The organism is Pseudanabaena mucicola FACHB-723 (assembly GCF_014696385.1).
Taxonomy (GTDB): domain Bacteria; phylum Cyanobacteriota; class Cyanobacteriia; order Pseudanabaenales; family Pseudanabaenaceae; genus Pseudanabaena.
This window is the reverse complement of sequence record NZ_JACJQB010000009.1, coordinates 57,672-115,342: the sequence shown is the minus strand read 5'-3', so window position 1 is coordinate 115,342 and position 57,671 is coordinate 57,672. Positions and strand designations below refer to the sequence as shown.

General features: G+C 42.8%; 49 protein-coding genes (2 of these 49 cut by a window edge). 21 read left to right on the top strand and 28 right to left on the bottom strand.

What is annotated here, in order from left to right; genetic code table 11:
- The 3 genes from gyrA to H6F41_RS07150 all read left to right on the top strand — a co-directional run.
- On the top strand, positions 1–860 hold the 3' end of the coding sequence (gyrA, locus tag H6F41_RS07160) for a DNA gyrase subunit A (RefSeq protein ID WP_190402782.1). Its footprint begins 1,819 nt before the window's first position; the window shows 860 of its 2,679 coding nt (coding positions 1,820–2,679); the start codon falls outside the window, past its left edge; it ends in the stop codon at positions 858–860.
- A 359-nt stretch (positions 861–1,219) separates the two neighbouring features.
- The gene (locus tag H6F41_RS07155; RefSeq protein WP_190402781.1) at positions 1,220–4,711 is read left to right on the top strand and encodes a pentapeptide repeat-containing protein; all 3,492 of its coding nucleotides are present in this window, start codon (positions 1,220–1,222) and stop codon (positions 4,709–4,711) included.
- Between the two features lie 74 nt (positions 4,712–4,785).
- A complete protein-coding gene (locus H6F41_RS07150) occupies positions 4,786–5,655 on the top strand; it encodes an aldose epimerase family protein (RefSeq protein ID WP_190402780.1) in 870 nt (289 codons plus the stop codon).
- A 53-nt stretch (positions 5,656–5,708) separates the two neighbouring features.
- On the opposite strand, the gene H6F41_RS07145 is transcribed toward H6F41_RS07150, so the two are convergent.
- The 7 genes from H6F41_RS07145 to H6F41_RS07115 form a co-directional block, all read right to left on the bottom strand.
- Positions 5,709–7,442: a zinc metalloprotease HtpX gene (locus H6F41_RS07145; protein ID WP_190402779.1), complete on the bottom strand. Its 1,734-nt coding sequence runs from the start codon at positions 7,440–7,442 to the stop codon at positions 5,709–5,711.
- Between the two features lie 211 nt (positions 7,443–7,653).
- Entirely contained in the window at positions 7,654–8,916 is a 1,263-nt protein-coding gene (locus H6F41_RS07140; RefSeq protein WP_190402778.1) for an MFS transporter, read from the bottom strand.
- A gap of 213 nt (positions 8,917–9,129) precedes the next feature.
- Positions 9,130–10,650 carry a DEAD/DEAH box helicase gene (locus H6F41_RS07135; protein ID WP_190402777.1) on the bottom strand — a complete coding sequence of 507 codons (1,521 nt, stop codon included), beginning with the start codon at positions 10,648–10,650 and terminating at the stop codon, positions 9,130–9,132.
- 332 nt (positions 10,651–10,982) lie between these two features.
- Complete coding sequence (locus H6F41_RS07130; RefSeq protein WP_190402776.1) at positions 10,983–11,216, bottom strand: DUF7219 family protein; 234 nt, start codon at positions 11,214–11,216, stop codon at positions 10,983–10,985.
- A gap of 300 nt (positions 11,217–11,516) precedes the next feature.
- Positions 11,517–11,810, bottom strand: a complete 294-nt coding sequence (rpsT, locus tag H6F41_RS07125; RefSeq protein WP_190402775.1) for a 30S ribosomal protein S20 — start codon at positions 11,808–11,810, stop codon at positions 11,517–11,519.
- 171 nt (positions 11,811–11,981) lie between these two features.
- Positions 11,982–12,287 carry a DUF6825 family protein gene (locus H6F41_RS07120; RefSeq protein ID WP_190402774.1) on the bottom strand — a complete coding sequence of 102 codons (306 nt, stop codon included), beginning with the start codon at positions 12,285–12,287 and terminating at the stop codon, positions 11,982–11,984.
- A gap of 191 nt (positions 12,288–12,478) precedes the next feature.
- On the bottom strand, positions 12,479–13,432 hold the full coding sequence (locus H6F41_RS07115) for an NmrA family NAD(P)-binding protein (RefSeq protein ID WP_190402773.1): 954 nt from the start codon (positions 13,430–13,432) through the stop codon (positions 12,479–12,481).
- A gap of 341 nt (positions 13,433–13,773) precedes the next feature.
- On the opposite strand from H6F41_RS07115, the gene H6F41_RS07110 reads away from it, so the two are divergent.
- Positions 13,774–13,947 (top strand): hypothetical protein, encoded by a 174-nt coding sequence (locus tag H6F41_RS07110; protein WP_190402772.1) that lies wholly within the window; start codon positions 13,774–13,776, stop codon positions 13,945–13,947.
- A 268-nt stretch (positions 13,948–14,215) separates the two neighbouring features.
- Positions 14,216–14,470, top strand: coding sequence for a YciI family protein (locus tag H6F41_RS07105; RefSeq protein ID WP_190402788.1), 255 nt, complete (start codon positions 14,216–14,218; stop codon positions 14,468–14,470).
- A gap of 55 nt (positions 14,471–14,525) precedes the next feature.
- Here H6F41_RS07105 and H6F41_RS07100 read toward each other — a convergent pair whose 3' ends face one another.
- Complete coding sequence (locus tag H6F41_RS07100) at positions 14,526–15,575, bottom strand: AI-2E family transporter (RefSeq protein ID WP_190402771.1); 1,050 nt, start codon at positions 15,573–15,575, stop codon at positions 14,526–14,528.
- A 104-nt stretch (positions 15,576–15,679) separates the two neighbouring features.
- Between H6F41_RS07100 and H6F41_RS07095 the strand changes: the two genes are divergently transcribed.
- Both H6F41_RS07095 and H6F41_RS07090 read left to right on the top strand, forming a co-directional pair.
- Positions 15,680–16,459 carry an ABC transporter permease gene (locus H6F41_RS07095; RefSeq protein ID WP_190402770.1) on the top strand — a complete coding sequence of 260 codons (780 nt, stop codon included), beginning with the start codon at positions 15,680–15,682 and terminating at the stop codon, positions 16,457–16,459.
- A gap of 154 nt (positions 16,460–16,613) precedes the next feature.
- Positions 16,614–17,894, top strand: a complete 1,281-nt coding sequence (locus H6F41_RS07090) for a glycosyltransferase family 4 protein (protein WP_190402769.1) — start codon at positions 16,614–16,616, stop codon at positions 17,892–17,894.
- 19 nt (positions 17,895–17,913) lie between these two features.
- Here the strand turns inward: H6F41_RS07090 and H6F41_RS07085 are convergent, their stop codons facing one another.
- Positions 17,914–18,276, bottom strand: coding sequence for a YraN family protein (locus H6F41_RS07085; protein ID WP_190402768.1), 363 nt, complete (start codon positions 18,274–18,276; stop codon positions 17,914–17,916).
- 35 nt (positions 18,277–18,311) lie between these two features.
- Between H6F41_RS07085 and H6F41_RS07080 the strand changes: the two genes are divergently transcribed.
- From H6F41_RS07080 to devC, 3 genes are all read left to right on the top strand, one after another.
- On the top strand, positions 18,312–18,815 hold the full coding sequence (locus H6F41_RS07080) for a pentapeptide repeat-containing protein (RefSeq protein ID WP_190402767.1): 504 nt from the start codon (positions 18,312–18,314) through the stop codon (positions 18,813–18,815).
- Between the two features lie 216 nt (positions 18,816–19,031).
- On the top strand, positions 19,032–22,202 hold the full coding sequence (locus tag H6F41_RS07075) for a SpoIIE family protein phosphatase (protein WP_190402766.1): 3,171 nt from the start codon (positions 19,032–19,034) through the stop codon (positions 22,200–22,202).
- A 14-nt stretch (positions 22,203–22,216) separates the two neighbouring features.
- A complete protein-coding gene (devC, locus tag H6F41_RS07070; RefSeq protein WP_190402765.1) occupies positions 22,217–23,386 on the top strand; it encodes an ABC transporter permease DevC in 1,170 nt (389 codons plus the stop codon).
- Between the two features lie 59 nt (positions 23,387–23,445).
- On the opposite strand, the gene tuf is transcribed toward devC, so the two are convergent.
- The 5 genes from tuf to tpiA all read right to left on the bottom strand — a co-directional run bounded on the left by tuf (position 23,446) and on the right by tpiA (position 28,860).
- Entirely contained in the window at positions 23,446–24,678 is a 1,233-nt protein-coding gene (gene tuf / locus H6F41_RS07065) for an elongation factor Tu (RefSeq protein WP_190402764.1), read from the bottom strand.
- Between the two features lie 107 nt (positions 24,679–24,785).
- Positions 24,786–26,867: an elongation factor G gene (gene fusA / locus H6F41_RS07060; RefSeq protein WP_190402763.1), complete on the bottom strand. Its 2,082-nt coding sequence runs from the start codon at positions 26,865–26,867 to the stop codon at positions 24,786–24,788.
- Positions 26,868–26,951: 84 nt separating this feature from the next.
- Entirely contained in the window at positions 26,952–27,422 is a 471-nt protein-coding gene (rpsG, locus tag H6F41_RS07055; RefSeq protein WP_190402762.1) for a 30S ribosomal protein S7, read from the bottom strand.
- A 78-nt stretch (positions 27,423–27,500) separates the two neighbouring features.
- On the bottom strand, positions 27,501–27,908 hold the full coding sequence (gene rpsL / locus H6F41_RS07050) for a 30S ribosomal protein S12 (RefSeq protein WP_190402761.1): 408 nt from the start codon (positions 27,906–27,908) through the stop codon (positions 27,501–27,503).
- A 202-nt stretch (positions 27,909–28,110) separates the two neighbouring features.
- Positions 28,111–28,860, bottom strand: a complete 750-nt coding sequence (gene tpiA / locus H6F41_RS07045) for a triose-phosphate isomerase (protein WP_190402760.1) — start codon at positions 28,858–28,860, stop codon at positions 28,111–28,113.
- 1,320 nt (positions 28,861–30,180) lie between these two features.
- On the opposite strand from tpiA, the gene H6F41_RS07040 reads away from it, so the two are divergent.
- Both H6F41_RS07040 and H6F41_RS07035 read left to right on the top strand, forming a co-directional pair.
- The gene (locus tag H6F41_RS07040) at positions 30,181–31,380 is read left to right on the top strand and encodes a GNAT family N-acetyltransferase (RefSeq protein WP_190402759.1); all 1,200 of its coding nucleotides are present in this window, start codon (positions 30,181–30,183) and stop codon (positions 31,378–31,380) included.
- A gap of 88 nt (positions 31,381–31,468) precedes the next feature.
- On the top strand, positions 31,469–32,485 hold the full coding sequence (locus H6F41_RS07035) for an acyltransferase family protein (protein WP_190402758.1): 1,017 nt from the start codon (positions 31,469–31,471) through the stop codon (positions 32,483–32,485).
- A 258-nt stretch (positions 32,486–32,743) separates the two neighbouring features.
- On the opposite strand, the gene rnhA is transcribed toward H6F41_RS07035, so the two are convergent.
- Together rnhA and ylqF are read right to left on the bottom strand one after the other, a co-directional pair.
- Positions 32,744–33,643 (bottom strand): ribonuclease HI, encoded by a 900-nt coding sequence (gene rnhA, locus H6F41_RS07030; protein WP_190402757.1) that lies wholly within the window; start codon positions 33,641–33,643, stop codon positions 32,744–32,746.
- A gap of 82 nt (positions 33,644–33,725) precedes the next feature.
- Complete coding sequence (gene ylqF / locus H6F41_RS07025) at positions 33,726–34,568, bottom strand: ribosome biogenesis GTPase YlqF (RefSeq protein WP_190402756.1); 843 nt, start codon at positions 34,566–34,568, stop codon at positions 33,726–33,728.
- A 113-nt stretch (positions 34,569–34,681) separates the two neighbouring features.
- Here ylqF and H6F41_RS07020 point away from each other — a divergent pair, with 113 nt between their 5' ends.
- On the top strand, positions 34,682–35,533 hold the full coding sequence (locus H6F41_RS07020; RefSeq protein ID WP_199288692.1) for a TPM domain-containing protein: 852 nt from the start codon (positions 34,682–34,684) through the stop codon (positions 35,531–35,533).
- Between the two features lie 45 nt (positions 35,534–35,578).
- Here H6F41_RS07020 and H6F41_RS07015 read toward each other — a convergent pair whose 3' ends face one another.
- From H6F41_RS07015 to H6F41_RS06990, 6 genes are all read right to left on the bottom strand, one after another.
- Positions 35,579–37,081, bottom strand: coding sequence for an isochorismate synthase (locus tag H6F41_RS07015; protein ID WP_190402755.1), 1,503 nt, complete (start codon positions 37,079–37,081; stop codon positions 35,579–35,581).
- A 97-nt stretch (positions 37,082–37,178) separates the two neighbouring features.
- The gene (gene prfA, locus H6F41_RS07010; protein WP_190402754.1) at positions 37,179–38,285 is read right to left on the bottom strand and encodes a peptide chain release factor 1; all 1,107 of its coding nucleotides are present in this window, start codon (positions 38,283–38,285) and stop codon (positions 37,179–37,181) included.
- A 75-nt stretch (positions 38,286–38,360) separates the two neighbouring features.
- Positions 38,361–38,597: a 50S ribosomal protein L31 gene (gene rpmE / locus H6F41_RS07005; protein WP_190402753.1), complete on the bottom strand. Its 237-nt coding sequence runs from the start codon at positions 38,595–38,597 to the stop codon at positions 38,361–38,363.
- 109 nt (positions 38,598–38,706) lie between these two features.
- Positions 38,707–39,351, bottom strand: coding sequence for a DUF4276 family protein (locus tag H6F41_RS07000; RefSeq protein WP_190402752.1), 645 nt, complete (start codon positions 39,349–39,351; stop codon positions 38,707–38,709).
- On the bottom strand, positions 39,348–40,433 hold the full coding sequence (locus H6F41_RS06995; protein WP_190402751.1) for an AAA family ATPase: 1,086 nt from the start codon (positions 40,431–40,433) through the stop codon (positions 39,348–39,350). Before H6F41_RS06995 ends, H6F41_RS07000 begins: the two co-directional genes overlap by 4 nt.
- Positions 40,434–40,442: 9 nt before the next feature.
- The gene (locus H6F41_RS06990; RefSeq protein WP_190402750.1) at positions 40,443–40,940 is read right to left on the bottom strand and encodes a GNAT family N-acetyltransferase; all 498 of its coding nucleotides are present in this window, start codon (positions 40,938–40,940) and stop codon (positions 40,443–40,445) included.
- Positions 40,941–41,287: 347 nt separating this feature from the next.
- Between H6F41_RS06990 and H6F41_RS06985 the strand changes: the two genes are divergently transcribed.
- On the top strand, positions 41,288–42,004 hold the full coding sequence (locus tag H6F41_RS06985; RefSeq protein WP_190402749.1) for a hypothetical protein: 717 nt from the start codon (positions 41,288–41,290) through the stop codon (positions 42,002–42,004).
- A 33-nt stretch (positions 42,005–42,037) separates the two neighbouring features.
- On the opposite strand, the gene H6F41_RS06980 is transcribed toward H6F41_RS06985, so the two are convergent.
- Positions 42,038–43,465, bottom strand: a complete 1,428-nt coding sequence (locus H6F41_RS06980; protein WP_190402748.1) for a protein adenylyltransferase SelO — start codon at positions 43,463–43,465, stop codon at positions 42,038–42,040.
- A gap of 27 nt (positions 43,466–43,492) precedes the next feature.
- Here H6F41_RS06980 and H6F41_RS06975 point away from each other — a divergent pair, with 27 nt between their 5' ends.
- Positions 43,493–45,118 carry an RluA family pseudouridine synthase gene (locus tag H6F41_RS06975; protein ID WP_190402786.1) on the top strand — a complete coding sequence of 542 codons (1,626 nt, stop codon included), beginning with the start codon at positions 43,493–43,495 and terminating at the stop codon, positions 45,116–45,118.
- Between the two features lie 257 nt (positions 45,119–45,375).
- Here H6F41_RS06975 and H6F41_RS06970 read toward each other — a convergent pair whose 3' ends face one another.
- Positions 45,376–46,323, bottom strand: coding sequence for a tetratricopeptide repeat protein (locus tag H6F41_RS06970; protein WP_190402747.1), 948 nt, complete (start codon positions 46,321–46,323; stop codon positions 45,376–45,378).
- Between the two features lie 122 nt (positions 46,324–46,445).
- Between H6F41_RS06970 and H6F41_RS06965 the strand changes: the two genes are divergently transcribed.
- Genes H6F41_RS06965 through H6F41_RS06940 form a run of 6 tightly spaced genes read left to right on the top strand, consistent with a single transcriptional unit; the run spans position 46,446 to position 52,487 of the window.
- Positions 46,446–47,981, top strand: a complete 1,536-nt coding sequence (locus H6F41_RS06965) for a glycoside hydrolase family 10 protein (protein ID WP_190402746.1) — start codon at positions 46,446–46,448, stop codon at positions 47,979–47,981.
- A gap of 46 nt (positions 47,982–48,027) precedes the next feature.
- Positions 48,028–51,561, top strand: coding sequence for a HEAT repeat domain-containing protein (locus H6F41_RS06960; protein WP_190402745.1), 3,534 nt, complete (start codon positions 48,028–48,030; stop codon positions 51,559–51,561).
- A 49-nt stretch (positions 51,562–51,610) separates the two neighbouring features.
- Positions 51,611–51,772, top strand: coding sequence for a DUF2281 domain-containing protein (locus tag H6F41_RS06955; RefSeq protein ID WP_190402789.1), 162 nt, complete (start codon positions 51,611–51,613; stop codon positions 51,770–51,772).
- Positions 51,769–51,999, top strand: a complete 231-nt coding sequence (locus tag H6F41_RS06950; protein WP_055075735.1) for a DUF2281 domain-containing protein — start codon at positions 51,769–51,771, stop codon at positions 51,997–51,999. The genes H6F41_RS06955 and H6F41_RS06950 overlap by 4 nt, the downstream gene beginning before the upstream one ends.
- Positions 51,993–52,340: a type II toxin-antitoxin system PemK/MazF family toxin gene (locus H6F41_RS06945; RefSeq protein WP_190402744.1), complete on the top strand. Its 348-nt coding sequence runs from the start codon at positions 51,993–51,995 to the stop codon at positions 52,338–52,340. Before H6F41_RS06950 ends, H6F41_RS06945 begins: the two co-directional genes overlap by 7 nt.
- Positions 52,341–52,346: 6 nt before the next feature.
- Positions 52,347–52,487: an element excision factor XisI family protein gene (locus tag H6F41_RS06940; RefSeq protein WP_242022953.1), complete on the top strand. Its 141-nt coding sequence runs from the start codon at positions 52,347–52,349 to the stop codon at positions 52,485–52,487.
- Positions 52,488–52,910: 423 nt separating this feature from the next.
- On the opposite strand, the gene H6F41_RS06935 is transcribed toward H6F41_RS06940, so the two are convergent.
- The 4 genes from H6F41_RS06935 to H6F41_RS06920 form a co-directional block, all read right to left on the bottom strand.
- Positions 52,911–54,527 (bottom strand): B12-binding domain-containing radical SAM protein, encoded by a 1,617-nt coding sequence (locus tag H6F41_RS06935; RefSeq protein WP_190402743.1) that lies wholly within the window; start codon positions 54,525–54,527, stop codon positions 52,911–52,913.
- Positions 54,528–54,619: 92 nt separating this feature from the next.
- The gene (locus H6F41_RS06930) at positions 54,620–56,206 is read right to left on the bottom strand and encodes a B12-binding domain-containing radical SAM protein (protein ID WP_190402742.1); all 1,587 of its coding nucleotides are present in this window, start codon (positions 56,204–56,206) and stop codon (positions 54,620–54,622) included.
- A 67-nt stretch (positions 56,207–56,273) separates the two neighbouring features.
- Positions 56,274–56,735, bottom strand: coding sequence for a YlqD family protein (locus H6F41_RS06925; protein ID WP_190402741.1), 462 nt, complete (start codon positions 56,733–56,735; stop codon positions 56,274–56,276).
- A 58-nt stretch (positions 56,736–56,793) separates the two neighbouring features.
- Positions 56,794–57,671, bottom strand: partial view of an AMP-dependent synthetase/ligase gene (locus tag H6F41_RS06920; RefSeq protein WP_190402740.1) — the 3' portion only. Its footprint extends 1,006 nt past the window's final position; 878 of the gene's 1,884 nt are visible here — the last part of the coding sequence; the start codon falls outside the window, past its right edge — the gene reads right to left on this strand; it ends in the stop codon at positions 56,794–56,796.

The following is a 57,671-nucleotide window of genomic DNA, read 5'->3' as shown; positions in this document are numbered from 1 at the left end:
CAATCAGCGAGTTTAGCGAAGATGAATATCTGGTCATGCTCACGGCTGGTGGCTATATCAAAAAAACGAAGTTACCAGCTTTTGCCAATATTCGTTCCAATGGTCTAATTGCGATCGCCTTAGAAGAAGGTGATTTGCTGCGTTGGGTACGTCGTGCTAAAGCCGATAACACAATTATCGTCGGTTCACGTCAAGGCATGTCAATTCGCTTCCGTACTGACCATGAGCAGTTGCGCCCGATGGGTCGTGATACTCGTGGCGTAAGGTCTATGCGTTTGACAGGCGATGACGAAATCGTGAGTATGGATATTCTCCCCGCAGGCTTAGCTGAAATCGAGGAGGTTGAAGGTTCTGAAGAAGATATTGATTTGACCGTAACTGTCAATGAAGATGAGAATCTCGAAGCTGAGACTACCGAGGCTGAGAATGAAAAAGCTCAAGGCCCTTGGGTACTAGTCGTGACCAGAGGCGGATATGGTAAGAGAGTTCCAGTCAGCCAATTCCGTATCCAAAAACGTGCAGGTAAAGGTTTGCGCGTCACCAAATTTAAAACTGGACAGGATCAACTTGCTTCGCTCTGTTTAGTTGACGAAAATAACGAACTAATGATTGTCACCAGTCGTGGCATCGTTATGCGTCAGTCTACCGATGCAATTGCTTGTCAGTCCCGTACTGCTAGAGGTGTCCGCTTACAAAAGCTGGATACATCCGATGCAATTGTGGGCGCAACTCTAGTGCCTCCTGCCCTCGAAGAAGAGAGTGAAGATCTAGAAGATCAAAATGATTCTTCTGTTACTTCTGACATAGCAGCAGTAACAGAAGAATCTGTAGTAGAAACTGAGGATGTCACAGAAGAATAAAAAACTAGTTGTATTGTGAATACTAAATGGGTTAGTGCAGCTCCCAAAATGTATTGCAGCTTGCATTTAGTTGTAAGCGCAATTCATAAATTGCACTTACACTTTGTTCTTTTGCATAAGTCCTAGAATAAAAAGGGATGCTTTGCATCTCTTTTTATTTAATTTTTTAACTACGCTGAACTGCTTAATTAGAAAATAATTGATAGCAACCTACTATGAGGATTGACCTAAAATAGGCATGGCTGTTTCGCATTAATGTTTTATTGAAATTAGGCGAATTTTCTTGCTAGACTATCAGCTAAAGCAACATAGAAATTGCTGAGTGGTGCAAGCCCAACGCTAACGTCGAGGATGGAGTCATGGCTTTCAACAATAACACATCACCAAAAGGTCAGGGTATGAATGAGCCAGACCCCAAAAAAGTCATGCCTGATGTTGCTAATGAAAATCCCTCTGCTGATGACAATTTAGACTGGCTAAAATCTCTTGATCTATCACCACCAGTCCAGACATATTCTAGTGGCAAGCCGATCAAGAGCCATCAAGAAGATACTACCACTAGCTTTGATGATATTGATTGGCTGATTGTCAGCGATCTCAAATCTAAAATTGATGATTCAAAAATTACAGGTAGGGCAAACACTTCAGGTACTTCATCCGTCTCTCAACCAATCTCACCGTCATCTATCTATAACAATGATGAAGATAACGATGATTTAAATTTAGATGGACTAGACTTGCTCAGTCTATCGAGCTTCAATAATATAGACTCTTTGGAGTCCTTAGATTTTGGTGATGTCGAAGAATTTGACATTGACCAATTGCAAGGCAATATTGATGACACAGAAATCAAAATTCGAGAGCTATCTCAATTATTAGACAATGAGCTAGATCATGATGTAAACCTTGATATTTCACCTACTAGCGAGGTAATTTCGAGGGAAGTAAATGATAACTTTATAAATCTCGATGATTGGGATAATGGAGAGTCAATAGCTGCCGATTTGCCTCAAGATTTGCTAGAAATGCCCAGAGAAGAAGCTGATGATACGTTTAACAACCTTGATGCAGATCTGTTACTTAATGCCAATGCGGCACTAGATGAAATAGATAGTGATCACCATAACAACGACGAAGAATTTTGGTCAACCGAATCGCCATCCATAGATACCAAAGAGCTGCATGACTCTGTGGATAATGTATTTGCCAATGATTGGAGTCAGCCCGATGATTATCCAATTGACGATGCTATGTGGGATATTCCCCTTAGCATAGATTCTAGTGCAGATTTAGATCTATCTACTCCGTTAGAAAACAAAGATTTTGATCCTCTATCCCCAGAGTCAGTTGTATCTGATTTAACTACTAATGATATGGATTGGGAGCATGTTGCGATCGCAAATCCACTTACCAGTGACATAATTCCCAATGATATGGACTGGGATAGTGACATGCTCTCCGATGATATGGAATGGGATAAGGACAAGCCGACATTTTTAGGATCAGATGTAGAATCAGCATCTCTAGATTTAGATGATGTTGCTCAAGATCCTCAATCTATTCCCAAACCCATCCCAGAAAAATTGGCTAGCATTGAGACTCACAACACTCCACCTATACTCGATAATTTTGAGATAGATCATGACCTTAATATTCTAGATACTTCAATTAATGATTTAGATCTTTCCGAATGGGATGAAATTACATCATCTAAATCATCTGACAGTTCTGAAACTAATCAAGATTTAGGAAGTTTTTTAGTAGATAATTTTGACTTAGAGCAGTTTGATGATAGTGCTTTTATAGCTGGCAACATGCTAGAGTCTTCAACTTCGCAGATCACTACTGGACTCAACAACTTGCTAAATAAAGACAATGAGCTAGAAGCAGAGAAAGTAGCGGTTAGTGAAATAGATAGTGAAATAGAGAAATTCGATAATTCTATTAATCTAACTCATACTCTCACTCAAGCTCCCAGCGATGCTCTTCTCAATGACAGTTATGAAGTTGGCATAGATGATGAAATTTTGGTCAACGAATTACTGAATGACAATACCTTTATTCAACCATTGGCTAGTAATAGCACTACAGATATTGATACATTACTTGAAAAAGAGCAGGTGGTGAGTAATGACATTGATGGTATAGACTCAGAATTTTCAATTTCTCCTAATGAACCAACCTCTACCTCAAGCTTCGATTTAGATATGGGTAGTGATTTCCTAGACGACTTTGAACTAGATGATCCAAGTTCCCATTTTGATGATTTTGATGAGTTTATTCCCTCTTCTCTATCTACTAGTTTGAATCCTCTCAATAATCTCAAAACTCCAAACGTATCCAGTTTTGATCTTCAAAAGAATGCTGAAGCTTTTCAACAAGCTAATGAACCTCAGATCAACAATCCACCACCCTTGCCTTTCATCCCACCATTACCCCCAAAACGCGAATCTCCAAAACAATCAGCTCCACAGGCTGTCAAACCATCCCCTATGGCAATGCCGCCTGCGCTCCCCAGAAATGCACCACTTCCACCAAAGTCGATGCCAATACCGATGGGCGTTCCGCCTCAATCGAGAAATCCTATGGAGGCAGCTATTCCTCAAAAGCCCCGACCTGCTGGAAATGCTCCAAAATTAAGAGATAGTATCCCTGATTTAAATTCAATAGGTTTGGAAGAACATGATGATAGTAATGACTGGTCAGAATTACTGGATAGTACCAATCTTTCTGATAGCATCACGACTATTATCAGTTCAGGAAAGCTAGACAGAACTCCTGAAGCACCTAAATGGAAAGACAATATTGATGCTCCTATCCGTCCTCCCGTCCCGCCAGCAGTTAAACAAAGCCCTCCTCAACAGCAACCAATCCCCAAAATTAATAATTCTCTGAATAATGATCAGCTTGCTCAAGTAGAATTCGAGCGCATTGCTGCAAGTGCCTATTATTCTGATGACAGCCGAGTCGAGGCAAAACCCACAACAGCAGAAAAGATCAAGAAATTCAAAACTTCTGTTTTACCACCACTCAGTTTAGAAACTATATGGCAAGATTATCTCAAAATCCCTGTGATCGGACTAGGGGTAATAGGGATCGTTGCAATTATCTTTAGTCTCGCAAATGAACCAATTTTTAACATGGGATTAAGATGGGGCGTTTTCAAAAATGCTAGTGGCAAAAATTTTAGCAATGCTGATTTTTCTGGTGCAAATCTGGAAAACGTTGACTTTAGTAAAGCCAACCTTGTTGGTGCAAAAATGGAAAAAGCCAACCTTGTTAGCGCAAATCTTCAAGATGCGAAACTGGATGGGGTGAATTTTACTGATGCCAATCTCAGTAGAACTAGGCTGATTAATGCCAGTGTTGTTCGCTCAGAATTTAAAAATGCTCAAATGAATCTTGCTGATCTTTCGGGCGCGAATTTAGAGCGCTCTAATCTAGTAACAGCAAAGATGGAAGGGGCGAATCTTACAGGTACTAAAATTGGTACTCAAGGTAAGGAAAATGCTACCAAATTGAGTCCGACGGTTTTATTAGCTTGGCAGATTGTTAACCAACCTAAGGAAGGACGCAACCTCTCAAAGCAGAATTTATCGGGTTTAAATCTCAATTCAGCGAATCTGAGAAGAGCGAATTTGTCTGGAGCAAGGTTAAACTACACGGATATGACTAGGGTGGATTTGAGTGGTGCAAATCTTTCCTCTAGTCAGGTCAATGGCGTGAATTGGAATGGGGCAAAGTTAACTGGTGCAAATGTAAGTGGTATCGTTTTTGACGCTAATAAGGCTCCGCGCACAGATAATAAAACAATCTGCCCCGATCGCAAAAACGGTCCTTGCAAGTTTTAAATTGAATAAGTGGCTCGGCATAAGTAAATGGCTTCGCGATATAATTATTTCTTAAATGTTACAGAGCTAAATTTGTGTATAAAGTTTCTTCTCAACAAAAGCAATACAACACCTTTACCCTTTCCGATGGCAGCAGCAACTCACAAATAGAGGTTGTGCCAGAACGGGGTGGCATTGTCACAAGCTGGAAAATTAATAATCAAGAGGTCTTTTATCTGGATACCGAGCGCTTCGCCCATCCTGAGCTGAGTGTGAGAGGCGGCAATCCCATTTTATTTCCACTCTGTGGTAATTTACCCAACGATACCTACAGCATTGATGGTAAAACACATCAAATCAAACAACATGGTTTTGCCCGTGAATTACCTTGGCAGGCAACATCTCAAAGCGAGAATGGTGAAGCAAGCCTGACGGTGGAATTAACTAGCAATGGGCCAACCAAAGCAGTCTATCCCTTTGATTTTCATTTGTCGTTTACCTACGCTTTGCGCGGAAACACCCTAGAAATTCGCCAAGAGTACAAGAATTTATCATCGACCCCGATGCCTTTCTCGGCTGGATTCCATCCCTATTTTCTCTGTAGTGACAAAAATCAGATTGCCGTTGATATTCCTGCAACTAGATATGAAGATAATCGCACGAAGGAAAGTTTTGATTTTGATGGCAAGTTCAACTTCGATCAAGACGAGATTGACTCTGTATTTGGAAAGCTATCGAGCCGATCCACTTCAGTAACCGATCATGATCGCAAACTGAAAATTGCGATCGATTACGATGATTTTTATACTTATTTGGTGTTTTGGACAGTGAAGGGCAAAGACTTCTATTGTCTAGAACCTTGGAGTGCAACTCGTAATTCTTTGAATACTAAAGAGTATTTAACTGTATTAGAACCTAATGCTAGCTGTCATGCTGTGGTTAAGATTACAGCAAACTTTTTCTAATTTAAAAGCTTGTACTTCCTGCTACGCAGGAGGTACAAGCTTAAAAGTAGGAACTAGGCAGCAACAAATAGTAATGCTGCGATCGCCAAAAAGATAATTGACAAAACTAAACCCCAAAAAGCAGGATGACTAGAAACTTTGTTGCCATTCTTGGTTGATAGGAGTTCTAAATCCATCCAAGATGCAACACCGCGACGGAACCAACCTTTTGCTGTAGTTTCTGTGCCAATCAAACCTTCTACACGTTTCATCCCAAAAAAGAAGTTACCCAAAGGACCCCAACGAGAAGCATAGAGTAAATACATCATGCCTGTTTTGTCCTGCAACTTCAGATCAGAACCAAATACATAGCCAGCATCTCCTCTACCGATGAGAGTACCTTCTAGTTGAACAGGTTGACCACGTAGAGGACTAGCATAGGCATCAGACATGAGCGTAATCACATCATTAGCAGGTGCATTTTTAGAGCTAGGATACATGATCGATCGCTTGAAGATCATCACAACACTTAGCAATAGCAGTGGCATTGCTACAAACGCCTTGACTCCACCGATGTTTTTAAACAGAACTGCCCCGATCGCTAAACCAATAACAATGGCGATAAATTCCGCACCATATAGCAGAACATCCTGATAGAAAGTACCATAGAGACGTTTCTTGTCGAGTTGTTTACCTTCAGCAACCACACGACCCATATCAAATTCCATCGCTAGCCCTAACTGCTCAGCATAGTTACTGAGAGCGCGAACACGCTTACCTGTGAGCGGATGGGTCGAATTTAACTCCATCCACCAGCCCCAAGGATTGAACAAATCCCAAAGGAATAGGCGACCAACTTTTTCGGGCGAAGAAGAAATTTGATAGGCAGTACCAGTAGAAGCTGCTGCTTTTGCGTCATAAATACCAAGAGCGCGAGTACCTTGTAGTAATCGACTTGGTTCTTTAGATTGCTCTGTTTCTTGGACAATGCCATAGGCAATCTTCACTAAGGCACGAGATAAACCATTGGGATTACCCGTCTGCTCAGCGGCAAAATGATCAGCAAAATATTCTCTAGTGCGCGATAGGTAAAGCAGTAGATATGTACCGATAATGTAAAAGATATAGGCAATAAAAGCCGTCGCCATGGCTGCGTTTTCTGCCCGTTCATCATTCACTTTTTTGCCAATCTCGCGAATGGTGACATAGAGTAAATAGGTGATTTGTACCAAGGTCGAAGCGACGGTCATGAGGGCAAAGTCCCAATTGACGATATGTCCAAGCTCGTGGGCATAGACAGTTGCTGCTTCATCATCATCTAGATATTTAAATAGACCTGCACTTACTACCAGACGGGCGCTATTGGGTAAAGCACCATAGGTAAAGGCGGTCGGATTATTGTCATCAATAATGCCTAAGCGAGGCTGTGTAATTTTTTTGAGACTGCAAACGCGCTGAATTACACGTGCAGACTCAGGACTATGTCGCTCAATTTCATCAAGACTGACCCATCGAGTGTGATAGAGCCAGCCTTGGACTAAATCCATAATCCAAGGTGAGACAAAGAAAATAATCGCATTGATCAACACGGTCACAATCACGGCAACGCCAAAACCGATTAGGGGATTGGGGCTGTTGACAATAAAGATTGTGGCAGTGACTAGCGAAAAAACAATTCCCACCAATAAAGCAATCGTTACTCCCGATGCAAGGGCAAGATTACCTGCAATTTTTGCTGTCACCAAACTGGCTCCAACCTGTGCTGCTCGACCCGCTTTTTGAGGAAATCCTGATTCTGATGTGGTCATAGAACCCTCCCTGATTTATTGAGTATTAGTCCTATATAAAAGTGCTGATACACACTACCAACATCATATATCTATGACTTTCAATGTAATGTTTATGAAATGTTAAACAAAATAAATTTAAAACTTAGAAGCTCGTGTCACACGCTAAGCGTGTGACACGAGCTTCTAAGTTTTGGTTGTAACTATGCTGAACTAATTAGCTAAAGCAAACTTAACAAACAAGTGAGTTTTGCTTAACCGCATAGCGATCAGGTGTCTGACCGATCGCAAATTTAAAGGAATCAACCACAGTTTTGTTGGACTGTGTACCAAAAATTATTAATCCCAATACACAAAGTCCTGTTGCGATCGCAAAAATATTGGTGATCCCCACAAAGGCAATCATTCTACCCATAATTGGCCCTGCGATCGCAATGCCCACATCAAAGCCAATCCACGTCATTCCAAATACATAACCCCGTTCTTGAGGCACAGTGCGATCGGCAAGTAGCGCAACAATCGCAGGAATAGTGATCCCCGCGCCAATACCTTCTGCTACTCCCGACAGTAAAAAAGTATAGTCATGGTTGGCAAAATAGATCAGGGTCATGGACACAGCATAAAAGAAAACACCAATCGAAATAAAAATACCGCGTCCCCATTGATCGCTGAGGCTTGCCACAGGAAACCGAATAATAAATCCAGACAATGCTGCCGCCATATAAAACAAGCCAGCATTCAGTCCAATATTTTTTTGCTGCATCAAAATCGGCATAAAAGAACTGAGTGTCCCAAAGGCAAGTCCCACCAATAATAGAATTGTGGAAGGCACTCTAACACGAGGATTTAAGAAGGTTTGCCAAAATCCTAATTTCTTTGGGTGTGGGGTTGCGACTTGACGCTCATCCTGATTTCCTTCAGTCGCAATTTGAAAAGAAAGTAAGAGTCCTGCAAATGCTAATAAAGAAGCCGAAACAAAAAGAAGTTGATAGCCCCAAGCCTCATACATCAATCCCCCAATTGCAGGGCCAAAAGCCAGTCCCAATGGATTGACCAAGCTCATATAGCCAATCACTTCTCCGCGTTTTTCAATGGGTGCAAGGTCGGCTACTAAGGCACTATAGCTAGAGGCAAATGCAGCAATACTGATCCCATGCAAGGCTCGAAAAAACATTAACATCGGAATTGATGGAGAAAAGGCATAGCACAAGGGAATAATCGCTGCCACAACCAATCCAATCCGCATAGTGTAGCGTCTGCCTTTGCGATCAGAGAGTTTACCAAGATAGGAACGACAAACTAATAAACCGATCGCAAAAGAACCCATTACCATCCCAATTTGGTCAAAGGACTGCGTTAAGGTGCGGATATAAAGAGGGATAGTCGGTAACTGTGATGCCATACTTGACCAGAAAAACAAACCAGCCAAAAAAACCGCAGTCAGATTTTTGCGAAGGTAATGATCAAGACTAGAGAAAGTATTTAGAGACTGCATGTTTTGATATGACCATTAAATGACCATTAAGAGCAATTAAACATTCAGCCCAAGCAATAGATTAGAAATTCAATTAAGAACTTCTCTTTCAGTTGCTTGGGCTGCGATTAGTTATTTATTATTATCGCCTAAGTTCTAATTCAGAACTATCCAGCGATCGGGCTATATTCTAGAAATGTCACGCTTCGCATGACACTTCTAGAATATGGAAGTCTAGTATTTGACAGGAGCCGAAGAGCGATCCCCTGCACGAGTAGGTCGGCGAGAATCATATCCGCCCGAACGACCACCGCCGCCTGAACGACCACCGCCATCGCGAGAGCCACTCTGACCACGCTTAATTGGTCTACCACTGTTGTAAGCACCATCACGATCGCGATCGCGACCAGAAGGACTATGGGGTTGCTTAGCTAAGACCTGTAATGCAGCTTGCTCAGCCTTGTCAGACTGTAACTGAGTGTAAGCCAGTTGTAACGCAGCAGCAGCAATTGCTTGAGGATCGTATTCCTCAACCAACTGAGATACTAGCGGCAAGAAAGACGCAAGACGTTCACCAGCTAGAGCTTGTAGCATTTGTTCGGTGAATCGACCAATACGACGTTCCTGAATTTGTGCCACATTAGGAAGAGGCAATGGAGGTAATGGCATACCTACCTGTTGCTCCAATTGACGCAATTTGTAACGCTCTTTTCCAGAAATCAAAGTAATCGCGATTCCCTTCTTACCAGCACGACCAGTACGACCAATACGGTGAACATAACGTTCGGGATCATCAGGAATATCAAGGTTAAAGACATGAGTCAGACCATCGATATCCAAACCACGCGCCGCAATGTCAGTTGCCACAACCCAACGCACTTGCTGATTACGGAAACGACGGAGTAGAGCTTCTCTCTGAGATTGGGAAAGATTACCGTGATACTCATCGACACTATGGCCAGAAGCTTGAAGGATTTCCGTCAATCGGCTAGCTGAATCCTTAGTTCGCACAAAGATAATTGCAGAAGCAGGAGCTTCATACTCCAATACAGGCAATAGAGCTTCTTCTTTAGTCAGGTGATAAGGAACTAGATAAATCTGTTGATCAATGCGAGTAGGCGTAGAGTCTTGAGTCTCTACCTTAACAGTGACAGGAGACTTGAGGAAGTTCTTTACCAAACGCTTCACCGCAGGAGGCATAGTTGCGGAAAAGAAAGTGCTTTGTTTGGTGGAAGGAGTAGTTACCAAGATCCGCTCGACATCTTGAATGAAGCCCATATTAAGCATTTCGTCGGCTTCATCCAAAACAAACCAAGCTAGACTCTCTAGCTTCAGCTTGCCACGCTCCATTAGGTCGATTACACGACCAGGAGTACCAACTACAACATGAACACCTCGTTCCAGTTGAATCATTTGGCGGCTGATGTCAGATCCGCCATATACAGTGAGAATTTTTGCACTAGGTTTGGTGTTAAAGCTACGCAGAGCTTGTCCAACTTGAATTGCAAGTTCGCGAGTTGGAGTCAAAATTAACGCTTGTAGAGAATCATTATCTAGATCCAAACGTTCAAGAATTGGTAAGGCGAAGGCAGCAGTTTTACCAGTACCAGTCTGTGCTTGACCGAGTACATCCGCACCTGCGAGTAGTTGAGGAATTGCTTGCTCTTGAATCGCTGTAGGCTCTGTAAAGCCAATAGATTCGAGCTTAGCAACTCGTGCTTCTGAAATACCGAGAGAAAGAAAAGATGAGGGCATGATGATCCTAAGATTTGCAGCAAATTTGTTCTAAGAACAGTTCGCCTATTCTGCCAATCGCACGCGATAAACAATCAATAACAAAGCCGAAGGACATCTCTGCCCTAAATTTTAAGCGGTTTAAAAAGAGTTCTTCTATGAAAACCTCAGCTTCCAAAGATTAGATTGCTTTGGATAGTCATGCAATGGGAGAAATCAGCAAAATGAAGTTAATTATTTCTAGTATAAACCTATGTTAAAGATTGTAAACAACCTTTTAATCGATTTATGTCTATGGTGAGAGTAAGCGAAAAATGGTAATCGTGTTGCTATTTATCTCTCTAGGGGTACTCTCAATCGCCACCTAGAAGATTTTCCTTAGACTCATCTAGTTTTTTCCAGAGGTCTTTGATTTGTTGATAAGCTTCGTTTGGTGAAATTTTACCACCAGTCTCTAAGGCACAAATAATCGATATCCGATTGGTGAACTCTTGTAGGTTAGCATCAAAGGCTAAGTTTTGGGGTGAAAACTCGCCTCTAAAACTAGAGATGGGATTTAAAAAGCTATCTTTATCTGATGTTGACATGGAGATAAGTCCATAGGTATGAGCAGGACAGGTTGAGAATATCTCAAGATCGCAGACGAGATGAACTGTAGGGAGAAGCGATTATTCTGCAACCTGCCCGAATATTCAGGTTGTCAACAAGATGTTGTAACGCCGTATTCCTAAGCTAATTACTTCTTAAATTATTTCTCTGAACAATTGTAACAAATCTATACAGATAAACCTATGCTTTGACACGACTAAGCAAACAGGGTTTGTTACTAGCCAGAAAACGACGCTACAGATAATGCAGATACTAACTGACTTGTCTAATTTGAGGAATTAGCTAGCAGTAGTTACATTTTTAAGAGCAACAGAGAGCTTAGACTTACGACGTGCACCTGTATTACTGTGAAGTACACCACGCTTAACAGCACGGTCAATCTTGCTATATGCCAATGATTGCTTGGCATTAGCTACTGCAAGTGCTTCAGGTGTAGGATTTGCCTTGTAAGCATCAACTGCTTCCAAGTAGCTCTTCATAAGAGTCTTAACGGCTGATTTGTAAGATTTATTGCTTAGACGGTTACGCTCAGCGATCTGAATGCGTTTCTTTGCGGACTTGATGTTTGCCACAGTTTATCCCTTTAGCGAAATGACATAGTTTAAAGCGTCTATTATCTTAACATTTTAGCGAAATTTTGCAAGCACAAAACTAGCTGACGCTTGAATTGTTTATAGACTAATGAGCTGAGAAGTTGAAGCAATCATATAGACAGTCAAAGTTTGGCCGTCTATATGATTGTGTTAGTTGTTATTGACTCGATATTGCTGTAGCTCAGATTTTAGTTGAGCAATTTCAGCACGGAGATTATCAATGGTCTCTTGTAGCTCGTCAGCATCGATATCATTGTCATTGGCTTTAACAGAACCCTTTTGCTGTTCAGCTTTTTCCAAAATTGTTTCGACAAAGCTCCGCAAATGCTCCCGTTGTTCAGCATCAAATTTCCCAAATGCACTGATAGCTTCAGTTAAGGTGTCTTCAACACGGTCAATTACAGCTTCAGCAGTGGCTCTACCAATAAAAAAAGCGTCTAATGGTGATTTGCTCATGGTTTGTTTGTATTGTCGTTTTTAGTTAATTGGTTGCTGTATTTTGCATTTCACGAGCTAGTAACGATGCTTATGCAGATTTCAATATAGCAATAAATTTAAAATGTCGTCTGTGCAGAATATACATGCCAACTACATTTCAATAATATTTGCCCTCAAATATATAGTAGTTGTTGGTACTTATCGAATCCTTAGAAAGGAGCTTTGATTTTTGGTTCCTTGTAGTCCAACTCCTTCAGTTTTTTGAGAATACGGCTAAAGTATTCCTGCATGTAAGATTCTAAGGTGGTCATGTCTTCTTCGGCTAGTCCAAAAATCTTGTAAGTTTCGGTCATGTCAGCATCAAGGGGGATGCCACTAGCAAGGACTTCGGCGTAGGTCATGCGTTCTGCAAAGCTCCAACCAAATTCAAAGGCAAGTGCTACCTTGCGAGCAAAGCGGAGTAAACCAATTGGCATGTTGGCAGTTCTGCGGGTACGACCTGACATCCTTTCGCAGAGTTTAATGATTTCGCTGGGTTGCCATGCTTTAGGACCTGCGATCGCAAAAGACTGACGTTCAGTTTCTTTAACGGTCAAGGCTCGGACAGCAAACTTGGCAATGTCTTGAGTATTCATGTAAGCGATCGGTGATGATTCGCCACCAATCCAGATCGTTTGATTTTCAAGGATGGGAATTGCGTATTCACCAATCAAGTTTTGGAAAAATCCACAGGGCTTGAGGATGGTGTACTTCAGATCTGTAGAGGCAAGAAATTTTTCAGTGCAATACTTTATGTCCATTAATGGCACATTGGGATATTTCTCGGCATTGAGAATCGAGAAAAAGACAAAGCGCTCAATCTTGGCACGTTCAGCTGCTTGGATTAGATTTACCTTGCCGAGCCAATCAACATCTTTAATTCTCATTGATCCAGTGGCACGAGTTGTGGCTGCGTCAATGACTTCGGTAACCCCTTCTAGTGCATCGTCGATACTATCAGGATTATTCAGGTTTCCTGCGACTAAATCTGCACCCCATTCTCTAAGGAAGTTGGCTTTTTTAGGGTAACGCACAAAACATTTGACTTTCAGCCCCCGATCTAGTGCGTGACGGGTGATTTGACGACCTAATGTACCTGTCGCGCCAACGATCAGTAAGCTCATAAAATTTTTTATTAAATTGACTTTGTAAACATATATAAATCTATCAGATATTTGGTGACAACTTTTGGTAGGCAAGTCGGGTACTCGCTAGGCTGAGATCAAAATCACTGATAAATGGGGATTTGCCAGATTGGGCGGGGATCAATTTAAGCCAAACGATAGAGTTAGAATCTTCCTAGCAACTTACTGGAATTGCATACGGCGACCTTTTTTGTAACCGAATATTACAAAAAATAGTTGATAGCACGAAGAATTATTGAGAATCAGGCAACAGCTTGATCTGCTGCTGTAGGCTAGGGGCATTAATAAAGCCTTTCAAATATATTCGGTATTTTTATAAGATGTATAACAATTCGACTAAAGATCCTGTTGTTGCCGCAGTGACCGCAGGTTTGGGTGCAGGTGCTGTCGCATGTTTTAGTGTTAGCCAAGGTCAAAATATTTTTGTTGCTGTTGGTGTAACTGCCTTTGCTACGGTCGTTGCCCTAATCGTTGACCGTCTATTTTTTAGCTAAGATATTATATCTGCGATGTTTAAGCTCAAAAAAAGAAAGGGATGCTAAAGCATCCCTTTCTTTTTTTGAGCTTTTAGAGGTATGTTTGCTTTTTACGAAGTAACTGGGCGCAATTAAATATAAAAACCTTAAAACCTGTGGTGCACGCTGCGCGTGCACCACAGGTTTTAGCTCTGGGTTTTAATTATGCCTAGTTACTTGTTAATTACTTAGTTAACTTATTTGGGAGATTGCCAAAACCTTGAGTACCGAACTTAAAAAATTTGTAATGTGGGGTAGCTATTGTGAGAATGTTCTCGAAAAACGAGTACCTTTTCGTCAAGCCCATTTAGATAATCTAAAATCTCTGCACGATGCAGGGCAACTACTGACAGTGGGACCAACCCAAGATGTGACCAAGGTATTTGCAGTATATGTTGCTAGTGATCGCGCAGCAGCAAAGCAATTAGTTGAGGCTGATCCCTATTGGCAAAATGGGATTTGGACAGATTACGAAATCCATGAATGGATTCAGGTTTATTAATGCTTGATTAAATGAAAAGAGGGTGGCAATGCCACCCTCTTTTCGTAACACTAGTTTATTCGGGTGTGGCGGGTTTGGCACTAAAGTGATTGAAACAAATTCTGCCGATGCCTGCGATGGGCGGAGCAATAATTGCGCCAATGATCCCAAACAGTTCCGCCCCCACCACAATCGAAAGCAACAGCTCAAAGGGATCTAGATTTAAATATGGTGCAACTAGCCAAGGTTGCAGTATAAAGGCTTCGACCTGTTGGAGGGTAAAGCAAATAAAAATTGCGATCGCACTATTGTTAAAGTTATTGCCCCAAGCGGCAATAAAAATTGCAGCAAGTGCTGCTAATCCACCAATATAAGGAATTAAATTTGCGATCGCAGTCAACAAGCCTAAAGCACCTGCAAAGGGAATCGAGAAAATCGATAAAATTAAATATGTGCAAAATCCTAACAGACTAGATGTACCGAATCTCCCCACCATATAAGCACCCAAGCAATTAGTGACTGGGGGGAGCAGCGTTTCTACTTCATCCCGAATCTCTTTTTTAAATGGTCGTAGACAACGACGGATTAAACTTTCCGAGTTAATTACCATATAAGCTGCAATCAACATGCTTAAGATGCCAAAGCCAATCGCATTAACAAACTGCAAGGTAAATACAAAGGTTTGACTGACAATTTCTTTGCCAAAGTCCTGTGCTTGATCGATCAACGGCTGTGTTTCTAAAATACGATTTAGTTGATCTGGGCTGAATTTAAATAAGGCTTGAGGTAATTGGATCTGTTCTAACAGTTTCGGCAATTTAATAAAAAATTGCCCCAACTCCAGAATAATCTGTGGTGCAGGTGCAATCGCTAACATGACGATGACCAGCAAAAGCAAATAAAGTACGGCAACTGCGCCTACACGATTTAGCCCAAGATCCCAGCGCTTGAACTTAACTCTAAAACCAACTAATTTTTTGACAATGGGGGTAATTGCCCCTGCCCAAAACAAACTTATCAATAGCAATTGCAAAGTCTGGCGTAATCGAAACGCAAGGTAAACAAGAATCGCAATGATGACAATGCGTTTTAAGTATCTACTTAGGTTCTTTTTGCCACTTAACACAATTTTGCGGAGATCTCTAGGCGATTGATGAAAGATGGTAAGTCACTTTAGACCGACTCTACTTATAATTACCATACAAACTCCTCAACGCCTAAAAATTTCACATGAACTACATCCATGAAGCGATCGCAATCGGACGACGTATTCTCCTAGAGTTGTTTCGCACCTATCGCACTTTGCTTTTATGGGTAATTTTTCCAATCTCGATGTTATTGCTCAATGGCTTTGTCCTTGCCGAAGGCTCAAAAATCACTACTGATGAGTCATTTAAACTAGCTGCACCAGCAACCTTAATTGGGGCTGCCCTCTTTTTTAGTTGCCTTGGCGGCACAATGTCCACAATCGTGTCTGAGCGGGAAAGCCTCACGATCAAACGTTTACTGATTGCGCCGCTCAACGGAGTGTCATATTTTCTAGGTATATTTTTTGCCTATGCTACGATCGGTATGGGACAAACCTTGATTATTTACACCGTTGCCTCATTTTGGAATGTTCGTTTTAGTGGTTCTGCGCTTATGGGGATTTTAGTGATCTTGGCAAGTATTGGTTCCTATGTGGGGATGGGATTTGTCCTTGCGACTAAATTTGCCCGCAGAGCCGAGGATGTTAATTCTCTAGTTGCAGGTGTGGGAGTACCATTACTGATTTTGGGGGGTGCATTTTTCCCAACCACTTTTTTATCTAAAGATTTACTGTTAATCACACAGTTTAATCCTGTATATCACATGAGTGAAGCTTTTACGGCTCTTTCTAGTGATAGCAAGGATTTGAGCAATCCAGACATGATTTTGCATTTGAGATTTTTAGTCGGTTTCTTCATTATTGCGATCGCATCAGGTTGGTTAGCATACAAACGCATGTTGCAAAACGAGAGTCATTTGTAGGACACTCTCTGCCGTAGGGTTGATTTAAAAATTCTTGGGTATAATCCTACGAATTCAATATTAAAGATTTCATTATCAACTGGGAACGAAATTATAGTGAAATGTTTAAGCAACATGTTTACGAATAGACAACATGCGATGAGGTAAGGATAATTTGAAAAATAGCATTAGCATCGTTACGCAATTCTATCCCCCCGACTATGCTGCGACAGGTCAGTTTGTTTATGATTTAGCTAGTGGTTTATCCCAAGAGGGTTTTAAAGTAAGCATATTTACGGGAATGCCTGGCTACGCATTTAGGCAAACTGATGTGGAGCATGAAGAAATGAGTCATGGAGTCTATGTACGGCGCACTGGCTCGATTCATCTGATGCCCAAGCGAATTCGTAACAAAGTATTAGGCAGTGTTCTCTTTTTAATGCGTTGCATTGTGAAGTTACGTCATAAAAATATTCGTGGTTCTCATCTAGTCTTAACATCTGCGCCACCTTTTTTAGGTTTGATTGGATGGTTTTATAACAAGATATTTAGTCATACCTATAGCTGCATTATCTATGACATCTATCCTGAAGTCGCAGTGCGCTTGAAAGTAGTCCCAGCAAACCATTGGGTTGTCAGGTTCTGGGAATTTGTGAATTTGAAGGTTTGGAATCGTGCTGAATCCTTGATTGTGCTTAGTGAGCCAATGCGCCAACTCTTAATTCAAAAAAGCCCAAAACTTAAAGATAAAATCCATGTAATTCATAGCTGGGCAGATCCTCAACTAATTTATCCAATCGCCAAGTCAGAGAATTGGTTTGCTCAACAATATGATCTGACGGGTAGCTTTGTTGTCCTTTATTCAGGTAATTTAGGACGTTGCCACGACACTCAAACAATTTTGCAGGCAGCGCAGCTATTAAAAGCACGTACTGATATCAAGTTTTTGTTCATCGGTAATGGTGTAGGGTCACAGATTATTAAAGAAGCGATCGAGGCTGGGGAATTACCAAATGCTTTGCAATTGCCGTACCAAGATAAAGAAGTTTTGCCTTTCTCTTTAACAGCCTGCGACCTTTCTCTAGTTAGTATTTTGCCAAATGTTGGTGATACTGTTGCCCCATCAAAAATGTATGGGATCTTGGCGGCAGGACGACCTGTGGCTGTCATCTGTCCTGAAGACAGCTATTTGCGAGAACTTGTAGAAGAAGGTAGTTGTGGAAGCTGTTTTAATAATGGTGATGCTCAAGGTTTAGCTAGCTATATCTGCTGGTTAGCGAGCCATGCCACTGTAAAAGAACAGCTAGGGGCAAATGCACGTCACTTACTGGAAATGCATTACACTATTGATCAAGCAATTCCCAAATACATCGCAGCCTTAGGATTAAGAGAAAAGCAAGTCATCGACCCTATTGAAAAACTAAAATATAAGCCAGAAGCGAACTTTCATAATTAATACAATGCTTGGCAATAGGTTAAGCAATAAAAGCTTGCTCTATATAACTTTGCAAATGTAGATCTGTTCCTGCACGACGTACTAAGGCAACATCAAACCGACAAGAAAGTTGCTCTAGCTGGGGATTTTGAAATAGAAATAGGGATGCTGTTTTAATAATTTTAGATTGCTTCTGCGAGGTAATTGCCAAACTCCCATCACTATCCCAATTGCGATCGCACCGAGTTTTTACCTCAACAAATAATAGCCATTGGTGGTCACAGGCAATCAAATCTACTTCTCCCCATCGGCATCGCCATTGAGTTGCTAAAATTTGCCAGCCGTTTGCTTGCAAAAGCTTAGCAACTAGTACCTCGCCGCAATCGCCAACTGCTTTTGTCATAAACTTGATCCTAGAACTTAGCTATCATGAAGATTATGAAACTTAAATTTTTTAGTCTACACAATATTATTCGTCAGGCGATTGGCATAATTCTATGTATGGCAATCGTGATCTTAATTGCTCAACCTGCGATCGCAGATGTCTATGTCAAAGCATTTTTACAAGGTGCCGATTTTTCTGGTAAATCGCTATTGGGATACCAATTTAATGAATCTGACCTACGTAATACATCCTTTATCAATGTTGACGCTCAGGGCGTGAGCTTTTTTGCAGCCAATATGAAGGAAGCAGATTTGACAGGCGCTAATCTCAGCTATAGTACACTTGATAATGCCCGTCTCGATAAGGCAAACTTAACCAATGCTGTAATTGAAGGCTCATTTGCATACGGGACATCCTTTAATAACGTCATCATCGAAGGCGCAGACTTCACAGATGTATATTTACGTCCAGCAGTTCGCCAAAAGCTCTGCCAATCAGCATCAGGACAAAATCCTACAACTGGTAGATTTACCCGTGATACCCTTGAGTGTGAGTGATACTTGCGTTCAGTATTGTGCAATATATTGATGTATAAAAATTAGCAGACTATGGCTCAAGCTATGATTTTATGAGATATAAAGCACTATAATTTCATAAAACTATGTTTTTGAGAATAATTTGACTGATCCTGATATAAGTAAGTATCAGAAGAAGTAAGGAATAACATCCTTGATAGTATTAATTGTTCTGAGGATCGCTCTGCCTATTAATGTATGCAGCTAAATGAAACTTCCAGTGACCTATCTAGTGGCAGACTGTTACAAAGGAGCTTGTTGCCACAAAGCTTGCCTATTTATCCTGGGCTAGATATTGCTGCGGAAGTTTGGACAGCCGTAGATCTGGGGGGAGACTATTATCAATTTTTAGAACAATCAGGAACATTGGCAGTTGCAATCGCAGATTCGTCGGGCAAATCGGTTGCTGGGGCAATCCATGCCGCTCTATTCAAAGGTCAACTCGATGCTTACGGGCAGCAAGGTCGCCTCCAAAATCCTGCCTCAATGCTCAATTCCTTAAATCAATTGCTATGTAAAAGCCACATTGATGATGCGGTAGCTCTTTCCTATGGGGCAATTGATTTAGTTACCTACGAGCTACATTTAGGAAATGCAGGTATCCCAGGTCCATTGATCTATCGAGCAGATAGCAATACTTGTGAAGAAATTGTTAATCCTGCGATCGCATTGGGGCGTTTTGACAGTGCTGCCTATAGAGCAGTTTCGCGATCGTTAAATGAGGGAGATATTGCCATTTTCTTCAGTGATGGCTTGTTTGAAGCCACAAACCCATTAGGAGAGGAATTTGGACGTACAAGAGACAATGAAGATATTTCTCCATTACGGCAAACTGTAATTCAACTAGCACAAAATTCAGCAGTTGATATTTTAGAGGGCTTAAAAACTGCTCTCGATCAATTTTCCGAGCGGGATATCCCTGATGATGATGTGTCGATTGTCATCATTAAGCTCAATCAAAAGGTGCATTTCTCAGAACTGCGAAATTGCCCTTATCTTGAAGCGTTACAGGCTTGGCAACGTTCAGAAGAAACCGATGACTCTGCATTATTACGTGGCACTCGCCTTGCCGAAGCGATCGCATGGGCAGAGAGTCAAGCCGAGCTACCTCGAATTGATCGCAGTTTTTTAGAAGCATCACAAAGAATTAGTGAACGTGAGCAGTTGATGTCCGCAAGGGCTGCCGATGCTGATCGCCTTGAAAAATTAAGCCAAGAACTAGAAAAAAGTCTTGATGCGGAACGTCGCCAACGCATAGTTGCGGAAATGGGCGAAATCAATGAAAAAATAGTTGCTCTCACCATTTCTTCAGAAGCACTCTATCTGTCCAACAATCATATCGAAGCAATGATTGCAGGCGTAATTGGAGGAGTACAACTAAAACGTCTAACTACTCAAGTTGATGAAAGTACCCTCGCCAATTTACGAGCCAATACCCAAATTCGGTCAATTACGGCTCTAGAGCAGGTTGTCTATGGCATCCATGAGTACAACCGCCTTGAAGGGCATGGTTTTTGGGTTAATAAAGTGTGCTATTCCCGTGACGGTCAGTACATTGCGTCGGCTAGTAGCGATCGCAGTATCAAAATCTGGGATGAATCAGGCATTTTATTGCAAACTCTTGTAGGGCATACCAATTGGGTAACTAGTGTTGCTTTTAGTCCCGATGGCAAGCTGCTGGTTTCAGGCAGCCGAGACAATATGCTCAAGCTTTGGAAACGAAATCCCGACACAGGCAATTTTGAAGAACAACCCATAGCCACTCTCAAAGGACATGATGGGCCAGTTCTAGATGTATGTTTTAGCAACAATGGGGAAATGATTGCTTCGGCTAGTGAAGATACAACCGTGCGGCTATGGAAAAATGATGGCACTGCCATCCGAACTCTCAGGGGTGGTCACGATCGCTGGGTGACTTGTGTTGCTTTTCACCCGAATAGTAAATCCTTAGTTTCAGGAAGTGCTGATCGCAGCTTAATCATCTGGAATACCCTTGGCGTGGCAGTCAAACATTTACGTAGCCATGACAGCTTTGTGGAAAGTGTTGCCTATGCCCCAAATGGTTTGGCAATCGCCTCTGGCAGTCGCGATCGTACTGTCAAAATTTGGGGATCAGATGGGGTCTTAATCAAAACGTTTTATGGACATACTGACAAAGTATGGAGTGTTGCCTTTAGCTACGATAATCACACTATTGCTTCTAGTGGATTTGATCGCGAAATCAGAGTTTGGGATATAGAACAGGGCTTATTACATAGATTTCAAGGACATGGTGATGTTGTCCATAGCGTCGCGTTTAGCCCCGATGGGAAAAATCTTGCCTCCGCCAGCCGTGATACAACTGTCAAGCTTTGGTCTATTGGTGGTACACCTCTCAAAACCTTAATGGGGCATACAGATGAGGTGTTTTCCGTGGCAGTCAGCCCAAATTCCAAATTTTTAGCATCAGCATGTAAAGATAAAACCGTCAATCTCTGGAACGCCAATGGTACTCTGGAAGCGGTTCTAGAAGGGCATAATGACAAAGTTAACTGTGTGACCTTTAGCCCTGATAGCTCAACAATTCTCACGGCATCCGCAGATACAAGCATTAGAATGTGGAAAACTGACGGCACTCTCATCAATACAATTAGTGCCCATCGGGCGGAAATTTACAAGGTTGTCTATCGTTGCGATGGTCAAGTATTTGCCACTTGCAGTGCTGATGGCACGGTTCGGGTCTGGAGTTCTGATGGCAAGTGGCTACAAACTCTTACAGGGCACTCTTCAGAAGTTTACAGCATTGACTTTAGTCCCGATGGCAGTATGCTCGCTTCTGCAAGTAAAGACAAGCTCATCAATTTGTGGAGTTGGGATGGCACACTCTTAGGCACTCTAGACGGACATAGCGCCGAGGTTTATACAGTTTGTTTTAATCCTAATGGGACAGGGCTTGCCAGTGGCAGCATGGATCAAAGCGTTAAACTGTGGAGTATTGATGGCAAATTAATCAAAACATTAAATGGTCACAGCGCCGAAGTCACCAGTATCTGCTTTAGTCCTGATGGCAAATCAATTGTGTCGGCTAGTGAGGATTCAACAATTCAGTTTTGGAGTGGAGAAGGGACACTTTTACGAACATTTAACGGACATCAAGGTCCCGTTCGCAGTGTTTGCTTTAGCCCCAATGGTAAAACACTGATTTCATCAGGAGAAGACCGCAAAATCATTATGTGGAATCTTGATCTTGAAAACCTCTTAATGCGTGGATGTCAATGGTTACAAAAATATTTAAGGACTAACATTAATGTGTCTGCTGAAGATAAGCGGACTTGTCTAGGTGGCTGTGGTTGGCTTTACAAATATTTAAAATCCACTTCTCCCACCTAAAATTTTTCACTTAAATGCTTGCTATTCCCCTCGCATGGTTACAACTTACCTATCAAAAAGGTCGATTAGCGATCGCAATTGCAGGCATCATGTTTGCGGTGATTTTAATCGCGATGCAATTGGGCTTTCAGTCGGCTCTATTTAAAAGTGCCGTACTACTACATCTTAATCTCAGTAGTGACTTAGTGCTAATTCATCCTAGCTCTAACAACTTATTGAATCTCAGAGAATTTGCTCGCCGCCGCCTCCATCAAGCTGATGGATTTGCTGGGGTCAAAGCAACCTATCCTGTATATATTGGACTTGCTCAGTGGAATGCCGCCGAACTTGGGATCAAAGAGGATATTCTAACGATTGGAGTTTCGCCACAGGCAAATCCTTTTCTGTTTCCCAACATCAAATCAGATTTAGACAAGACCCTTATTCCCGATGTTGTTCTATTTGACCGCGGCTCTAGACCAGACTTTTATGGCGAAGTTGCCTCCCAATATGAATCAGCTCTTGCTCAAGGAAAAAATCTAACTAAGGAAATTTCTGATCGTCAAGTCACTATCGGTGGACTTTTTACGATGGGGGTCTCCTTTGCCGCCAATGGCACAGTTATCACCAGTGAGCAAAATTTTCTGCGAATTTTTCCCGATCGACTGGTTGGCAATATCAGCTTAGGTCTAGTACAACTGGAGGTAGGAGCCAATGCGATCGCAATTAGAGATGCCATGCGTTCTAGATTAGATAAAGATGTCCAAATATTGACCTTACAAGAGTTTATCGATCTAGAAAGAAATTACTGGGCGGAAGCTACTCCCATTGGGTTCGTATTTGGCTTGGGCGTAACTATGGGCTTTATCGTTGGTGTCGTCATTGTCTATCAGGTTTTATATAAAGATGTTTCCGATCATCTTGCTGAATACGCCACACTAAAAGCCATGGGTTACAGTAATTTATATTTATTTGGTCTAGTTTTACAAGAATCTTTATTACTATCAATATGCGGATTTTTACCAGCAATTCTAATTTGTACAATTCTTTACAGGCTAACTGAAAGTGCTACGGGATTACCTTTAGAGCTAAATAGTGATCGCGTTGTACAACTGTTATTACTGACAATTACTATGTGTGCTATTTCAGGAACACTATCTCTTAGCAAAGTCCAATCGGCAGATCCTGCGGAAATATTTGACTAATAAAAATGACCAACAAAAAAGCCTCGCATTGCGAGGCTTTTTTGTTGGTTAATCAAGAACTATTTCAAGATCTTGGTTACAACACCCGATCCAACGGTACGTCCACCTTCACGAATCGCAAAACGCATTTCGTTTTCGATCGCAATAGGGTTGATCAACTCAACGGTCATTTTGATGCGGTCACCAGGCATAACCATTTCTGCGGCGCTACCATCATCAGCAGTGAAGGTAACGATAGTTCCAGTTACGTCAGTTGTACGTACATAGAATTGAGGACGATATCCAGGGAAGAAAGGAGTCTTACGACCGCCTTCTTTTTCAGTCAAAATATAAACTTGACCTTCAAATTGAGTATGAGGATTGATCGACTTAGGCTTAGCCAAAACCATACCGCGCTCAATATCAGTCTTCTGAATACCGCGCAATAATAGACCAGCATTGTCCCCAGCAAGTCCTTCTTCCAAGCTCTTCTTGAACATTTCGATACCAGTAACTGTAGTAGTACGAGTATCGCCGAGACCAACGAGTTCAACAACATCGCCAACCTTGACTTTTCCACGCTCAATACGACCAGTTGCAACCGTACCACGACCAGTGATAGAGAAAACATCTTCCACTGCCATCAAGAAGTCCTTGTCAACAGCACGCTCAGGAGTGGGAATGTAGGAGTCAACAGAATCCATCAAAGTCCAAATCTTGTCAACCCAAGGGTTTTCACCACGTTGAGTCTTAGGATTAGCGGTCATTTGCTCAACGGCCTTTAGAGCAGAACCACGGGTGATAGGAATATTATCGCCATCAAAATCGTAGGAAGAAAGCAATTCACGAACTTCAAGTTCAACTAGTTCAACTAGCTCTTCTTCACCTTCCATTTGGTCTTCTTTGTTCAAGAAAACTACTAGGTTAGGTACACCAACCTGACGAGCAAGCAAAATGTGCTCACGGGTTTGAGGCTCAGGACCATCAGCAGCAGATACGAGCAAAATTGCACCGTCCATTTGCGCTGCGCCAGTGATCATGTTCTTAACATAGTCAGCGTGACCGGGGCAGTCAACGTGAGCATAGTGGCGATCAGTGGTTTGATACTCAACGTGAGCGGTGTTGATGGTGATACCACGAGCTTTCTCTTCAGGAGCAGCATCGATTTGATCGTATGCTTTCGCAGTTGCTTGACCTGCGGCAGCCAAAGACATGGTGATCGCAGCAGTTAGAGTGGTCTTACCATGGTCAACGTGACCGATAGTACCAATATTAACGTGGGGCTTAGTTCTCTCAAATTTAGCGCGTGCCATTTTTTCGTAATTATCCTTATCTTTAGTAATTGTTACTCTAGTTTATAGAGTATTTCCGCTAGTTGTTACTCTAATTTATAGAGTATTTTGTAGAGTATCCCAAAGAATTACTCTTTGTGTCCCTTGTTTTTAGCAATGATGGCTTCAGCCACGTTTTTCGGCACTTCTTCATAATGGCTAAATTCCATTGAGAAGCTTGCTCTGCCTTGAGTTGATGAGCGAAGGTCAGTAGAATAACCAAACATCTCAGACAAAGGAACCCTTGCCTCAACTCTCTTGCCAGAGGGGGTATCATCCATACCCGCAATATTACCGCGACGACGGCTAAGGTCACCAATTACATCACCCATGTAGTCTTCAGGGGTTTCTACTTCAACCTTCATCATTGGCTCAAGCAAAACAGGTGCTGCCTTCATTACAGCTTCCTTGATTGCCATAGAACCAGCAATTTTGAAAGCCATTTCTGAAGAGTCCACATCGTGGAAAGAACCATGTACAAGCGTAGCTCTGACATCGATCAAGGGATAACCAGCCAGAATTCCTGATTCACAGGCTTCTTTCATACCTTGTTCAGAAGGTTTGATGAATTCCTTAGGAATTACACCACCAACAATCTTCGATACAAATTCAAAGCCTGTACCTGGTTCAGCAGGTTCTAAATTGATCACAACGTGACCATATTGCCCCTTACCACCACTCTGACGGGCAAACTTACCTTCAATATCGGTGACGGTTTTGCGGATAGTTTCACGGTAGGCAACTTGAGGAGCACCGACGTTAGCTTCAACGTTAAACTCACGCTTCATCCGATCAACTAGAATTTCAAGGTGAAGCTCACCCATACCAGAGATAATCGTCTGATTGGTCTCTGGATCGGTCATGACGCGGAAAGTAGGATCTTCTTCCGACAGAGATTGCAGAGCCTTGGATAATTTTTCCATATCCTGTTTTGTCTTTGGCTCAACCGCCACAGAGATCACAGGTTCAGGGATAAACAGGGTTTCCAGTACAATTGGAGCCGTGTCATCACAAAGGGTATCACCAGTAAAGGTGTCCTTGAGTCCCAATACTGCACCAAGATCACCTGCTCTGAGTTCATCAACTTCTTGACGATCATCAGCCTTCAGCACGATCAAACGAGAAATACGTTCTTTCTTATTTTTGCTGGAATTTAGAGCGTAGGAACCTTTTTTCAAGACTCCCGAATAAACGCGGACAAAGGTAAGACGACCATAGGGGTCAGACATGATTTTGAAGGCCAGAGCTGACATTGGAGCGTCATCCTTGGCTTCACGAATTGCTTCTTCCCCATTAGCTAGTAAACCTTGAACTGGTTTAACATCGCTAGGTGCAGGAAGGTAATCAATAACAGCATCAAGAAGTAGCTGTACACCTTTATTCTTGAATGCTGAACCGCAGGTCATCGGAACGATTTTGCCATTCAAAGTACCTTTACGGAGACCAGTTCTGACCTCTTCTTCGGTTAGTTCCTCACCTTCGAGGTACTTTTCCATCAAGACATCGTCAGAATCAGCTACTGATTCGAGTAGCTTGGCACGCCAATCATTGGCTAGGGGTAATAAATCAGCAGGAATATCTATTTCGTCAATATCCTTACCTATTTCATCTTTATAGATATAGGCTTTCATTTTGACGAGATCGACGATACCAATTAGTTCAGCTTCACTGCCAATAGGTAGTTGGATCGGAACAGCATTAGAACCAAAGCGAGCATGAATTTGCTCTCTTACGCGCAAAAAGTTTGCGCCCATGCGATCCATTTTGTTTACGAATACAAGGCGTGGAACCTTATAGCGGTCTGCTTGTCTCCATACAGTTTCTGACTGAGGTTGTACACCACCTACAGCGCAAAAGACTGCAACCACACCGTCAAGTACACGCATGGAACGCTCTACTTCAATTGTGAAGTCTACGTGTCCGGGCGTGTCGATGATATTGATGCGGTGATCTTTCCAACTGGTGCTAATCGCGGCCGCTGTAATCGTGATACCACGTTCGCGTTCTTGCGCCATCCAGTCTGTCGTTGCGTTGCCATCATGGACTTCGCCAATTTTGTGTACAACGCCCGAATAAAATAGAATGCGCTCTGTAGTTGTGGTTTTACCAGCATCAATATGCGCTGCAATACCTATATTGCGTACCTTATCTAAGGCAATAGAGCGTTCCACAATAGTTTCCTCGTGTTTGTCAGGAATTGAGAATTTATATTAAGAATAGTATAGCGAGGTAAGCTATGCTTCAATAACGTTAGATTAGTAACGGTAATGGGCAAAGGCTTTGTTAGCTTCTGCCATTTTGTGTGTTTCTTCACGCTTACGGATGGTCTGCCCAGTCTCGTTAGCAGCATCCATCAATTCGTTAGCCAACTTAGTTACCATGCTACGTCCAGCACGATTGCGAGAGTATTGAACTAACCAGCGTAGGGCTAGGGCAACACCACGGTCGGTACGAACCTCCATAGGTACTTGATAGGTAGCGCCACCAACACGACGAGCTTTGACTTCAACTAGTGGAGTAGCATTACGGATTGCACGATCAAAAACTTCTAGAGGTGGATTGCCTGTGCGTTCACCAATGGTGTCAAGAGCTTTATAGACAATATGAGAGGCAACAGAATGCTTGCCGCGTGACATTACACGACGGATAAGCATACTGATTAAACGGCTATTGTAAACCGAATCAGGAGGGGTTATGCGCTTTGCAGCTTTCGTTCTACGGGACATTACGGTACTAAATTCACCTTATAAAATGAATTGCTAATTTTACTAAATGGCTACTGGGTAGTTATTGGGAGATGATTCTTACTTCTTCTTGCCAGTGCTTGCTGGAGCTTGACCTGGTTTAGGTCTCTTTGCACCATACTTGGAGCGTCCTTGCTTGCGATCCTTTACACCTGAAGTATCAAGAGTGCCACGGATAATGTGATACCGCACACCTGGTAAATCTTTTACACGACCGCCTCTAATCATCACAACGGAGTGCTCTTGGAGGTTATGCCCAATACCGGGGATGTATGCGGTGACTTCAAATCCAGAAGTCAGGCGTACCCGTGCCACTTTTCTAAGTGCAGAGTTAGGCTTTTTGGGTGTTGTAGTGTAAACGCGCGTACATACTCCCCTGCGTTGAGGACAACTTTTTAGGGCAGGAGACTTTGTTTTGATATTTATGGTTTGGCGCTCAGTGCGGATGAGCTGTTGGATCGTGGGCATAAGTGATGATTTGGTATATCTGCGGCTGTGTATTCTAATCAACAGCACATAATTATAACAAAGTTAACCTTACAAAGTCAATTGAGACTTGATTAGCTCTGTTATTTTCTATGCTGTGGTGTTCGCTGCTGTCCAATTTGGATCTGTGTAAACAGCGATTAAATGCAAATAAATGCACAATTTTAGATTGCAAAAAACAAAACTAACGGTAGTTCACAATTCTGGCGAAACCTGCTGGGTCAAGACTTGCACCGCCAACTAGCACTCCGTCAATCTCTGGCTGAGCCATAATCTCATCAATATTATCAGATTTGACGGAACCGCCGTACTGAATTGTGGTGTTTGGGTTAGATAGTTTGCTGCGAATTAGTCCAATGACACGATTGGCTTCTGTTGCGGCACAGGTATCACCAGTACCAATAGCCCAAATTGGTTCGTAGGCAATGATCAGATTATTTTGATCGACACCAGCAAGGTCAGACGCTAACTGGGAGAAAATCCAAGCTTCGGTTTCATTGGCATCACGCTGCTGTTTGCTTTCGCCCACACAGAGGATCGGGGTAATGCCGTGAGATTGAGCGGCTTTGAGTCGTTGGTTAACGGTTTCGTCGGTTTCTCCAAAGAATTGACGACGCTCACTGTGACCAATAATCACATGCTTGATGCCAAGCTCAACGAGCATAGGAGCGGAAATTTCGCCTGTAAATGCGCCATTATCTGCCCAGTGAACATTTTGAGCGCCAATGTTTAAGTTTGATTGACCAAAGGATGGGATGACTGTCTGTAAAATTGCGAGGTTGGTATATGGCACGCAAATAAGGATTTGCTGATCTGCGATCGCAGCTTGAGGCGCAGTGGCTTTAAGGTGGTCGGAAAATTCCGAGAAAAATGTTTTGGCTTCAGACTGGGTTTTATACATTTTCCAGTTGCCAGCGATAACGATTTTACGCAATGCTTGGTTACCCCTAAGTTAGGATTATGAAAATAATGAATTGCTGTTTATTTTATCGAATAACGGATCATTAAAAGCAAAGGTAGGGATGAGGTGAATAACCTTGCTTTGTTTGCGATCAATTTATGCTTAACCTGTACTCAACTTGCGCCAAAACTGAATGAGTCTAGCAGAAGGCTGCTAGACTCATGTCTTTAAGTAATTCAATATGTTCTACTAGTGGTTTACTGAGACGTGTTCGGTATTGATTAACTGTACGCTCTAGCCCTTATCTTTTTAACTTCATAAGTTTGTCTCATTTCGTAGCCTAGCGCTAGGTAAGCACCTAAACAGACACCAGTTAGAAATTTAAGAGACCCTAATTAAAATACAGGCTGTCGAAGCTATCAAAACTACACCGATCTTTGGAAGAAGCACTACCCCGTAAAGATCGAAGAATCGTGGGGAGCAACAAAGCATCAATCAGTTTGACGTTTAACTCGTTCGTTTTGCTCATCCTCCTTTATTGAAAAGTGTACTTTCAATATTCAAGCTGGGTTTGCGTTTGGATTGAGTTGCTCTGTCTCTTGTGCTCTGTATATACAGTAACTTACTTAATGCTATACAGGGTTATTTGTTTACATAAATTCACAGCTTTCTTGTACTTAGTAAAATAAATATCACTATAGAAACTGCGTTTAATTATCTCCAAAAACTCAATGAGTCTAGCAGAAGGCTGCTAGACTCATGTCTTTAAATAATTCAATTAGTTCGTACTAGAGGTTTACTAATGCATATTGGCTTTTGATTAACTATTTTTTAGCCCTTATTTTTTAAACTTTATAAGCTTATCTCTGGCTCAATTTAGTGTTAGTTTAAAACTTAAACAAACACTACAAAGATGTTAAGAGATCCTAGAAATAGTAATAGGCTATCAAAGCTACCAAAATCATATCGATCTTTGGAAAAAGCACTGCCCCGTAAAGATCGAAGAATCGTGGGGAGCAATAAAGCATCAATCCGACTTTGAACTGAATCTTTACGTTGAACTCTTTCTTTTGCTTCCTCCTTCTCTATTGAAAGTTAAACTTCAATATGTAAGCTAGTCTTGCATTTGGATTGAGTTGCTCTATCTCTTGTGCTCTGTATATACATTAAAGTAGCTGGTGATACATAACATTATTTGTTTACATAAATTCATAAGTCTCTTGATTCTATAAAACTAAATTTGGCTCTAAAAAGCCAAGATTACCTTAGAGTAATAGTCCTGACTTTTTATATCGGTATTTGTTAAGCTGTGTATACTAAGCACTTTACTAATTGATTGCCCAGACTTTTACTATGCTGCAACAAGCTTCCCGTTATACGACGACTTGGGTGGATACGGTTAATAAGGTCAAGGCTGAGGAATGGAATGCACTTGCCAAACCTTTGGTAACACCTTTTTTTGAGTGGGAATGGCTATCGAATTTGGAATCATCGGGTTGTGCGATCGCACAACAGGGATGGCTGCCGAGTCATTTATTGGTATGGCAAAACAATGTACTGGTGGCGGCAGCGCCTTTGTACATTAAGGGGCATAGCCAAGGCGAGTTTGTATTTGACCATCAATGGGCGGATTTGTCCTATCGATTGGGGATTGAGTATTATCCGAAATTATTGGGAATGGCTCCCTTTACGCCTGCGGTGGGTTATCGATTTTTGGTGCATCCACAGCTTAGCGACAATGCTGATGAATTATCGAAAATCTATGACTTGATGTTGGCAGAGATTGATCGACTTTGCGATCGCTATCAGATGTCGGGTTGCAACTTTCTCTATGTCGATCCTAATTGGAAGCAGGAGCTAGAGTCGCGTGGTTTTACGACTTGGATGCACCATAGTTATGTTTGGGAAAATCAAGAATTTACGGATTTTGATGATTACCTCAAGAATTTCAATGCTAATCAACGCCGCAATATTAAGCGCGAGCGAAAGTCTGTTGAAAGTACAGGAATCAAAATGCGGGTTTACACAGGTGAAGAGATTCCCCATTATTTCTATGGCTATATGTATGAGCTATATAACGATCATTGCAATAAGTTTTGGGGTGGGAGTAAGTATTTAAATCGCAAGTTTTTTGAAAATTTAGCCCATAGTTTTTGCGATCGCCTTGTATTCGTCGCGGGTGAGGTGGAAGATCATCCGCAACCTGTGGGAATGTCTTTTTGCATTCGCAAGGATGAGCAGCTATTTGGGCGATATTGGGGATGTGTACAAGAAATTGATTGTTTACATTTCAATGCTTGCTATTACACACCGATTGAGTGGGCGATCGCTCAAGGCATCAAGCGCTTTGACCCAGGGGCAGGGGGACAACATAAAAAACGGCGTGGGTTTCCTGCAACACCAAATTACAGTTTGCATCGCTTTTATCGCGATCGGCTTAAGCAAATTCTTGTTCCTTATATTAATGAGGTCAATGATTACGAAGCTAGACAAATTCAAGCAATTAACAATGAACTACCCTTTGATTTTGCGCTGCCAGATTTAAAGATTTAGGCAAAATAAACTAGTTTATTTGTTATCATTTGATGAATTGCTACAGCGCTTTGCACGGTAGTACAAATACTATATCCAGAGGTGAGCAATGAGAAATAATAGGGTTGATATCCTGAGGTTTTTAGGCTTGGCTATGATAGTGCTGGCTCATGTCAATCCACCTGGAATAATTTTTCAAATCCGCAATTTTGATGTGCCACTAATGGTAATGATATCAGCTGTATCATTTAGCCTATCTTACAAGCAAGAAAGCTACACTTCCTATCTCTCGAAAAGAGTTAAAAGATTATTATTTCCATTGTGGGTATTTTTAACTTGTTACTTTGCGTTAGTTTTTTTTACTGGATATCCTATCAAGTTACCAAGTGTCAGAACGATTTTGGAAAGTTATTTTTTGCTTTCAGGTATTGGCTTTGTCTGGATTATTAGAGTCTTTCTATTTATGGCAGCATTAGCACCATTTATAATGAATTTGCATCTAAAATTCAAAAAGAATTTTCATTATTTTCTAATTATTGGTCTTGTTTATTTAGCTTATGAAATAATTCTATTAATTTCCAAGCCGTTTTTCTTAGCATCAAAATGGATGATTATGTTTGAAAATATAGTCTTATATCTGATGCCTTATGCAGTTATATTTGCAATTGGCTTAAGACTCAATAGTATAAACAAGAAATTGTTAGTCTATATAGCCATCTTAGCTTTATCTACTTTTGGGATTATGGGATTGTCGTTTTATCTGAATTCGGGTTTATTTATCCAGACGCAAGCTTTTAAGTATCCTCCGTCTATTTATTACCTGTCTTACGCTCTAGGTATTTCGATTGTTTTATGGTTAGTATCAGGATCTATTATGATTTTTATAAATAAGCTTAAACTAACCATACCAGTTTTATTTATCGCTCAAAATAGTATGTGGATTTATTTATGGCATATTCCTTTGCTCAATGTTATTAAACTCCCATTTTACTTTAACTATTTCTTGATATTTTTAACGGCATCCCTAATTACTTTTATACAGGTAAGGTTGATTAGATATTTAGTATTACCAAATGTGCGGAGTATTAATATTAGAAAGAATATTAATATGATTTTTACTGGATAAATATTGACAACAGAAGTCTTGAATTAATTGGCTTAGATTTTGATAGCAAGTTTGGGCTTAGTGAGGTACACCTAATCTCACTGAAATCTATATTAGAAAAGGGTTTAAGCTACTTGCTTGCACCGCATTAGTGTAAGAATTGCTATATCTAGGCGATCACATATCTCGTATATTGCCTTAAATAGTCAGGCTGTAAACTAATCACGATATCTTCACAAACAAAAATATTAGAGAGACTCGCGTTGCGAGTCTCTCTTTTTAGGCATATTTGGCGGTGTAACTACGGGCGATCGCATCGCATCGCTCGTTATCAGGATCGCCAGAATGTCCCTCTACCCAATGCCAACGGATATTTGATGAATTGAGAGCATCGAGTTGTTGCCAAAATTCTTGATTTTTGACAGGCTTATTGTCTTTAGTTTTCCAACCATTCTTTTTCCAACCTTTGATCCACTTCGTGATGCCATCTAAGACATATTTGCTATCGGTATATAGATCGACTGGGCTGGATTGTTTGTGAGCGCTGAGAAAGTCTAGGGCAGCAATCGCACCTTGGAGTTCCATCTGATTATTAGTTGTTTCCCTAATGCCGCCACCGAGTTCCTTGGTACTGCCATCATCAAAATGGACAACTACACCCCAACCTCCAGGACCTGGATTTTTGGAGCAAGCCCCATCAGTATGGATGCTGATGATTTTGGATGACGATGATGTGGTGACTGTTTTTTGAGAATCAGGATTAACTATGGGGAGTGGGGCTATTGATTCTAATTTTGTTTCAGTGGGTGGCAGAACAAATTGCGATCGCGATCGCAAAATTTCTACGGCAACTGAACCTTGAAAATGAGGAATCGGCGGATGCTTGATCACTTTGACAAGCACTTGCTCGATTTTGGTATCTTCGAGTAAACTATCAGCGATCGCACCGACTAAACGTTCGATCAACTTAAATTTCTGGGTTTGAATCAAGTTTTCGATCTTGCAAATACAGGAAATATAGTTGACCGTATCGTCAATGTCGTCGTTGATGGTGGACTTTTCAAAATCAACCCATAGCGTGGCATCGACTTCAAACCATTGCCCCAATACATTTTCTTCGGGCAGATATCCTATATATCCATACGCCCTTACACCCTTTAAATAAATTTTGCTTGTCATTCGTTTAAGTTCTTGAATTAATACCGTTGCAAATTACTGGTTGCAAATTACTGATTTTTAGCTGGAATGCGTCTTTTATAGACTAATAATGGGGCGGCATTTCTAAAGCGATTGCTCCTAGTCTGCCTTTGCGAAAGTCGTACAAAATTAATCTGGCAACTTTATCAAGATCCCCTTGAAACTTATTCAAAGCCGCCACCTCATGGATATACTCGATGCCTGAGCTAACAGTTTTGGGATCAATCTGATAGCGACTCATGAGATTGATATTTAATTGCATCAACATTTCCACAGCTTCGGCGGCTACCAATACATTGTCGTAGGCGGCCTGTCCGATGTCGTCACAAATCGCTAATTTCATTGCTGCTTCTTGATCATGAAGCAAAGGCGGGATGACTCCCGGAGTATCGAGCAGTTCGATCTGATCAGAAATGCGAATCCAACGTAACTGACGAGTGACCCCCGGTTTATTGGCGCTAGCAACTACTTTTTTCTTAAGTAAGCGATTGATCAGGGCAGATTTGCCAACATTGGGGAAACCAACAACAACGGCTCTGACTGGACGAGGCAACATACCACGACCACGCCGCCTTTCATTGACTTTTTCACCTGCGACTTGTGCGGCTTTGAGGAGATCGACCATGCCTTTGCCTGCTTGGGCATCGGTGAAATATGCCATGCGCTCCTGCTCAGTAAACCAGCGCGTCCATTGGGTTTTGACATTGGCGGAGATGGCATCAATGCGATTGCATACTAAAATATGCGACTTTCCCTCCACCCATTTTTCAATTTTCGGATGTCTACTAGACATCAAGATGCGTGAGTCACGCACTTCAATGACCACATCCACCAATTTTAGTTGTTCTAACAACTGCTTTTCAGCTTTGGCGATATGACCTGGATACCACTGAATTGGGCTTGCCATAGGAAATAATAGGGAGAGAAAGTATCTTTAACTATATACTGTTGCTAAGATATTAAGAAATATTAAGATTAGCGATCTATTTGCTCATTAAAATTCCAACTTTAACAAACGCCATGATCAAGCCCACTACCCTAAAGTTTTCTCTGTCGAGATGCCCTCAAAACTTTATTCAGCAATTTTGCGCGATTGCGATCGCAGTATTCTTACCACTTGCGATCGCATTTACGCATATTCCTGCGGCTCTTGCCTTTGATGCCCCTGAGTTATTACCTGACAAATATTCCAACGTAATCGATCTAGGAAGATTTTTGACTGAGAGTGAAGAATTAGCGCTGGACAAAAAGTTAACGCAGTTTGAAGATCAGACAGGGTGGAAGTTGCGGGTGCTGACGCAGGTAGATCGAACTCCTGGTCGTGCGGTTAAAGAGTTTTGGGGTTTAGATGACCACAGCGTGATGTTGGTTGCCGATGCCCGTGGACGTAATTTGCTAAATTTTAGTGTCGGTGATGCTGTTTATCCATTACTATCTCGCAGTTTCTGGATTGAGCTACAGTCTCGTTATGGCAATCAGTTTTATGTTAGAGAGCAGGGCTATGATCAATCAATTTTGTCGGCAATTGATGCGATCGCCACTTGTTTAGATCAAGATGGCTGTGCGGTTGTGCCAGGGATTCCACAGGAGCAATGGATTCTGACCTTAATTACTTCCATCGTTGGCGGCGTAGTATTTGGCTTTGCAGGACATCCTCGTAAAGAAGGCGAGATCTTTGCTTGGAAATGGGCTTTAATTTTCACGCCGCTATGGGGCATGTTGTTTATTTCCTTTGGCTTGGGGCCAGTTTTGACCAGAACCAGTGAGTGGGTTCCCATCGTTCGTAATGTGGCAGGTTTTGTTGGTGGAGCCGTGATTGCCTATTTAATTCCTTCTCCTCAACGGGTAACACCCTCACCAGAGAGCAGATAAGTAAAAGCAAATAAGTAAAAAGGGTTGCATGGCAACCCTTTTTACTTAAATTGCGCCCAACGCTTTTAACAGGGCTGCGAACTTAATTGTGGTTTCGCTTTGTTCATTTTCTACCTGTGAATCTGCGACAATTCCCGCCCCAGCAAAAATCCTTGCCCGATCGCCTTGAATGTAGCCAGCCCGAATTCCTACCCCAAAAGTCCCCTCGCCGTTACCATTGAGCCAACCGATTGGCGCGGCATACCATCCGCGATCGCAAGCTTCCCACTGTTGCATAAAACACACAGCACGATCCCTTGGTTCGCCACCAACGGCAGCAGTGGGGTGTAGTTGTTGCAAAATATTGAGGGCAATTAACCAGTCAGGATCATTAATTTGGGCGGTTATCGGCGTGTGTAAATGCTGCACATTAGAAAGTTTGAGCAGTCCCGTTGTCACCTGTGGATCAATTGCCGCACCCATACTTTGTAAGCGATCGCAAATTGAGCGAATCACAATCTGATGTTCACGCATATCCTTTTCACTATTGAGCAGGTGTTCGCCCAACATCTGATCTTCTTGGACTGTTTTGCCACGACGAATTGAACCTGCTAAGGCATCGCTGCGTAACCAAAGATGCTCCCCCTGTGATTCAAATTGCAAAACCACCTCTGGGGTTGCGCCTAAAAAAGTTTTACCCGTGCCATAGTCCAGCAAAAAGGAAATACATTCGGGGTACTCGCAACGCAATACATGCAGCACTTGAAAAGGATCAAAATCGCGATCGGCGAGAACATCTAGCGCTCTAGCTAATACTACTTTTTCAAAATGCCCTTGATTAATTAAAGTTAATGCTTCCTCAACAATCTCTGTCCAAATCTGTCGTCCTTGTACTTCACTAATCTTGCTGACTTCATGGACAGTAGGGGCTTGATATTGAGAACTAGATTGCAAATGCGATCGCATTGTTTCTAATTTTTCTAGTACCTCATCGGCATGATCCCAAGGCTGAATGTAATGGTTGAGCGTTAATGTACATTCCTGTGAGCTATGGCGCACCATCCAATGGGGAATAAAAAATAGTAGAGGGGGAAACTCGATTGCAGGTTGGGCATCTTCAGCAAGATGCAAATTGTCAGAGCAATTACCGTCAGCGCCATAAAAGGAAAACGCACCCAAAACATAAATCGATGCGGCGGCGTTGGTAATTTTGTGACTACCTAAATCTGGATGCTGTGCTGCGATCGCATTATGCAAATGTTCATTGATAAATTTTTTGGCGCAGTCAAAGCGATCGATTAAAACCTGATGGGGCAATGACACTTCAGCAACCGAACCTGCCGCCGCCAAAATCAAATCAGCGTTCGGTTGCTCCCAATAAAACTTGGGTTGGTGTGGCTCAGACTTACTCGCGAGCAACAATAGGGGATTGTCACACTCCCAGCTTTGAGAGTAACTAAATAAAATCGGCGACCCTATGATCTGTGCTTTTGCGATCGCTTGAACAATCCAATCGTGCAGAGATTTAGAATCGATGCTGCTATAGGTGACACTCTGACGAACTTGCATGATTATATTTTAGCGATACAAGGTCGTTCAGCCTACAAAAACGTAAAGCAAAGGGGACGCTTTGCGTCCCCTTTGCTCTGTGAGCATTTAGTTTGAGTTAAGAAACGAGATCATCACCCGTTGCAACTGCCAATTCTTGCAAACGCTCCTGTTGATCCTTAGAAATGCAGCTTTGAATCACTTCTTCTAGTTCACCTTCAAGAATCGGTGGCAGCGTAAAGTTTTGTCCTAAACGATGCTCGGTCAGACGACTATCTTTATAGTTATAAGTACGAATTTTTTCTGAGCGTGAGCCTGTACCCACTTGAGAGCGGCGCATAGTCGTAATCTCTGCCTGTTGCTCACGCAATTTAATTTCATAGAGCTTTGCCCGTAAAATCTGCATGGCTCGCTCTTTATTTTGTAACTGCGATCGTTCTTCTGTACAAAAAATTCTAATCCCTGTCGGTTTGTGAAATAGGTCAGCAGCCGTCTCCACCTTGTTAACGTTTTGACCACCAGCACCACCAGATCTCGCTGTAGACATTTCAATGTCCTTAGGATCGATGTGAATTTCCACTTCATCGACCTCAGGCATAATTGCTACCGTCGCCGTGGAGGTATGCACGCGACCCTGTGACTCAGTAGCAGGGACGCGCTGCACCCGATGCACGCCCGACTCAAACTTAAGTTTGCTATAAACGCGCTCGCCTTGCACTTCAATGATTGCTTCTTTAAAACCACCCATTTCCGCTAATGTTTCGCTAACCATCTTAACGCGCCAGCCTTGACGCTCAGCATAGCGAGTGTATAGTCGCACTAAGTCACCAGCCCAAATTCCCGCTTCATCACCACCCGTACCTGCCCGAATTTCCAGCATGATGTTTTTGTCATCATTAGGATCTTGGGGCAAGAGCAAGATCTGTAAGCGTTTCTCTAGTTCCTCTAACTTTGCTGCTAGTTCTTCAACCTCTAGCGTTGCCATTTCCTTGAGTTCGGGGTCATTAGACTCCTTCAAGATTTCTTGTGCCTCTTTATAATCTTGCTCAGCCTTACGAAATGTCTCGTAGGTCAGCACGGTCTCTTCTAAGGAAGCACGCACCTTGGCAATGCGCTGAAACTCGCCGTGATCAGTTGCCACGTCGGGATCACCCATCCGACGAGTCAGTTCATTGAAGGTTTGCTCAACAGATTCGAGCTTTTTGATGAGATAGGCAGCAGGCATGGGTTTGGAGTTACCAAAAAAGAATGTAGAAATTGAGTAGCTAATTTAAGAGCAACAAGGCTCAAATCTAACTATCTATTTAGTCTCTTCTTGAGCAGCAGCTTCGTCAAACATTCCATACTTACGCAAGAAGCGTTCTACACGACCTTCGGTATCGATAATCTTTTGTGTACCTGTGTAGAAGGGGTGGTTGCCCGACCATACGTCAACATTAATCTCAGGGTGGGTAGAACCAATGGTTGCTACCACTTCACCGTTGCAAATTACTTTGGCTTCGGGATACCACTTTGGGTGAATTCCAGCTTTAGGCATAGTCTTAGCTATAAAAATCAAAAATTAAGCTTTTCTAGACTAGCACAGAATTACGCAAATAAGAAAAGACGATTTGCCCTCTCTCAATTTTTTGAGCGATTTTTTGAGTTTAAGCAAGACTTTCAAGGCGATCAATCCAGCTGTTAAAAATTGGACATTCACGGCGAATAGTTTCTAAGCCGATATCTAGAGCAACTAATGAGCCATGTAAAACCTTGTCGTATTGACTAAATATACTGAGAATCCGCTTGGAGGGTGCAGTCGTATATCCATTATTAATATGCTCAGGTGACGGAAACACAGAACGAACCTTCCTCAGATTAACGACTACTTGCGGACTATCACACCAGTTTCCAAAAGCTTCTGGTTCACTGAATAAAAAGCCTTCAAACTCATGAATCATCAAGTTGGCAATGAAGTTTGATTCTGCAATATCATCCTGAAAGGATTGCTGAAGTATCTTTGCTCTCTTAACTGATGATAAACCTGTAGGTATTGCTAATTGGGGAAAATCCGTAGGGAATCCATAAAAATCGATCAGTGTCGTTACCCACGCATTCGGATCTTCCTTACATTTTTTTTCAATCTGATTTTTAAGTTTGCCATAGGTTGATATACCACCTTTACCGATTTTACTGGTACGCAAAATAATTGGATTAATCCAAATATCTAGTCGAGCAAAATGGCTTGTTAACAGTTCTCGCACAAAGGTTTCTTCAGTTTGCCCCTCACAAAAAATATGGACTCTAATCATCGCGATGGTCTACCACCCAAAAGATTTTTTTGCCATAGTTCACCTAAAGAATATTCTTCTAGCCATTCAGCTAAAGCATCTTCATCTAGTCGTCGTAAATGTGTTGCCCCTTCGATGCGATCACACACAATTACATCAGATGGATCAAACTCATTAAGTAGTGCTACTGACTGTGTAGAAACTATGACTTGCTTAGATTTAGCTGTAGAACGCAGCAGTGAAGCCAGAACATTAATGGCGTAGGGATGTAAGCCCAACTCTGGCTCATCGATCAAAATCATTTCAGGTTGCTTATCTTCTGGCTGCATCAATACAGTAGCAAGGCAAATAAACCTCAACGTCCCATCGGAGAGCTGATATGCCTTGAACGGTATATCTTCACCTTTTTCAACCCATTCCAGTTCAATTTGGTCTTGATTATTAGGATGAGGACGTAAATAAAAATCTCCAAAAAATGGTGCTACTAATTGGATTGTTTTAACGATTCTTTGATAATGTGCTTGATATTGCTCTTTTAGTAAGTAAAGATATGCAGCTAAATTTTGAGCGTCTGATCTGAGATAAATATTATCGTTTATGGCTTGACGTTGTTTGACTAGAGAACTATCGCTAGTATCGTGGAAGTGGTAGAGTCGCCAACTTTGCATTACTGGTACTGTGTAATCGTAAATTCCTGTACGCTGCCTTTGTGACTCAACTCTAGTCTCAAAATAACCTGCTCCAACACGCCAGTCACCGTATCTATTCCACCAGAAATTTTCATCAGCAAAAACCATGCGGTTATCTTGGGTTGGCTCTAGAACAAATTTATAGCCGTTATTGCCAAAGTAAAATTCAGCCGTCATTTGCGGAGTTCTTTTACGTCCGAAATACAGTAGAGAATCTGGACCACCCTGTTTACTGACATAAAGCTGTAAGTTGCTGGCGAGAATTTGCTGAATCAGTCGAAAGATAGTAATAAAGTTGGACTTACCAGAGCCATTAGCCCCAATTAAGACATTTAGTTCTTTTAACTCAAGATCGCACTCACGGATTGATTTGAACCCTTTTAGTACGATCCGCGACAAATGATTTTGGTTCATGACTATGACCTATGGATACCAAAACATGCCTTTGATGCCTTCGGGATCGACGTTGAAACCTAGTTGACTATAAAACTGAACCACATGGGCATCGGCAAAGAGACTGATATTGCTTATGTCGGATTTGCGTAACTCGCGGATCATTTCTTCCATCATTGCTTTGCCTAAGCCCCGACCCTGAAAATCAGGGTGAATGACGACATCCCATAATGTCGCGTTGAAAGCATAATCAGAGGTGGCACGGGCAAAGCCAATTAATCTGCGGAAACCGCCGCGATGCTCCCACATAGATAGGACAACAAAGCTATGTTGCAGGGCGATACGGACTTTACGAATTGGTCGCCTCGCCCAACCCACAGAGTCACATAATTCTTCTAGTTCGTAGAGATCAAGATCTTTTTCGGTGCTAAAGAAAATCTGTCCGCTTTGATTTGGTACTTGGCGAAGTTTTGTTTTTTTGGTTGGTTCGAGGGTGTCCGAACCAAATAAGCTTTTCCAGAACCCCATTTGTGTAAGCGATCGCTCTGTTTATTACAAATTCGTTACAGATATTCTAATTGCCTTTTCATTGTATCCGTTTTTGTTGAAATCCTGCGATCGCAAAGCATAAAATACTGCGACTTGGCGCTAATCCCTCTAAGATATGGTCAATCCTTTAATACTGATAGAATTGTGGCATCGTTGCTACTTTGACTTAAGCCTCTGCATGTCTAGACTTTACTTTGTCCAGTTTTGAAATAAGCAATGTCAAATTTGATCGCAATATTTCCAAGTTATAGATATATGACATCAGCGATCTCTGCGATCGCAATATTCTGGGCGGCGAAATGCGATCGCAAAGCGGGAGGTTGGCAATGACGTTTGGGCTCAAAAACTCAACGATTGATTTACTCAAACGTTTTAATGTTAGCTTTCCACAGTTTTATGAGCAGTTTGTGAGCAGTGACATTCAACTGCAAAATCTGCGACTAGCCTATCAGCTATACCAAACTAAAGAAGCTGTTATCGAGATCAAGCCTGAAGGTGGTCAGAGCGTTTTATATTTCGCTTACCGCAATCAGTCTTTTCTGCTTAATGATATTTTTGGTGTGTTGGCTGCCTATGGCTTAACAATCCATAGCCTGAGTCTGTATGGGCAGATCCATGCACCGATGTTGGTATTTATTAAGTTGGTGATCTCGCGTGGTGGCAAATCGTTGCCGTCCAAAACGGCTGAAAATGTGAGAAAGGCGATTAAGGAGACTTTGCTGGGACGGTTTGAAGTTGAGGAAATGCTAGCGCTAGAGTTTAACCTTGACAGTGGACTTCAGAAGGTAGAAACGAATTTTTATGTCGATCGCGTTTTTCATTTACCTGCGCTATTGGTCGAGGCGGATAACCAACCAGGGTTGTTCTATAAGGTAATGAATGCGATTTGGCAGGAGGATTTGCTGGTGGTAAATGCTAATTTGCTGGTGTGGCGGGGGCGCACTCGTTTAATTTTGTATTTGTTGGGGCCAAACGAAAATCTGATTCCTGAATATTTAGGCACTAAAATTGCGGAAAGTCTCAAACAGCGCTTGTCGGGATAATCAAGGAAGGATGCCAAGCATCCTTCCTTAAGTTTAGTTTTTGAGTTCGGCGATCGCAGCATATAGAGGTTGCCAATCGTCGTCAAGGGTAATTCGCTCCCATAGTTCTTCAATTTTGGGACGTAGAAAAATGACGGTGGGGTTGGCTTTTTGAAGCTGTTGAGCAATATTGGTCATTTCGTCGAGGGGTTGACGGATCAGCAATTGGTGATAGACGACGCGCCATTTATCTAATAATGGTTGCTGCTCTGCGGTTATTTCCCAATCATGGTTTGCAAAAATGTTGCTGACATCTTCACGCCAATTGGGGTGAAAGGATTGACGGAGGTTAACAAAAAATTGATTGTAACCAACAGCTTGGACTCCTGCGAGTAGTGCCACCGTAACCCCGATTAAATCCTCAGTCTCAGGCTCAGAGAGCGTTGTAAACCCTAAGCGCTTTAGCATCATGTCGCAATAGGCAAGGCGATAGAAGTCTTTAAATTTCTCTAGAGATGAACGCATATAATCGCGATCCATCACGAGACTGAGGGGATCTTGGAGTTTTTCGAGATTCCAATAGCAGGCAGCAGGTTGATTGGCATAGCTGTAACGACCTGCATAGTCAAAATAGGCGGCTGTAAAGCGAGGATCGTAGGTGGGAATGAAGGCAAAGGGGCCATAGTCAAAGCTTTCCCCTGTAATTGACATGTTGTCGGTATTGAGAACGGCATGGCAAAAACCAGCAACCATCCACTGAGCGCAGAGTGTGGCGACATGCTCGACTAGTTCTAGATAAAAGCGGCTATCTTGATCGGGCTGCCCCCAGAGGTGAGGATAGTAAATTTGGAGAACATGATCGAGTAACTTTCGCACGAGATCTTCTCGACCAATCCACTTGAGGCGCTCAAATGTACCGAAACGAATATGCGATCGCGAAAAGCGCACCATTACCGATGAGCGAGTTGGGGAAGGTTCATCACCACGATAAAGTTGTTCGCCAGTCTCGACTAGACTGAAGCATCGGGAAGTTTTGACACCCATACGGTGCAGTGCTTCCGAGGCAATAATTTCCCTAACACCACCTTTGAGGGTGAGTCTACCATCGGCGGTGCGGGAGTAAGGAGTTCTCCCTGAGCCTTTAGTGCCAAAATCGTAAAGTTGGTTGTCGATGCCGCGCACTTGTCCATAGATAAAGCCACGTCCGTCGCCGAGTTGGGGATTGTATTCCCCAAACTGGTAGCCGTGATAGCGGAGGGCAAGGAATGGACGCACGGATCGAAAATGACCAAAGGCTTCGATAAAGTCATCATCATTAACTTGCGAAGGTGTTAGCCCAAGGGTTGGCAGCAGATCATCATTCCGCCAGCGTAATTTGTGAAATGGATATTCGGCGGCAGTCACGACATCATGATAGTCTTCTAGGGATTCGATCGCTGGTTCGTAATTGAGATTAAGGAAAGGGTTGCTGGGGTGGCTCATATCGGAAAAATATTGTCTGCTTCTGCCATGATACTTGGTTCAGATGGTGATCTAGAGGCAACCTATTGGTATGAGGGACGTTGTCCCTATAGTGGTGAAATCTTGCGCTTACCACGCACGACACAGGTAGAAGAACTTGCTAAAAAATTAATGCAAGAAATAGCTGTGGCGAATCCATCGCAATCACAGGAAGGGAAAATGTATGGAGTTCTCTTAGTTGAATCGACAATGGGAGAGAAGATATTACTCAAGGCTTTTTCAGGATTGCTAAATGGAACTAGTCATCTTGATGGATGGGTTCCACCGATTGCAGGAAGAGAGAAAGTGGCAATCGCAGAATCAATGACGTTGACTAAATTAGAATCAATCAAACAGGAATTAATTAAATTAAGTCAAATTCCTGAACGAAGAGAATATGCACTGCGATCGCAAATCTATGCAGAACAATTACAAGCGCTCCGTGACCAACATCAAGTTTCTAAGCAAGCAAGACAACTGTTGCGATCGCAAAATTCTGCTGACCTCGCCCAGCTAGATCGGGAAAGTCAACTAGAGAAAATGGCGCGGCGAAATCTCAAGCGTGATCGTGATCAAGTTTTACAGCCATTGCAACAGGTGATTGCCGATGCCGATGCGCGGATGGCATTGCTCAAAAAAGAACGTCGGGAACTATCGAGAACTTTGCAAACCCAGATGCACAGTGCCTATGTACTGACAAATTTTGCAGGAGAAACGCGATCGCTGCGGGAAATAATTACAGAAGGCGCGATGCCCACGGGGATGGGAGATTGTTGCGCTCCGAAGTTGCTGCACTATGCGGCAACCCACACCTTAACACCTCTAGCCATGGCGGAATTTTGGTGGGGCAATCCTTCCCCTGATGGGTACAAGATACAGGGTGAGTTTTATGGCGCTTGTGTGGAGCGATGTCAGCCTTTGATGGGATTCCTATTATCAGGAAGACGCTCTCTTCCATCTCTTCTTGAAGATACAGATGTTGATTCGCAAAGTCTGCAAATCCAAAATCTGCAAATTATTTATGAAGATGATTGCTTAATTGCGATCGCAAAACCCGCAGGATTGTTGTCAGTCCCCGGTCGCTATCTTGATACGCAAGATAGTGTTTTGAGCCGCTTGCGACAATCTTTAGGAACAGATATTCCCCTCTATCCAGTCCATCGGCTCGATCGCCAAACCTCAGGAATTCTATTATTTGCCCGTGATTTAGACTCGTCACGCAATCTACAACAGCAATTTCAAGATCGAGAAGTCCAGAAAATCTATGAGGCATTGTTATCAGACGCAATTAAGCATTCTCAAGGAACAATTGATTTGCCGCTATGGGGAAACCCTGAAAATCGTCCCTATCAGCAGGTAGATTTTGAGCGTGGTAAGCCGAGCTTGACGGAATTTCAAGTAATTGGCACTAAGGAGAAGTATCCACGCCTTGAATTTAAGCCCCTAACAGGAAGAACCCATCAATTGCGTGTCCATGCGGCGGATGGGAGGGGTTTGGGTATGACGATTTTAGGCGATCGTCTCTATGGTTGTGATGCTGCCACAGATCGCTTACATCTCCATGCCCGTGATTTAACCTTTAGGCATCCGCGATCGCAAAAACAAATTGATTTGCATATACCAGTTCCTTTTTAACTAAAGCCCTCACCCCTAGCCACTCTCCCGTAGGCTAACGTGTACACACAATTCTAACTGTCTACGTTTCGATTGATCTAAGCCCCCTAAATCCCCCAATTCTGGGGGACTTTGAAAGAATTTTATTTTCTTGTTCCCCCAGAATTGGGGGCTAGGGGGCGATTAATTGTTGACTTGACTGGGTTTTATGACTTGTGTGTACACGGTAGCTCCCGTAGGAGAGGGGAACAAGAAAAGAGGGTTCCACGTTACAGCATCTATTGATGCTGTAACAAATTCCCTAAGTATTGATGTGCTTCAACCCAATTGGGGGCAAGCTCGATCGCAGATTGGAAACAGGCAATTGCTTCTTCCTTATTGCCGAGATTAGTTAAGAGAATACCGAGATTAAAGTAGGGTTGGGCAAAATTTGGCTCAATGTCAATTGCTTCCTTGTATGCCAAAATCGCATCCTTGGTCTGATTTTTATGGATAAAGGCACTACCCAAATTGCAATGGGCATCGGCATAGGCAGGGTCAATTTGAATGGCTCGCTCAAAGCAAGCAACCGCCGCACCTAGATATTGCGCGGAAGCAGATGGCTCTGACTGTTGCAGAGCTGCAAATTTTTGTACCCACAATACGCCCAGAGCATTGTAGTCCTTGGCTTGGAGCAAATCAGAATTATGACGATCGGCACGTTCATAAATAGCTTGAACAGCCTCAGGATCTTGTTGTTGAATGTGAATCTGGGCGATGGCGCGATAGCCATCAAGATAGTCAGGATTGGTGGCGATTGCCCTTTCATAACTAGCGATCGCAGCAGCAATTTTGCCGCGCTCTTTGAGACTATCGCCCAACTTGCAATGATATTCCGCCAAGAACCGATCGGGCGCTATTTCTAAAGCAGTCTGAAAATGCGTAATCGCCAATTCTGCCCAACCCATTTGCTGATAAGCATTACCCAATCCCAACTGAGCATCTAAGGATTGCGGATCAAGCTGGACTGCCTTACTAAAACTTGCGATCGCATCCATCACATTACCCTGCTGCTGATAAATTGCTCCGATACGTTCATGGGCAGATGCTAAATCTGGATTGATCGCTAAGGAGCGCTGATAATTTTTGAGGGCGAGGGGAATATTTCCAGAATTGCGATAGCGATCGCCAAATTGCAGATAGTTATCGGCAGATTCAACGATGGACGAATTGATCAGATCAGTCATGGCGATAAAAGTCAGCTATGGTATTAGAAATTCTGAGACATTGCTTGGCGCTAGTCCAAAAATCTAACACCATATTTCCCCAAATCCTTTCTGCAATTTCAGAGTTAGTGAGTCATTGCCCTATGTCAGCGCATCCCATCACCAAATTTATTAGCATCGCTTTAATTGCCAATTTGACAGGAATCAGCATCATCCAGTCAGTTTCGGCACAGGTTGGAGAATATTGCCAGTTTGATAGTGCAGATATCGCCACTAAAGAAAACTTAAGGGTTGCCGCCTTTGCCGAGAGTCCCAGCCGTAGCGCCACAGTTGCGGCAACTAAAGAATATAAAGCTATTGTGCAGCAGCATAGTCAAGCCCTCACCACCTGTCGGCAAAGGTCTTGGCTCAAAAATCAAGGTATTTGGCTCAGGCTATATCCCTGTGATGTGCAGTCGGGCAGACTCGCGCAAATCATGGATCGGATTGCGAATAAAGGCTATAACCAAGTCTTTATTGAGGTGATTTCCGATGGCAAAATTCTCTTACCTCAATCAGATAATCCCACCGCATGGACTTCGCTGATTAGTTCTGATAAGTACAAAAATGCTGATTTACTCAAACTTGCGATCGCAACAGGTCGAGAACGCGGCATCAAAGTACATGCGTGGCTATTTACGATGAATGTGGGACTTGGCTATGCGCGAGGCGTTGATCGCAATGGCAATCCTAAATTTACACAACTGCGGCAAAATGCGATCGCACGTAATGCCAATGGCGACAGCACCATCTCGATTGTGGAGAATGTTGGTAAAAATAGTGGTGGTGAAGTTCCCAATAATCGCGAATTATTTATCGATCCCTATAATTATCAAGCCCAAAGTGACCTCTACCTTGCCGTCAACGAAGTAGTCCGACGCAAACCCGATGGTGTCGCCTTCGACTATATCCGTTACAAGCGCGGCGCAGGTGCTGCTTCAGTTGTCAGTAATGTCCGCTCTATGTGGATCTATGGAGAAGCTTCATTACAAGCCTTACTTAATCGTGCGGAAAATTTGCAAGGTCGAGAACTAGTTAAACGCTTTCTCAAACAAGGCTTTGTGACGGTGAATGATTTAAAAGCTGTCAAAAAACTCTATCCACAAGAAACCGCACCACGCTGGCAAGGTCTGCGCCCATCTGAGCAAGCAAATCCACCGATTTCCTATTGGCAAAATGAACTTTGGCGACTTGCCGTAGGTCATGCTTTTATTGGTGTGACTTATTATCTCGGTGTTATTTCTAAACCCACTTTTCAGCAAGGTATTCCCGCTAGTCTTGCATTTTTCTCAGATGGCAATCAACCCGTGGGCAATGGGTTTGATTCTCGACTTCAACCTTGGCATTTATTTACTAGTGCCTATGAATGGCAACCGATGACCTATGCAGTCTGTGGCAAAGCTGACTGTATTGTGTCCCAAGTTCGTAAGGTGTTTGACAACGCACCGATTGGGGCGAAGGTTTCGCCAATCCTTGTGGGACAGTGGAACAATTCTTTTAGCAATCGTCCATCTTTAAAGGAGCAGATGCAGGCAATTCGGGCGGCTGTACCAACGATTAATTCGATTAGTCATTTTGCCTTTGGATGGCAGTCAGAAGAAATCGAATTTTCGCGATCGCGGCAAGCTTGTAAGTTGTGATTTCGGGAAAGAATTTATAAAATATTTATAAATTCTGAATTTCTCAATGAATGTAGAGATTTGTTTTGATAGTTATTTAAGGTCGATTGTAAACACTCACCAGAGATGGCAGGAGTGTTATACGCCAACGGATGCGACAGGTAAGGATTCATCACAAGTTGAGCTTGATCGCCCTGCTTTCTTTGACTTCGGCTTGATGATACAGACGGTGGAGCCGCCGAAGGCTGAGCAGGAAGGAGAATCAGAGGATCGCGAAAAGAAAGAAAAAATCGAGCGGTTGCCTGTGCTAGAGGGGATTTGTAAGTATGCGGCGGATCATGTGTTGCTGGTGGGTAGACCGGGATCGGGGAAGTCTACGGCTTTGGCGCGATTGTTGTTGCAGGAGGCGGAAAAGGCAAGCGGGGATAAGCAGGCGAAAATCCCTGTACTGGTGGAGTTGCGGTATTTACCCTCGGAAGCGAATGAGTCGTCTGTAAGCGATCGCATTCTTGCATTTATGCACAAACACGATCCTGCCTTGGATATTGATGAGGCGGGGATTAAGCAGCTATTGCGTCAGGGGCGGTTGTTGCTGTTGGTGGATGGGGTGAATGAGTTGCCATCGGATCGCGGTCGCGTCATGGTAAATCAATTTCGGGAGCTTTATCAAAAAACTTGCCCGATGATCTTTACAACGCGGGAGTTGAGTGCGGGTAGGGATTTTGGGATTGCGAAGCGGCTAGAGATGCAGCCTTTGACGGAGCCGCAGATGCAGCAGTTTGTGATGGCATATTTGCCAACGCAGGGGGAGAAGTTGTTGCGGCAGTTGTCGGGACGGTTGCGGGAGTTTGGGCAAACGCCTTTGTTGTTATGGATGCTTTGTTCGTTGTTTCAGCAGTCGGAGCAGATTCCACCGAATTTAGGTATGGTGTTTCGGGCGTTTACGGTGGGCTATGGTGACAGAATTAAGCAGGATGTGACGCTATCGAAGGATTCGCGGGCATGGTGGGGGCGGTTGTTGCAGTATCTAGCCTTTAAGATGACCTGTGGCGAAAATCTGACGGAATTACAGGTGGCAATTTCGCGGCGGGAGGCGGAGCAGTTTTTGGTGGAGTTTTTGCGGGGAAAGGTGGAGTTTGCGGATGATTGTGCGGTGCGGTGGCTGGAGGATTTGCTGAAGCATCATTTGATTCAGATTAGTAATGACCGCATTGAGTTTCAGCATCAGTTGATTCAGGAATACTATGCGGCGGAGTGGTTGTTGGGGCTGTTGCCGAGTTTGAGTGATGCGCGGTTACAGCAGGGCTATCTCAATTATTTGAAATGGACGGAACCTTTGGCGTTGATGTTGGAGTTGATGGAGGGTGCGGAGCAGGCGGTGCGGGTGGTGAGGCTGGCGCTGGAGGTGGATTTGCGGTTGGGGGCGAGGTTGGCTGGGGCGGTGAAGGATGGGTTTCAGGAGAAGACTGTCGGGTTGTTGTTGAGGGAAATAGATGAAAAGAAGATTCCTAAGTTATATGCGATAAGTCTTTTAGGGGAAACAAGGTCTGATTATGCGAGCGAGTTATTAAAAGTATCACTCAAGATTGAAAATCATGAATTATGTAGAAAATCAGCAAATGCTTTAGAAAATATTCGTGGTGCAAAAGCAGATAAAATCCTCTTTCAATCTCTCAATAGTAAAGACGTTTATGTGCGTTGGAAATCAGCACAAATATTGGGAAGTAATAGCAATAATAAGGCTATTGAAGAACTTCTTGAACGTCTCCAACATCAAAGTCCTAGTGTCTGTAAAATAGCCGCAGAGGCACTAGGAAATATTGGTAGTGATAAAGCTATTAAGCCTCTCATTCAAGCAATGAAACATCAAAATGATGATGTATGTGTAAAAGCAGCAGAGGCTTTGGGGAAAATAGGTAGTGATCAGGCTGTTGAACCTCTCATTCAAGCTCTAAAACATCGTAATGAAGATGTATGTGAACAAGCAGCAGAGGCTTTGGGGAAAATAGGTAGTGATCAGGCTGTTGAACCTCTCATTCAAGCTCTAAAACATCGTAATGAAGATGTATGTGAACAAGCAGCAGAGGCTTTGGGGAAAATAGGTAGTGATCAAGCTGTTGAACCTCTTATTCAAGCTCTAAAACATAAAGATCGGTATGTTCGTAGATATGCGGCAGAAGCACTAGGGAAAATCGGCAATGACGAAGCTATTGAATCTCTTATTCAGGTACTAAAACATGAAAATTCAGGTTCTACTGAGTATTATGAAGCAGTAGATGCACTGGGTAAAATTGGTAGTGACAGAGCCATTAGTTTAATAATTCAGGCTCTCAAAGATAAGGATATTTATACACTCAACCCAAATGTACGGGCATCATTATCAGAGGCTTTAGGAAACATTGGTAGCGATAAAGCTATCGAACCTCTTATTCAAGTTCTTAAAGACAAGTGTTCTATTGGACGCTGGCAAGCAGCAAAGGCATTAGGTAACATTGGTAGTGATCAAGCTATCGTATCTCTTACTCAAGCTCTTGAAGATGAAGATTCCTGTGTGCGAATATATTCAGCAGAAGCTATAGAAAAAATTAGTGGTGGTAAGAGCGCTGAATATTTGGTTGAGCATCTAATTCGGCTATCCAGAGACAAAGATAGTTACCTACGAGGTAAAGCAGTAGAAGTATTAGGTAAAATTGGTAGCGATAAAGCTATCGCAGTACTCATTCAAACTCTCAAAGATGAAGACTCATATGTACGAGGTAAAGCAATAGAAGCATTGGGAGAAATTGGTAGCGATAATGTTGTTGAACCGCTTATTAAATCTCTCAAAGATAAAGACTATTATGTGCGTAAGATTTCGGCAAATACTTTAGGGAAAATTGAAAGCGAAAAGTCTATCGAACCACTCACTCAATCTCTAAAAGATTCAACACCTACTGTTCGTGAGAATGCAGCAAAGTCATTGTGTCAAATTGCTCAAACTGATCGCAACTTACTCGCGCTCACCCAACAATTCCCCCATCTCCTCACCCTCATCAGCCAAGAAGCCCTCTCAGTCATCACCACCATCCAAGCCCGATGCAAATACTACAACTACGACATAGCCCAAACACCTTTGCAGAAGGTAGAGAATCATGCTAATCCTGTAGAGAAGATATTACAAGAAATCCATCAAACACTTAAAACCATGTCAGAAACTGGAAAATACAACATCAAAGCAGAAGTTGTCCAAATAGTTGAAAAGAACTATGGTCAAGTCATTGGCAAAAATTCTGGCCAAGCCATTGGCAAAAACTATGCCAACGATCCAGCATTGCTACAGACAATAAACGAAATCACCCAAGTCCTCGCCAACCTGCAAAAAGCTCATCCCACCGCAACCGAAGCCGAAGCCAAAGACATTATCGAAGCAGAATTTAAAGAAATTCAAAATAACCAACCTAATAGATGGACAACCTTCCGACAGCAACTCCTCAACCCTGAGCGCTGGCTAAATGGCGGTAAAGCCACAATTAGCGAAATCGTCAAACATTATGCCGAAAATAGCGTATTTCTCAAAGCTGGAGTTGCCTTTCTTGATGGATTTAGCGCCGATGAGAATTAAAAAAGTAAAGAAACCACACCCCAAATGTATAGGCATGGGCGACAGTGGCATGACCAACCTATCCGAACGAGTTGACGAGCTACTTTATGCCCAGCATCAAGCCCTATCGCCCATTAAAAAACATCGAGTAGGTATATTAAAAGGTACATTCGTTTTGCCATTACCCGATGACTTTGATGAAACATTAGCCGACTTTGAGGAATATTTATGACAGTACAAGACCTAGCGATCGCCAAAATCCAACATCTTCCCAACGAACTCGCTCAGGAAGTAAGTGACTTTATTGACTTTCTCATGCTCAAACAAGACAACCAACGCTGGCAGCAATGGACACAATTTAGCGAATCCTTAACCATCAGCGAATCCGACTTTAGCGACTACCTCAAAAATCTAGAAGACTACGAAGAAAAACTAGTGCGCGGAGAAATCCAATGGTAACAGTCACCAGAGGCGATATCGTTCTATGTGACCTCAATCCCGTAATTGGTACAGAACAGTCAGGCATTCGACCTGCCGTTATTGTCCAAAGCGATCGCGCCAACAGAGTCAGCCCCCATACAATCATCGCCCCATTCACAACCAAAATTCGCCGCGCACTTTTGCCCTCTCACGTATTTGTCCCCAAAGACATCGGTGGTCTTTCTCAAGACTCAGTAATCCTCTGTGAACAGATTCGAGTGATTGATAAAACTAGAATTCGCAAAGCGATCGGGCAATTAGAAGAACCGTATATCCAACAACTAGCCCAAGCCTTAAAAACTATTCTTGATTTGCAGTAACCGCAAATGGATAAACTAGAAAATTACTGTCTATACATTCAAAAGCTTCTGGAAAAGCATAGTCATTTTAAAACTCAAGACGATGTAGAGAATGAGTTGATTTTTGACACCGTGCGCGATCGTTCTCAACTGATGCGTATTAGCTAGAAAGTCGTGAAGCTGATCTATCATACTGTTCTGCATTAGCACTGGACTGTTAAAGGGTGGTAAGACACTCAGATCATTTCTGAGTAAGCTTTTCACAGCTATTGCTGCTCAATTATCATAAATTATTACTGGATAAGCTTTGTAGCTATTTATCACTTCTTTCGTGACCAATGCCAAAATTAAGATCGCGAGCGTATAGCGTAGATTTTTGCTCGATAGTCTGAGTCATCGGTTTAGGCAATGCTACACAGCATTTACCAAGTATATCCCAAAGAAACAAGGGGCTTAAGCCCCTTGTCTGAATGTAATTACTCAATCCCATCTAGAAGCGCAAAGCCTTGACGCTGAGTGTTTTTGGTACAGGAATGTGTGACTATAAGCCACCCGTGAGCGCGAAGTCTATACTATTTGCGATCGCAAACCCTACTTCACTTCTTGCAAATCCTGTTGCTTCTCGGCTGTCTCTACCTTGGGCTGAAGCACAGGAGGATTAGCTAGATAATCAGCAAGCTGAGATTCTATTTGTTCACGCACAATGGAACGATATTCGAGGAAATGCTCGCCTTGAGCGCAAACGGATAAGTAGCTGGTGACGACATTCGGATAACGCTTCATCAAGTCGAAGAGATTAATCCAGAATTGGAAACGGGTCTTACGAACAACACCTTGTCGCCAGCAGAGAATTAGCAATGCTTTAATTGCCGTCCAATCAGTTCTCTTCTTAGCATCAGTCTTCTCTCGCTTGATGCGCTTATACTGTGATTCTCCAAGAATCAAGAAATGGCGATAGGTGCGATTGAGAAATACTAATGGATCATAAAGAGTCCAAAAAGCATGAACATACTCCGTCGCGATATCCTCTAACGGACGAGTAGGCATGAAGTTCATCAAAGTAGTTTGATGCCCATTGCTATTCTGGGTAATCATTCTTCCTTCTTTATTCAGGCGATGCCACAAACCTGTATCGGGTAAGGCTTGCAACATGCTAAATAGCGCTGTGGGTACAGCAGTTTGTTCAACGAACTGGACAATGCGATCGCCTGCACCTTTTTTCTCACCATCAAAGCCGATGATGAAACCTGCCATCACCCGAATCCCTGCTCTGGCGATATTAATCACCGATTCTGAGAGAGGATCACGATTGTTTTGGAACTTCTTGGTAAGCGCAAGACTATCGGTGTCGGGGGTCTCGATGCCGAGAAACACAGAACCAAAGTTACATTCCACCATCATCTGCATCATTTCAGGATCTTGGGCAAGATCAACTGATGCTTCGGTGGCAAAGGAGAAAGGATAATTGCGCTCCTTCATCCAAGGCTTTAGCTCTTGCAGCATCACCTTCACATTACGTTTGTTGCCAATGAAGTTGTCATCGACCATGAAAATACTGCGTCTCCAACCAAGGTCGTAAAGACATTGCAATTCGGCAAGAATTTGAGCAGGGGTCTTGGTGCGGGGCTTGCGTCCGTAAAGTACGATAATGTCGCAAAATTCACACTGAAACGGGCAACCACGGGAGAACTGCACCGACATTTCCGCATAACGGTTCATTTCCAATAGATCAAAGCGCGGGATAGGCGTATCAGTAACCGCAGGTTTTTCACCATTGGCACGAAGAATACCTGAACGATCGCCTCTTTCAATGGCTTCGACAAACATTGGTAAAGTAATTTCCCCCTCGTCAAGAATCAGGAAATCTGCCCCCGAGACTTTTGCTTCTTCAGGTAAAGCAGTTGGATAAGGGCCACCAACAGCAACTAATTTACCGCGCTTTTTCGCTTCTTGAATTTGAGCTAAGAAATCTTCTTTTTGGACAATCATCGCCGAAAGAATCACCACTTCCGCCCATTCCCATTCGGCTTCGGTAATATCACGGACATTACGATCGACGAGTTTAAATTCCCAAGATTGTGGCAAGATCGCAGCAACAGTAACCATACCAAGGGGAGGAAGCTGTGCTTTGTAACCAACTAATTCGAGTGTTTTCTCAAATGACCAAAAGCTTTTCGGAAATAAAGGATAGACGAGTAAAACACGCATTATTTATGGCTTGGGGTTATTTTTATTTGATTTTGGACTGTGTATATTATAAAGGGTGGCGCAAAGCACCACCCTTTAGATTATCTTTAGACCTAGCTAGCCAGATCGAGTTCCCTTTCGGGAGTTGGCTGTAACTGCTTTAGTCTCTCTTCTTCTGCCCAATAGGCAGCGAGCTGCCCCTCAATTTCGCGGCGAACAATGTCGCGGTACTCCATGAAATGTTCATTGTGAGCGCAGACGATTAGGTAATGCTCCCACACGGCAGGATTCAGCTTGATCATGCTAAATAGGTGATGCCAGAATTTCCAACGAGTGTTGCGCTTGATCCCTTGTCGCCAAACGATAATTGCCAAGGCTTTGAGATCGGTAAGGGTGGGGAGTTTGGCTTCTGCCTTAACTCTTGGTGCACCCAGCTTTAGGAAGTAGCTATAGACACGATCTAGATAGGCATGGGGTTCATACAAAGCGCAGAAGGCTTCGACATATTCGCGAGCAATTTCTTCGACGGGGCGGGTTGGCTCGAAGTTCATCAGGGTGGTTTGGTTCAAGTTGCCATTCTGCGATCGCAAACGTCCTTCTTTTTCAAGACGATGCCAAAGGGCAGTGTGGGGCAAAGCTTGCAACATCGCGAAGGTAGTGGTGGGGATGCCTGTGAGTTCGGCAAATCGGACAATGCGCTCACCTGCCCCTTTTTTCTCCCCATCAAAACCAATGATAAAGCCTGCCATGACCCGAATACCTGTCTTGGTAATTGCTTCCACGGCATCTAGCAAGGATGACCTTGTATTTTGAAACTTCTTAGTCATCTGCAAACTATCTTCATCAGGGGTTTCGATTCCCAGAAATACGGCATCGAAATAGCACTCCACCATCAGATCCATGAGCTCTTGATCGGCGGCCAAGTCAATTGATGCTTCCGTATTAAATCGGAAAGGATAGCCATGTTCTTTTTGCCATTCCTTCAGTTCTAGTAAGAGCAAACGCACATTACGCTTATTGCCGATGAAGTTATCGTCAACCATAAATACACCGCGCCGCCAGCCGAGACTATACAAGTAATCTAGTTCGGCAAGTAACTGGGCAGGAGTTTTAGTACGGGGTTTGCGTCCGTACAGAACGATGATGTCGCAAAATTCGCACTGGAAGGGGCAACCACGGGAGAACTGCACCGACATCGAGTCGTATGCGTCAAATTCTAAGAGGTCAAAGCGCGGCACGGGTGTAGCGGTAACATCGGGCTTTTCACTAGTGCGGAAAATGCCACTGGTTTCACCTTTTGCGATCGCATCGACAAACATCGGCAAAGTAATTTCGCCTTCATCCAAAATCAGGTAATCAACGCCTGCCGCTTGAGGTTCTTCGGGCATTGAAGTGGGGTAGGGGCCACCACAGGCAACTTTTTTACCCCGTTGTTTCGCTTCTTTAATCAGCGACAACAAGTCATCCTTCTGGACGATCATTGCTGACAGAATCACCATATCCGCCCATTGCCACTCAGCTTCAGTAATTGAGCGCACATTGCGATCGACCAATTTAAAATTCCATTCTTGGGGCAAGATTGCGGCAACGGTAATCAAGCCTAGAGGTGGCAGTAACACTTTACGATTTACTAGCTCTAGGATTTTTTCGTAAGACCAAAATGTTTTTGGAAAAAGTGGGTAAACCAGTAGAACGTTCATACCTATTTTGGGGATAAGTGGGCGGATAGGATTAATCGCATTCCCCAATGGGGAATGCGATTAATCTTTAGACAGCAGGAAAACCAGTGCGAATATCTTCAACGATGCCATCACGCAAAACGATTTCCACACGCATTTGGGCAATCAAGTTGTCGCCCTTAGCCGCAGGGAAATAACTATCAAGTTGCCCTTGGGAAACTTCTTGCTCCAGTTCGAGATTTTGGACTTGAGTCAACTGAGTTAGCAATTGATTCTTTTGTTCCAATAATTCAGCTTTGACACGATTCATTTCCGAGCGAATACCTTCGATGGCATTGGAAACTTCGACTGAAAATGGTTTGATGCTTTGACGTTCAATTTCATTGATTTGGCGAGATCCTTGGGCATCTACCTGTTGGACTTGACCATCAATTTGAGCGATTTGCTGTTGCAGTTGTTGCTGCATTTCCTCTTTCCAGCGTTGCGTCACAATTACTTGAATATTGGCAGTGCGACGTAATAAAAGCTGATTAGAAAAATCGAAACTCACAGGTATCTCCAGTTTAGTAAAGTTTTGCTAATGCCAGAAAGACTAAGCTTTTCTGGCATTATGAAGTAAACATTTTGACAATAATATCTTGATAACGCTCAAATACGATGTTACGTCGGATCTTGAATGTTTGCGTTAAAAACCCATTATCGATGGTAAAGGGTTCGGGCAAGAACTCAAAAACACCGATACGATCATTAATGCTATACCCAGGACGGTTTTGGACTTCACGGTTGAGTTCTTCGCGGTAAAGACTGCGAATTTCAGGTTTATTCAACTCTGGCAAAATATTTGCTAATTCAGAATCGGCGGGAATTAAACCTGCGGCTTCCAGTGCCGAGAGATTAGGCACAATCAAGACTCCCAATTGCTTCTGGTCTTGTCCCACTAGCACCACCTGATCAATATAGGGGCTGCGAATACAGGCATCTTCAATCGGCTGGGGTTCAATATTTTCGCCATTGGTTAAGACGATCGTATCCTTGGCGCGACCTGTAATTACTAAGTCATCCCATTTACTGACATAGCCTAAATCCCCTGTGTCAAACCAACCCTCTGGGTCGATCGCCTTGGCAGTGGCTTCAGGATTTTTGTAATAGCCCTGCATCACCTGTGGTCCACGAATCAGGACTAAGCCATGCTGACCAATTGGCACATCCTTGCGGGTGGATAAATCAACAATCCGAGTTTCCGTTTGCATCAAGGGCTGTCCATCGCCACCACGAATATTGCGATCGGGACGACGCACATGGGTAATCGGTGCAGTTTCGGTCAAGCCATAGCCACCCAAAATTTCGATGCCGACAATTTCATAGAAGTCTTCAAGATGTTCCGCAATCGAGCCGCCACCACTGACAATATATTTAAAATTGCCGCCCGTGGCTTCACGAACTTTTTGGTAAACCAATTTATCCCCTAACTTGTGAAATGCCCATA

Coding starts and splice junctions, on each gene's coding strand:
- H6F41_RS07075 (WP_190402766.1), top strand. CDS start 19,032: ATGCAGCTAAATGAAACTTCCAGTGACCTATCTAGTGGCAGACTGTTA.
- H6F41_RS07135 (WP_190402777.1), bottom strand. CDS start 10,650: ATGCCCTCATCTTTTCTTTCTCTCGGTATTTCAGAAGCACGAGTTGCT.
- H6F41_RS06940 (WP_242022953.1), top strand. CDS start 52,347: ATGGATAAACTAGAAAATTACTGTCTATACATTCAAAAGCTTCTGGAA.
- H6F41_RS07105 (WP_190402788.1), top strand. CDS start 14,216: ATGTGGGGTAGCTATTGTGAGAATGTTCTCGAAAAACGAGTACCTTTT.
- H6F41_RS06980 (WP_190402748.1), bottom strand. CDS start 43,465: ATGAGCCACCCCAGCAACCCTTTCCTTAATCTCAATTACGAACCAGCG.
- H6F41_RS07120 (WP_190402774.1), bottom strand. CDS start 12,287: ATGAGCAAATCACCATTAGACGCTTTTTTTATTGGTAGAGCCACTGCT.
- H6F41_RS06930 (WP_190402742.1), bottom strand. CDS start 56,206: ATGAACGTTCTACTGGTTTACCCACTTTTTCCAAAAACATTTTGGTCT.
- H6F41_RS06945 (WP_190402744.1), top strand. CDS start 51,993: ATGGTAACAGTCACCAGAGGCGATATCGTTCTATGTGACCTCAATCCC.
- H6F41_RS07085 (WP_190402768.1), bottom strand. CDS start 18,276: ATGACAAAAGCAGTTGGCGATTGCGGCGAGGTACTAGTTGCTAAGCTT.
- H6F41_RS06960 (WP_190402745.1), top strand. CDS start 48,028: ATGAATGTAGAGATTTGTTTTGATAGTTATTTAAGGTCGATTGTAAAC.
- H6F41_RS06950 (WP_055075735.1), top strand. CDS start 51,769: ATGACAGTACAAGACCTAGCGATCGCCAAAATCCAACATCTTCCCAAC.
- H6F41_RS06975 (WP_190402786.1), top strand. CDS start 43,493: ATGATACTTGGTTCAGATGGTGATCTAGAGGCAACCTATTGGTATGAG.
- H6F41_RS06970 (WP_190402747.1), bottom strand. CDS start 46,323: ATGACTGATCTGATCAATTCGTCCATCGTTGAATCTGCCGATAACTAT.
- H6F41_RS07015 (WP_190402755.1), bottom strand. CDS start 37,081: ATGCAAGTTCGTCAGAGTGTCACCTATAGCAGCATCGATTCTAAATCT.
- H6F41_RS07130 (WP_190402776.1), bottom strand. CDS start 11,216: ATGTCAACATCAGATAAAGATAGCTTTTTAAATCCCATCTCTAGTTTT.
- rnhA (WP_190402757.1), bottom strand. CDS start 33,643: ATGACAAGCAAAATTTATTTAAAGGGTGTAAGGGCGTATGGATATATA.
- H6F41_RS07080 (WP_190402767.1), top strand. CDS start 18,312: ATGAAACTTAAATTTTTTAGTCTACACAATATTATTCGTCAGGCGATT.
- prfA (WP_190402754.1), bottom strand. CDS start 38,285: ATGCCTGCTGCCTATCTCATCAAAAAGCTCGAATCTGTTGAGCAAACC.
- H6F41_RS07040 (WP_190402759.1), top strand. CDS start 30,181: ATGCTGCAACAAGCTTCCCGTTATACGACGACTTGGGTGGATACGGTT.
- rpsL (WP_190402761.1), bottom strand. CDS start 27,908: ATGCCCACGATCCAACAGCTCATCCGCACTGAGCGCCAAACCATAAAT.
- H6F41_RS07035 (WP_190402758.1), top strand. CDS start 31,469: ATGAGAAATAATAGGGTTGATATCCTGAGGTTTTTAGGCTTGGCTATG.
- devC (WP_190402765.1), top strand. CDS start 22,217: ATGCTTGCTATTCCCCTCGCATGGTTACAACTTACCTATCAAAAAGGT.
- H6F41_RS07145 (WP_190402779.1), bottom strand. CDS start 7,442: ATGACCACATCAGAATCAGGATTTCCTCAAAAAGCGGGTCGAGCAGCA.
- ylqF (WP_190402756.1), bottom strand. CDS start 34,568: ATGGCAAGCCCAATTCAGTGGTATCCAGGTCATATCGCCAAAGCTGAA.
- H6F41_RS07000 (WP_190402752.1), bottom strand. CDS start 39,351: ATGATTAGAGTCCATATTTTTTGTGAGGGGCAAACTGAAGAAACCTTT.
- H6F41_RS07155 (WP_190402781.1), top strand. CDS start 1,220: ATGGCTTTCAACAATAACACATCACCAAAAGGTCAGGGTATGAATGAG.
- H6F41_RS07110 (WP_190402772.1), top strand. CDS start 13,774: ATGTATAACAATTCGACTAAAGATCCTGTTGTTGCCGCAGTGACCGCA.
- H6F41_RS07020 (WP_199288692.1), top strand. CDS start 34,682: ATGATCAAGCCCACTACCCTAAAGTTTTCTCTGTCGAGATGCCCTCAA.
- H6F41_RS06965 (WP_190402746.1), top strand. CDS start 46,446: ATGTCAGCGCATCCCATCACCAAATTTATTAGCATCGCTTTAATTGCC.
- H6F41_RS06985 (WP_190402749.1), top strand. CDS start 41,288: ATGACGTTTGGGCTCAAAAACTCAACGATTGATTTACTCAAACGTTTT.
- H6F41_RS06990 (WP_190402750.1), bottom strand. CDS start 40,940: ATGGGGTTCTGGAAAAGCTTATTTGGTTCGGACACCCTCGAACCAACC.
- H6F41_RS06955 (WP_190402789.1), top strand. CDS start 51,611: ATGACCAACCTATCCGAACGAGTTGACGAGCTACTTTATGCCCAGCAT.
- H6F41_RS06935 (WP_190402743.1), bottom strand. CDS start 54,527: ATGCGTGTTTTACTCGTCTATCCTTTATTTCCGAAAAGCTTTTGGTCA.
- H6F41_RS07115 (WP_190402773.1), bottom strand. CDS start 13,432: ATGAGCTTACTGATCGTTGGCGCGACAGGTACATTAGGTCGTCAAATC.
- H6F41_RS07095 (WP_190402770.1), top strand. CDS start 15,680: ATGAACTACATCCATGAAGCGATCGCAATCGGACGACGTATTCTCCTA.
- H6F41_RS06995 (WP_190402751.1), bottom strand. CDS start 40,433: ATGAACCAAAATCATTTGTCGCGGATCGTACTAAAAGGGTTCAAATCA.
- rpmE (WP_190402753.1), bottom strand. CDS start 38,597: ATGCCTAAAGCTGGAATTCACCCAAAGTGGTATCCCGAAGCCAAAGTA.
- rpsG (WP_190402762.1), bottom strand. CDS start 27,422: ATGTCCCGTAGAACGAAAGCTGCAAAGCGCATAACCCCTCCTGATTCG.
- tuf (WP_190402764.1), bottom strand. CDS start 24,678: ATGGCACGCGCTAAATTTGAGAGAACTAAGCCCCACGTTAATATTGGT.
- H6F41_RS07140 (WP_190402778.1), bottom strand. CDS start 8,916: ATGCAGTCTCTAAATACTTTCTCTAGTCTTGATCATTACCTTCGCAAA.